Annotated in this window: 52 protein-coding genes (2 of these 52 only partly in view); 23 read left to right on the forward strand and 29 right to left on the reverse strand. The window is 61.2% G+C overall.

From position 1 onward, the window contains the following. On the forward strand, window positions 1-61 hold the final stretch of the coding sequence (locus KUD11_RS12500; RefSeq protein ID WP_109384375.1) for an iron-sulfur cluster assembly scaffold protein. It extends 386 nt beyond the left edge of the window; only the last 61 of its 447 coding nucleotides appear in the window; the start codon falls outside the window, past its left edge; it ends in the stop codon at window positions 59-61. A 216-nt stretch (window positions 62-277) separates the two neighbouring features. Here KUD11_RS12500 and KUD11_RS15225 read toward each other — a convergent pair whose 3' ends face one another. From KUD11_RS15225 to sciP, 5 genes are all read right to left on the reverse strand, one after another. After that, window positions 278-400 carry a hypothetical protein gene (locus KUD11_RS15225; protein WP_258305364.1) on the reverse strand — a complete coding sequence of 41 codons (123 nt, stop codon included), beginning with the start codon at window positions 398-400 and terminating at the stop codon, window positions 278-280. Window positions 401-530: 130 nt separating this feature from the next. Continuing rightward, window positions 531-2621, reverse strand: coding sequence for an ATP-dependent DNA helicase RecG (recG, locus tag KUD11_RS12505; protein WP_109384374.1), 2091 nt, complete (start codon window positions 2619-2621; stop codon window positions 531-533). Then, window positions 2618-4732: an NAD-dependent DNA ligase LigA gene (gene ligA / locus KUD11_RS12510; protein WP_109387839.1), complete on the reverse strand. Its 2115-nt coding sequence runs from the start codon at window positions 4730-4732 to the stop codon at window positions 2618-2620. The genes recG and ligA overlap by 4 nt, the downstream gene beginning before the upstream one ends. A gap of 161 nt (window positions 4733-4893) precedes the next feature. Beyond that, a complete protein-coding gene (ctrA, locus tag KUD11_RS12515; RefSeq protein WP_109384373.1) occupies window positions 4894-5610 on the reverse strand; it encodes a response regulator transcription factor CtrA in 717 nt (238 codons plus the stop codon). A gap of 95 nt (window positions 5611-5705) precedes the next feature. Beyond that, on the reverse strand, window positions 5706-5984 hold the full coding sequence (gene sciP / locus KUD11_RS12520; protein ID WP_109384372.1) for a CtrA inhibitor SciP: 279 nt from the start codon (window positions 5982-5984) through the stop codon (window positions 5706-5708). Window positions 5985-6141: 157 nt separating this feature from the next. Here sciP and mnmA point away from each other — a divergent pair, with 157 nt between their 5' ends. After that, window positions 6142-7278, forward strand: coding sequence for a tRNA 2-thiouridine(34) synthase MnmA (gene mnmA, locus KUD11_RS12525; RefSeq protein WP_109384371.1), 1137 nt, complete (start codon window positions 6142-6144; stop codon window positions 7276-7278). Here mnmA and lpxB read toward each other — a convergent pair. From lpxB to pyrH, 13 genes are all read right to left on the reverse strand, one after another. Further along, window positions 7275-8423, reverse strand: a complete 1149-nt coding sequence (gene lpxB, locus KUD11_RS12530; protein WP_109384370.1) for a lipid-A-disaccharide synthase — start codon at window positions 8421-8423, stop codon at window positions 7275-7277. The genes mnmA and lpxB overlap by 4 nt on opposite strands. Further along, window positions 8420-9226 (reverse strand): LpxI family protein, encoded by an 807-nt coding sequence (locus KUD11_RS12535; protein ID WP_109384369.1) that lies wholly within the window; start codon window positions 9224-9226, stop codon window positions 8420-8422. Before KUD11_RS12535 ends, lpxB begins: the two co-directional genes overlap by 4 nt. Then, the gene (gene lpxA, locus KUD11_RS12540; protein ID WP_109384368.1) at window positions 9226-10017 is read right to left on the reverse strand and encodes an acyl-ACP--UDP-N-acetylglucosamine O-acyltransferase; all 792 of its coding nucleotides are present in this window, start codon (window positions 10015-10017) and stop codon (window positions 9226-9228) included. Before lpxA ends, KUD11_RS12535 begins: the two co-directional genes overlap by 1 nt. Next, entirely contained in the window at window positions 10014-10484 is a 471-nt protein-coding gene (fabZ, locus tag KUD11_RS12545) for a 3-hydroxyacyl-ACP dehydratase FabZ (RefSeq protein WP_109384367.1), read from the reverse strand. The genes lpxA and fabZ overlap by 4 nt, the downstream gene beginning before the upstream one ends. 92 nt (window positions 10485-10576) lie before the next feature. Further along, on the reverse strand, window positions 10577-11167 hold the full coding sequence (locus KUD11_RS12550) for an OmpH family outer membrane protein (protein WP_181375246.1): 591 nt from the start codon (window positions 11165-11167) through the stop codon (window positions 10577-10579). A gap of 49 nt (window positions 11168-11216) precedes the next feature. Continuing rightward, the gene (bamA, locus tag KUD11_RS12555; protein ID WP_224380230.1) at window positions 11217-13463 is read right to left on the reverse strand and encodes an outer membrane protein assembly factor BamA; all 2247 of its coding nucleotides are present in this window, start codon (window positions 13461-13463) and stop codon (window positions 11217-11219) included. Window positions 13464-13672: 209 nt separating this feature from the next. Next, window positions 13673-13798: a hypothetical protein gene (locus KUD11_RS15230; protein WP_258305363.1), complete on the reverse strand. Its 126-nt coding sequence runs from the start codon at window positions 13796-13798 to the stop codon at window positions 13673-13675. Window positions 13799-13929: 131 nt separating this feature from the next. After that, complete coding sequence (gene rseP / locus KUD11_RS12560) at window positions 13930-15276, reverse strand: RIP metalloprotease RseP (protein ID WP_109384364.1); 1347 nt, start codon at window positions 15274-15276, stop codon at window positions 13930-13932. Between the two features lie 33 nt (window positions 15277-15309). Next, entirely contained in the window at window positions 15310-16476 is a 1167-nt protein-coding gene (gene dxr, locus KUD11_RS12565) for a 1-deoxy-D-xylulose-5-phosphate reductoisomerase (RefSeq protein WP_109384363.1), read from the reverse strand. Then, a complete protein-coding gene (locus KUD11_RS12570) occupies window positions 16473-17261 on the reverse strand; it encodes a phosphatidate cytidylyltransferase (RefSeq protein WP_109384362.1) in 789 nt (262 codons plus the stop codon). Before KUD11_RS12570 ends, dxr begins: the two co-directional genes overlap by 4 nt. Next, window positions 17258-17986, reverse strand: coding sequence for a polyprenyl diphosphate synthase (uppS, locus tag KUD11_RS12575; RefSeq protein WP_109384361.1), 729 nt, complete (start codon window positions 17984-17986; stop codon window positions 17258-17260). The genes KUD11_RS12570 and uppS overlap by 4 nt, the downstream gene beginning before the upstream one ends. After that, window positions 17986-18549, reverse strand: a complete 564-nt coding sequence (gene frr, locus KUD11_RS12580) for a ribosome recycling factor (RefSeq protein ID WP_109384360.1) — start codon at window positions 18547-18549, stop codon at window positions 17986-17988. The genes uppS and frr overlap by 1 nt, the downstream gene beginning before the upstream one ends. Window positions 18550-18630: 81 nt before the next feature. Continuing rightward, window positions 18631-19356: a UMP kinase gene (gene pyrH, locus KUD11_RS12585; RefSeq protein ID WP_109384359.1), complete on the reverse strand. Its 726-nt coding sequence runs from the start codon at window positions 19354-19356 to the stop codon at window positions 18631-18633. Window positions 19357-19455: 99 nt separating this feature from the next. On the opposite strand from pyrH, the gene miaA reads away from it, so the two are divergent. Next, complete coding sequence (gene miaA, locus KUD11_RS12590) at window positions 19456-20352, forward strand: tRNA (adenosine(37)-N6)-dimethylallyltransferase MiaA (RefSeq protein WP_224380231.1); 897 nt, start codon at window positions 19456-19458, stop codon at window positions 20350-20352. A 79-nt stretch (window positions 20353-20431) separates the two neighbouring features. Next, window positions 20432-21238, forward strand: coding sequence for a helix-turn-helix domain-containing protein (locus tag KUD11_RS12595; protein WP_224380232.1), 807 nt, complete (start codon window positions 20432-20434; stop codon window positions 21236-21238). 70 nt (window positions 21239-21308) lie between these two features. On the opposite strand, the gene KUD11_RS12600 is transcribed toward KUD11_RS12595, so the two are convergent. Further along, window positions 21309-21905 (reverse strand): lytic transglycosylase domain-containing protein, encoded by a 597-nt coding sequence (locus tag KUD11_RS12600; protein ID WP_397545212.1) that lies wholly within the window; start codon window positions 21903-21905, stop codon window positions 21309-21311. Between the two features lie 204 nt (window positions 21906-22109). On the opposite strand from KUD11_RS12600, the gene KUD11_RS12605 reads away from it, so the two are divergent. The 3 genes from KUD11_RS12605 (at window position 22110) to typA (ending at window position 25444) form a co-directional block, all read left to right on the forward strand. After that, window positions 22110-22628: a single-stranded DNA-binding protein gene (locus KUD11_RS12605; protein WP_109384358.1), complete on the forward strand. Its 519-nt coding sequence runs from the start codon at window positions 22110-22112 to the stop codon at window positions 22626-22628. Window positions 22629-22670: 42 nt separating this feature from the next. Then, window positions 22671-23531: a GNAT family N-acetyltransferase gene (locus KUD11_RS12610; RefSeq protein ID WP_109384357.1), complete on the forward strand. Its 861-nt coding sequence runs from the start codon at window positions 22671-22673 to the stop codon at window positions 23529-23531. Between the two features lie 92 nt (window positions 23532-23623). Further along, window positions 23624-25444 (forward strand): translational GTPase TypA, encoded by a 1821-nt coding sequence (gene typA / locus KUD11_RS12615; RefSeq protein ID WP_109384356.1) that lies wholly within the window; start codon window positions 23624-23626, stop codon window positions 25442-25444. Window positions 25445-25854: 410 nt separating this feature from the next. Here the strand turns inward: typA and KUD11_RS12620 are convergent, their stop codons facing one another. The 3 genes from KUD11_RS12620 to recA form a co-directional block, all read right to left on the reverse strand. Beyond that, entirely contained in the window at window positions 25855-26142 is a 288-nt protein-coding gene (locus KUD11_RS12620) for a DUF1330 domain-containing protein (RefSeq protein WP_109384355.1), read from the reverse strand. Window positions 26143-26145: 3 nt separating this feature from the next. Then, on the reverse strand, window positions 26146-28806 hold the full coding sequence (alaS, locus tag KUD11_RS12625; RefSeq protein ID WP_109384354.1) for an alanine--tRNA ligase: 2661 nt from the start codon (window positions 28804-28806) through the stop codon (window positions 26146-26148). Between the two features lie 121 nt (window positions 28807-28927). Next, window positions 28928-30031 (reverse strand): recombinase RecA, encoded by a 1104-nt coding sequence (gene recA / locus KUD11_RS12630; protein ID WP_109387831.1) that lies wholly within the window; start codon window positions 30029-30031, stop codon window positions 28928-28930. Between the two features lie 192 nt (window positions 30032-30223). Here recA and KUD11_RS12635 point away from each other — a divergent pair, with 192 nt between their 5' ends. Next, window positions 30224-30862 carry a gamma-glutamyl kinase gene (locus KUD11_RS12635; protein WP_109384353.1) on the forward strand — a complete coding sequence of 213 codons (639 nt, stop codon included), beginning with the start codon at window positions 30224-30226 and terminating at the stop codon, window positions 30860-30862. A gap of 3 nt (window positions 30863-30865) precedes the next feature. On the opposite strand, the gene KUD11_RS12640 is transcribed toward KUD11_RS12635, so the two are convergent. From KUD11_RS12640 to guaB, 3 genes are all read right to left on the reverse strand, one after another. Further along, window positions 30866-33112, reverse strand: coding sequence for an ATP-binding protein (locus KUD11_RS12640; protein ID WP_224380234.1), 2247 nt, complete (start codon window positions 33110-33112; stop codon window positions 30866-30868). A 159-nt stretch (window positions 33113-33271) separates the two neighbouring features. Next, complete coding sequence (locus tag KUD11_RS12645) at window positions 33272-34426, reverse strand: RsmB/NOP family class I SAM-dependent RNA methyltransferase (protein WP_109384352.1); 1155 nt, start codon at window positions 34424-34426, stop codon at window positions 33272-33274. A gap of 49 nt (window positions 34427-34475) precedes the next feature. Beyond that, the gene (guaB, locus tag KUD11_RS12650) at window positions 34476-35924 is read right to left on the reverse strand and encodes an IMP dehydrogenase (RefSeq protein ID WP_109384351.1); all 1449 of its coding nucleotides are present in this window, start codon (window positions 35922-35924) and stop codon (window positions 34476-34478) included. Window positions 35925-36063: 139 nt separating this feature from the next. On the opposite strand from guaB, the gene speB reads away from it, so the two are divergent. Together speB and KUD11_RS12660 are read left to right on the forward strand one after the other, a co-directional pair. Continuing rightward, window positions 36064-37020, forward strand: a complete 957-nt coding sequence (gene speB / locus KUD11_RS12655) for an agmatinase (RefSeq protein ID WP_109384350.1) — start codon at window positions 36064-36066, stop codon at window positions 37018-37020. A gap of 224 nt (window positions 37021-37244) precedes the next feature. Next, on the forward strand, window positions 37245-39287 hold the full coding sequence (locus KUD11_RS12660) for an ASKHA domain-containing protein (protein WP_109387827.1): 2043 nt from the start codon (window positions 37245-37247) through the stop codon (window positions 39285-39287). A 54-nt stretch (window positions 39288-39341) separates the two neighbouring features. Here the strand turns inward: KUD11_RS12660 and KUD11_RS12665 are convergent, their stop codons facing one another. Beyond that, window positions 39342-39968: a response regulator transcription factor gene (locus KUD11_RS12665; RefSeq protein ID WP_109384349.1), complete on the reverse strand. Its 627-nt coding sequence runs from the start codon at window positions 39966-39968 to the stop codon at window positions 39342-39344. A gap of 242 nt (window positions 39969-40210) precedes the next feature. On the opposite strand from KUD11_RS12665, the gene KUD11_RS12670 reads away from it, so the two are divergent. From KUD11_RS12670 to KUD11_RS15235, 6 genes are all read left to right on the forward strand, one after another. Continuing rightward, a complete protein-coding gene (locus KUD11_RS12670; protein ID WP_109384348.1) occupies window positions 40211-41389 on the forward strand; it encodes a pyridoxal-phosphate-dependent aminotransferase family protein in 1179 nt (392 codons plus the stop codon). A gap of 11 nt (window positions 41390-41400) precedes the next feature. Next, window positions 41401-42375: a 2-hydroxyacid dehydrogenase gene (locus KUD11_RS12675; RefSeq protein ID WP_109384347.1), complete on the forward strand. Its 975-nt coding sequence runs from the start codon at window positions 41401-41403 to the stop codon at window positions 42373-42375. A 349-nt stretch (window positions 42376-42724) separates the two neighbouring features. Then, window positions 42725-43672 (forward strand): HpcH/HpaI aldolase/citrate lyase family protein, encoded by a 948-nt coding sequence (locus KUD11_RS12680; protein ID WP_109384346.1) that lies wholly within the window; start codon window positions 42725-42727, stop codon window positions 43670-43672. A 4-nt stretch (window positions 43673-43676) separates the two neighbouring features. Then, on the forward strand, window positions 43677-44867 hold the full coding sequence (locus KUD11_RS12685) for a malate--CoA ligase subunit beta (protein WP_109384345.1): 1191 nt from the start codon (window positions 43677-43679) through the stop codon (window positions 44865-44867). Next, window positions 44867-45748, forward strand: coding sequence for a succinate--CoA ligase subunit alpha (gene sucD, locus KUD11_RS12690; RefSeq protein WP_109384344.1), 882 nt, complete (start codon window positions 44867-44869; stop codon window positions 45746-45748). The genes KUD11_RS12685 and sucD overlap by 1 nt, the downstream gene beginning before the upstream one ends. A 240-nt stretch (window positions 45749-45988) precedes the next feature. Beyond that, the gene (locus tag KUD11_RS15235; protein ID WP_258305361.1) at window positions 45989-46114 is read left to right on the forward strand and encodes a hypothetical protein; all 126 of its coding nucleotides are present in this window, start codon (window positions 45989-45991) and stop codon (window positions 46112-46114) included. Between the two features lie 100 nt (window positions 46115-46214). Here KUD11_RS15235 and ndk read toward each other — a convergent pair whose 3' ends face one another. Then, the gene (gene ndk / locus KUD11_RS12695) at window positions 46215-46637 is read right to left on the reverse strand and encodes a nucleoside-diphosphate kinase (RefSeq protein WP_109384343.1); all 423 of its coding nucleotides are present in this window, start codon (window positions 46635-46637) and stop codon (window positions 46215-46217) included. A 135-nt stretch (window positions 46638-46772) separates the two neighbouring features. Here ndk and KUD11_RS12700 point away from each other — a divergent pair, with 135 nt between their 5' ends. From KUD11_RS12700 to KUD11_RS12710, 3 genes are read left to right on the forward strand one after another with little or no spacing between them, the layout of a single operon-like run. Beyond that, entirely contained in the window at window positions 46773-48617 is a 1845-nt protein-coding gene (locus KUD11_RS12700) for an ABC-F family ATP-binding cassette domain-containing protein (protein WP_109384342.1), read from the forward strand. Window positions 48618-48657: 40 nt separating this feature from the next. Next, window positions 48658-49275, forward strand: coding sequence for a MarC family protein (locus tag KUD11_RS12705; RefSeq protein ID WP_181375245.1), 618 nt, complete (start codon window positions 48658-48660; stop codon window positions 49273-49275). A 51-nt stretch (window positions 49276-49326) separates the two neighbouring features. Then, complete coding sequence (locus KUD11_RS12710) at window positions 49327-49908, forward strand: retropepsin-like aspartic protease family protein (RefSeq protein WP_109384340.1); 582 nt, start codon at window positions 49327-49329, stop codon at window positions 49906-49908. A gap of 10 nt (window positions 49909-49918) precedes the next feature. On the opposite strand, the gene KUD11_RS12715 is transcribed toward KUD11_RS12710, so the two are convergent. Next, on the reverse strand, window positions 49919-50386 hold the full coding sequence (locus KUD11_RS12715) for a DNA polymerase III subunit chi (protein WP_109384339.1): 468 nt from the start codon (window positions 50384-50386) through the stop codon (window positions 49919-49921). Beyond that, the gene (locus KUD11_RS12720; RefSeq protein WP_109384338.1) at window positions 50386-51858 is read right to left on the reverse strand and encodes a leucyl aminopeptidase; all 1473 of its coding nucleotides are present in this window, start codon (window positions 51856-51858) and stop codon (window positions 50386-50388) included. The genes KUD11_RS12715 and KUD11_RS12720 overlap by 1 nt, the downstream gene beginning before the upstream one ends. A gap of 238 nt (window positions 51859-52096) precedes the next feature. Between KUD11_RS12720 and lptF the strand changes: the two genes are divergently transcribed. The 4 genes in view from lptF to KUD11_RS12740 are tightly spaced (at most 5 nt apart) and all read left to right on the forward strand, a layout consistent with a single transcriptional unit that may run on beyond the window. Further along, window positions 52097-53212 (forward strand): LPS export ABC transporter permease LptF, encoded by a 1116-nt coding sequence (lptF, locus tag KUD11_RS12725; RefSeq protein ID WP_109384337.1) that lies wholly within the window; start codon window positions 52097-52099, stop codon window positions 53210-53212. Then, window positions 53209-54300: an LPS export ABC transporter permease LptG gene (gene lptG, locus KUD11_RS12730; RefSeq protein ID WP_109384336.1), complete on the forward strand. Its 1092-nt coding sequence runs from the start codon at window positions 53209-53211 to the stop codon at window positions 54298-54300. Before lptF ends, lptG begins: the two co-directional genes overlap by 4 nt. Beyond that, window positions 54297-56507 (forward strand): LPS-assembly protein LptD, encoded by a 2211-nt coding sequence (locus KUD11_RS12735; protein ID WP_318010154.1) that lies wholly within the window; start codon window positions 54297-54299, stop codon window positions 56505-56507. The genes lptG and KUD11_RS12735 overlap by 4 nt, the downstream gene beginning before the upstream one ends. Window positions 56508-56512: 5 nt before the next feature. After that, a protein-coding gene (locus KUD11_RS12740) for a SurA N-terminal domain-containing protein (protein WP_109387823.1) crosses the window boundary here: on the forward strand, window positions 56513-57671 show its 5' portion. 152 nt of this gene lie beyond the right edge of the window; only the first 1159 of its 1311 coding nucleotides appear in the window; the start codon lies at window positions 56513-56515; its stop codon lies beyond the right edge, outside the window.

Here is a 57671-nt window from a genome sequence, read left to right on the forward strand (position 1 = left end):
GATCATGCTGACGCTGGATGCCACTGTTGAAGCGCTGGAAAGCGCCCGCAGCACGGCCTGATTTTCCCCATAATCCCCGCATAAAAAAACCGCCACACATCCAAAAGGATGGCGGCGGTGAGGTAAGCAATATCCCATGTCAGTCCGTCAGAGCACGATATGTCTGGGGGATGAGGCAACCCAGAGGGACGTAGGACAGGCAGTGTCTGGTCCAGCATCATAATTGGGGACAGGAGATGCTCGGCTCTTCAGGCACGGAATTTCGCAGGCAGAAACCTTAACTCAGACCGGGAAGGTAAAGCCCCACGATCAGCATCACCATAAGCGCGGCGGCCCCAATCGCATCCCCAAGGAGTGTGTCGGAGGAGCGGGCGGCGGTGGTCTTGATCTGGCGGAGCATGTTGTCTTCCTTTCCAATCTTCTGTTGCTTCTTTGTTCTCACTTCAGAAACACTTTGTAAAGAACTTTATGAGAACATTCGTGAACAAATTGGAACAAATGCGCTAAGGCATTGATTTTATTACTGGGAATTATCCCACCCCAATGAGCCGAATCGCCTGATCCTGCTCCATCAGCCACAAAAGCCCGCGCGCCGCCTGCCCTCGCGCGCTCTCCAGCAGCGGATCATCAGCCAAAAGTTTGCGCGCATCGCTTTGCGCCACGGCCATCAACCCCGCCTGCCCCTCCAGATCCGCCACGCGAAACCGCGGCAGACCCGATTGCGCCGTGCCGATCAGATCACCCGCGCCGCGCATTTCCAGATCAACCTCCGCAATGCGAAACCCATCCTCGGTGTCGCGCATCGTCATCAATCGCCGTTCGCCGCTCTCGCTCAGGGGGCTTTGATACATCAGCAAACAGGTCGACGCAGCCTCCCCGCGCCCCACACGCCCGCGCAACTGATGAAGCTGCGCCAAACCAAAGCTCTCCGCGCGCTCGATCACCATGATCGACGCATTTGGCACATCGACACCCACCTCGATCACCGTGGTGGACACAAGCACAGCCGTCTCGCCACGTTGAAACGCGGCCATCGCTGCGTCCTTTTGCTCGGGCGGCATCTGCCCATGTACAAGGCCGACATTCCCTTCACCAAGTGCCGTGCGCAGCCGGGTAAACCGCTCCTCCGCGCTGGACAGATCAACGACCTCGCTCTCCTCCACAAGCGGGCAAACCCAGTAGGCCTGCCGCCCGTCATCAATGGCGCGGCGCAGCCGCTCAACGACCTCGCCCACCCGGTCCATCGCGATCAGCGCGGTCTTGATCGGCTTGCGACCGGGCGGTTTTTCGTCGAGTACGCTGATATCCATATCGCCATATTGCGCGAGGCTAAGGCTGCGGGGGATGGGCGTCGCGGTCATCACCAAAACATCCGCCGCAGCACCTTTACGGCCCAGCTCCAGCCTCTGGCGCACGCCGAAACGGTGCTGCTCATCTATGATAGCGAGGCGCAGATCGGCGAATTCCACGTCCTTCTGAAACACCGCATGGGTGCCCACGAGAATACCGATGTCTCCCGCCAGAAGCGCTGCAAGCTTCTCGCGCCGCGCAGCCCCCTTATCGCGGCCCGTGAGCAATTCGAGCCGCACGCCCGCCGCCGCCGCCAAGGGCCTGAGCCCCTCAAGGTGTTGGCGCGCCAAAATCTCGGTCGGGGCCATCATCACCCCCTGCCCGCCCGCCTCCACCGCGATCAGCAGCGCCATGAGCGCGACGAGCGTCTTGCCCGCCCCCACATCCCCCTGAAGCAGGCGGTTCATCTTCGCGTCCCGCGCCATATCTGCGGAAATCTCGGCCACGGCGCGGATCTGCGCGCCCGTTGGGGCATAGGGCAAGGCCGCCAGAACCTTTGATTGCAAGGCTCCGGTACCCTTACTCACCCGTCCCTTGGCGCGCTTATACTGCGACCGGGCGAGCGCGAGGGTCAGTTGATGCGCCATCAACTCGTCATAGGCAAGACGCGCACGCGCAGGCCCGGTTGGGCTCAGATCCGCCATGCTCTGCGGCCCATGCGCCATACGGAGCGCCTCTGCCCAATCGGGCCAGCCTTCGCGCTTTTTCTGCGCGGGATCGATCCATTCCGTCATCTCGGGCAGCCGCGCAAGCGTGCCCTGTGCCGCCTTGCGCATCATGGATTGTGTCACGCCTGCGGTCAGCGGGTAGACGGGTTCGAAATCCGGGATATCGCCCGCCTCCTCAGGGGGGAGGATGTGATCCGGGTGGACCATCTGCGGCATACCGTCGAAAACCTCTACCTTGCCCGACACGATGCGGCGCTCCCCCGGCGGGAGCAGGTTTTGCAGATACCGATCGCGCGCATGAAAGAACACCAGCTGAAACGCGGTCTGCACGTCCGTGACTGTCACACGGTAAGCGCCGCCGCGGGTCGAGGGCGCGCGGTGATCGCCCACCGTCACCTCCACCGTGGCAACTTTCCCCGGTTCTGCGCCGTCCACACTCTCGCGTTTGCGCCGGTCGATGCCCGATCCGGGCAGGGTGAACAGCAGATCGCGTGGGCGTGCAATCCGTAACCCGTCCAGCGCCTTGGCCGATTTTGGCCCCACCCCTGGCAGCGTTTCCAGCTCCGCAAAAAGCGGGAAAAGCGCCTCAGGCCGCCCGCTCATGCGCCCTCGATCAGCGCGAGCCAGCCGTCCTCATCCAGCACCGTGATCTCCAACTCGGCGGCCTTTTTCGCCTTGGACCCGGCCCCCGGCCCCGCGACGAGGATATCGGTGCGCGCCGACACGCTGCCCGACACTTTGGCGCCAAGGGATTCGGCACGCGCCTTCGCCTCGGCCCGCGTCATCTTTTCCAGCGTGCCGGTAAAGACCACAGTTTTACCCGCCACGGGGCTGGAGGCACTGGGCCGCTCGGCATCGATAATCTCCAGATGCGCGGTGAGGCGGTCAATGCTAGCGCGCTCGGCCTCTTGCGCGAAGGCGGTGGTCAGCGCGCGGGCCATGACCGCGCCGACACCGTCGATCCCCAGAAGGGTCTCCCACGCCTCACTGCCCTCCTCGGCGGCGTCCATCGCCGCACTAAAGCTCGCCCAATCGCCATAGCTGCGCGCGAGCAGGTTGCTGGCCGCCTCGCCCACATGGCGGATACCCAAGGAAAACAGCACGCGGGCAAAGCCAATGCGGCGCTTTTCCTCAATCGCATCAAAGAGGTTCTCGGCGCTCTTCTCGCCCCAGCCCTCGCGGTTTTTGAGCTGCTGAAGGCCGCGGCCATAGCGCGCCTTGAGGGTAAAGATATCGCCAGGCTCCGCGATCCAGCCATCGCGGTAGAATTGCTCCACCTGCTTGGCGCCCAGCCCTTCGATATCGAACGCACCGCGCGCCACGAAATGCTTGAGCTTTTCCACCGCCTGCGCCGGGCAGATCAAACCACCTGTGCAGCGGCGCACGGCATCCCCCTCCTCGCGGATCGCAGCGGAGCCGCATTCAGGGCAGGTCTGCGGGAAAGCAAACCGCTCGGTGCTTTCGGGGCGCTTGGAAAGGTCCAGATCGGCGATCTTTGGAATCACATCTCCTGCGCGGTAAACCTGCACCCAATCGCCGACACGGATATCCTTGCCTCCGCGAATTTCGCCGCCTTTGGCATCGCGCCCGGCGATGTAATCCTCGTTATGCAGCGTCGCGTTGCTGACCACGACGCCGCCCACCGTGACGGGATGGAGACGCGCCACAGGGCTGAGCGCGCCGGTGCGGCCCACCTGAATGTCGATCCCTTCAAGCCGCGTCCAGGCCAGCTCGGCCGGGAATTTATGCGCGACGGCCCAACGGGGCGTGGTGCTGCGAAACCCCAGCCGGGCTTGCAAAGCCAGATTGTCAACCTTGTAGACCACGCCGTCGATATCGTAGCCAAGGCTCGCGCGCTGTTGCTCAATCTCGGCGTAATGGGCGAGCATGTCTTCGGGCGTCTGGCAGAGCTTGGTCAAAGGGTTGGTGGAAAAGCCAAACCCCGCCAGCCGCTCCAGCGCCGCCATCTGCCCCTCAGCCAGCGGTTTGCTCAGCACGCCCCACGCATAGGCGAAGAATTTGAGCGGGCGGGCGCGTGTGATGCTCGCGTCAAGCTGGCGCAAAGATCCTGCGGCGGCATTGCGCGGGTTTGCGAAAGCTTTCGCGCCTGCCTCTGCCTGCCGCAGGTTGAGCGCGTCGAAATCAGCGTGGCTCATATAGACCTCGCCGCGCACTTCCAGAAGGTCTGGCGCGCCATCAATATTTTGCGGGATATCCGTGATGGTGCGGGCATTCGCCGTGACGTTTTCGCCCACCTGCCCGTCACCACGCGTCGCGGCCTGAACCAGAACGCCGTCTTCATAGCGCAGGCTGAGGCTAAGCCCGTCGATCTTGGGCTCGGCGGTGTAGGCAAGGGGCGTATCGGCTGTGAGGCCCAGATATTTGCGAATCCGGTCGTCGAAATCCTGCACATCCTCGGGGCTAAACGCATTCCCAAGCGACAGCATCCGCTGTGCGTGGGCGACCTTGGTAAAGCCATCAGCAGGCGCGGCCCCCACCTGATCGCTTGGGCTGTCGGCGCGTTTGAGATGTGGGAACGCCGCCTCAAGGGCTGCGTTGCGCATTTTGAGCGCGTCATACTCCGCGTCGCTCAGGTCAGGCGCGTCTTTTTGGTGATAAGCGCTATTAGCGGCAGTAAGGCGCGCGGCCAGATCGGCCAGCTCTGCGCGGGCCTCTGCTTCGCTCAGTGTATCTACCTGCGGGCGGTCTTGCATTGCCCTATCTCCCTGCGCTGCCACTGTGCGGTTTATCATGGCCCAGTGATAGGACGCGGGCTTTGCGCCGTCCAGCACTGCCGCGTCATGAAAAAGGCCGCCCCCTTGCGCGGTGCGGCCTTTTCTAAGGGTCATGCTGGGGAGCCTGCCGCTCTGCGCGCTCAAGCAGAGGCAGCGACGCGTTCGTCGTCAATCTCATTCGGCTCCGGGTCGCGCAGCACATAGCCACGACCCCAAACCGTCTCGATATAGTTCGAGCCACCCGTGGCCTCACCCAGCTTTTTACGCAACTTGCAGATGAAAACGTCGATGATTTTCAGCTCCGGCTCATCCATACCACCATAGAGATGGTTAAGAAACATTTCCTTGGTGAGGGTGGTCCCCTTGCGCAGGCTCAGAAGCTCCAGCATCTGGTATTCCTTGCCAGTCAAATGCACGGTCTTGCCCGCCACATCCACCGTCTTCGCGTCCAGATTGACGTTGATCATGCCTGTCTTGATGACGGATTGCGAATGACCCTTGGAGCGGCGGATGATCGCATGGATGCGTGCGACAAGCTCTTCGCGGTGGAAGGGTTTGGTCAGGTAATCATCCGCACCAAAGCCGAAGCCCTTGATTTTGCTTTCAGTATCGTCAGCGCCCGATAGTATGAGGATGGGCGTTTCAACCCGCGCCAGCCGCAATTGCCGCAACACATCATGCCCCGTCATGTCGGGCAGACCCAGATCGAGAAGGATCAGGTCGTAATCATAAAGCTTGGCCAGATCGATCCCCTCCTCCCCAAGCTCAGTCGTGTAGACGTTGAGATTGGCATGGGTCAGCATCAATTCGATGCTTTTGGACGTTGTAGGATCATCTTCGACAAGCAGGACGCGCATTCCGGTTTCTCCGCATTTGTGACACTCGTTGACCCAACTTTGACGGGAATTGGTTAACTACAAGTTACTATAAGCGAACATTACGTGAATACAACTCAAGGTTGTCTGTATTGTTTGAGCGCTGTGGCCTTCAGAGCCTCCTCGCCATGCAGGCTGACGGCGCGCACCCATTCGCGAAATTCATCCTCGCTCAGCGCATAGCGCTTTTGCGCCTCATCCTCGGAAATAAGGCCGTAGAGAACACCGCGCACCACGGCCAGCTTGCGCGACGCAACCCACCGACGCGTGCTGGGCGGGGGCAAATCCGCATGGCTCATCACCGTGCCATCGGGCAGCGTGACGGCGCGCGGGCCGTCGACTTTTTTCAGATACATCACTTTTCACCTCGGAACAAAACCAAGATCAAATTGCCTGTGCAGCGCTTAACAGCCGCTGAAACACGCCGAAGAGAATAGCTAGGATTTGCCTAAAGCGTTTTGCGTTTACCGCCCCGCGCCCCTATATCCCACTCAACCGTCACAGGAGACCGCAATGTCGCTTGATCAACCGCTCAATTCGCTTGGATTTGCCAAGCCCCCCGCCGAGACCCGTGTGGTCGTGGCCATGTCGGGCGGCGTGGACAGCTCGGTTGTGGCAGCGCAATTGGCGCGCGAAGGCTATGACGTGGTGGGCGTGACCTTGCAGCTCTACGATCACGGTGCGGCGCTGGCCAAAAAGGGCGCGTGCTGTGCGGGGCTCGATATCCATGACGCGCGGCGCGTGGCCGAGGAAATGGGCTTTCCGCATTACGTGCTGGATTATGAGAACGTTTTTAAGGATGCGGTGATTGATGAGTTCGCCGACAGCTACCTTGCAGGGGCGACCCCTGTGCCCTGCATCCGCTGTAATGAGCGGGTGAAATTCAAGGATCTGCTGGAGACAGCACGCGATCTGGAGGCCGATTGTATGGCCACGGGCCACTACATTCAGCGCAAAATGGGGGTGCAGGGGGCAGAGCTTCATGCCGCCGCCGATGCGAACCGCGATCAGAGCTATTTTCTCTTCTCCACCACGCCGGAGCAGTTGGATTATCTGCGCTTTCCTTTGGGGCACCTGCCCACAAAGGACGCGACCCGCGCGCTGGCTGGCGAGTTTGGGCTGAGCGTGGCCGACAAGCCCGACAGTCAGGATATCTGCTTTGTGCCCAACGGCAATTACGCCGCCGTGATCGAGAAACTGCGCCCCGGTGCCGCTGAGCCGGGCGAGATCGTGCATGTGGATGGCCGTATTATGGGGCAACACGAGGGTGTGCTGCACTACACAATCGGGCAGCGGCGTGGGCTGGGCATCGGGGGGCTGGACGAGCCGCTTTACGTGGTGAAGCTCGACGTCGACCAGCGGCGCGTCATTGTGGGACCCAAAGAAATGCTGGCCACGCGGATGATCCCTGTGCGCGAGATCAACTGGCTTGGGGATGCGCCATTCGAGAGCCGCGCTGAGTGGAACCTGACCGTGCGAGTGCGCTCCACCCGCCCCCCGCGCGAGGCGGTGATTCGCCCCCTGTCGGCCACCACGGCGGAGGTGGAGCTTTTGACGCCGGAAGACGGTGTGTCCCCCGGTCAGGCCTGCGTGTTTTATGCGTCTGAGGGCAGCCGCATCTTCGGCGGTGGCTGGATCTGGCGGGGCTAAATCCGCGCGAGGACCGCTTTCGCCGCCCTCAGGCCCGGTGCCTCACCGCCCTTGCCCAAACGCTCCATCGTGAGGCGCATCGCGGCCAGTTGCTTGTCCGGTGCGGCCATCATCGACAAGAGCGCCGCGCCGATTTCAGCCGGGTTGCAATGCTTGCCGTTACATTCGGGGATATCGCGCGTCTCGGAGATGAGATTGACCAGCGTCAGCGTGTCGATGCGGAGCATATAGGCAATGATCTGGCGGCTGATCCAGTTCACATCATAGGCGATGACCATCGGCGTCTCGGCGGCGGCCAGTTCAAGCGACACGGTGCCTGACGCCGCCAATGCGCCATCTGAGGCACGAAAAGCCGCTGCCTTTTCTGTCTTATACGCGCCGATCTTCATCTCGCTTGGGTCAAGGATGATTGGCTTCACAGGCCAGTTGTCCGTGACCTCGCGCAGCAAAGGGGCCACATGGGCAGTCGTCGGCACCACGCAGAGCAGGTTCGGATGTGCGGTCAGCAACGGGGTCAAAGCGCGGCCAAAGATCGGGCCCAATCGCCCCACCTCACCGCGCCGCGATCCCGGCAGCACAAGCAACAAAGGCGCATCCCCGATGTCGTGGCGCGCGCGGAAGTCAGCGACCTCTGTGTCGCTCGCTTGAGGTTCGGCCACGACCGGGTGCCCCACAAAATCGCACTCCATCCCCTCGGCCTGCATATAGGGCGGCTCAAACGGGAAAAGCGCCAGAACGTGGTCTATAACCTTGGCCATCTTGGCCGCCCGGCCCGCACGCCACGCCCAGACCGTCGGGGCCACGTAATGGACTGTGCGAATGTTGCTGCGCGCCTTCACGATCTTGGCCACGCGGAGCGAAAAATCGGGGCTGTCGATGGTGATCATCACATCGGGCTGCATCGCGATCACGGCCTCGGCGGTCTCGGCGATGCGGCGCTTGAGGTGGCGGTATTTGGGTAGCACCTCGACAATGCCCATCACGCTCAGCTCATCCATCGGGAAAAGGCTGCTCAGCCCCTCGCCTTGCATCAGCGGCCCACCAACGCCTTGAAACTCTACAGATGTCTCGGATTTCAGCCCCACCATCAGAGCCGCCCCAAGCCTGTCGCCCGAGGCCTCACCGGCAAGGATGAAGATCCTCATCCGAGCGCCCCGGCCCTTATGAAGATGCCATGCGCCTCTGCTGCCAACACGACGCCCGCATGGTCCAGAACCAAAACTCCGCCCGCCTGCACCATGATCCCGGCAAGGCCTGCGCGCGCCGCAAGCTCGACAGTGGCCGGGCCAATCGCAGGCATATCAATGCGCAGGTCCTGCCCCGCCTTGGGCGCTTTGACGTAAACGCCCTTGTGCCCCCGGCGCAGCTTATCCGGCGTGCCAGCCACGAAACCCAAAAGCGCATCCGTGCCCTGAACCGTCTCAATCCCGAGGCATTGCCCCCCGGCCACAACGCAGCCCTGCCCGATATCCACCGGCGACAGCGCCATCATGATCTCCGCCGCACGCGCGATATCAGCCTGCTCTGCCGTACTGGGCTCCGGGCCAGCCTGAAGCGCCATATCCGCCACCAGATCCGGCAAAAGTGCATGCGCGCCTTTGACGGTGAAGCCTTCATCCTCGAATATGCCAATTACTGTGCGCAAAAGCGCGTCATCGCCTTGCGGAATGGCCTGCATCAAACGTGGCGCGATACGCATCATGGCCGCATCAAACCGCGTGGGATCAAGCGCAGGACGGGTGAGCGTTCCGGCAAAGACCATGTCCGTGACGTCTGCGGCCTTCATCGCGGAAAAGAGCGATCCGATCTCCTCCAGCGCAAAGTCCTGTGCGGTGTCGGCAAGCGCGCTCGGCACGCCAGTGAGTGTGAAATGCAGCGCATCCGGGTGCGCCTTGGCCAGCATCACAGGCAAAGCGCCCCCACATGCGAGGATCGCCAGTCGCCCCATCAGCCCTGACCCGGCGTAAGGAACGAACGGTCGCTTGCACCTGTCACGAAGGTCACGATGGTGCGGACATAGTCGCTATCGGTTTCCTCGCCCAAGCGGCGCGCGCGGTCCTGAAACGTGCCATCGCCTTGGGCCAGCATTTGAAACGCAGCGCGCAAGGCGGTGATATCAGCGCGTGCCACGCCCCGGCGTTTTAGGCCCACAAGATTGAGCCCATCCAGATCGCCGCGCGGGGCCTGTACGAGGCCAAAGGGAATCACATCATTCGTCACCATCGTGACCGCGCCGATAATGGCACCCTGCCCGATCCGCACGAATTGGTGCACGCCAGACAGGCCCCCGATCAGCACGTCATCCTCGATGATGCAATGGCCTGCGATGGCAGCGTTGTTCACGATGATCACATTGTTGCCGATGATCGCATCATGCGCCACGTGGCAGCCCGCCATAAGCAGGCAATCTTCGCCCACACGGGTAAGACCCCCACCGCCCTCGGTGCCGGTGTTGATCGTCACATGCTCGCGGATGCGGGTGCGAGCGCCAATCTCCAAACGGGTCTTTTCGCCCGTATATTTCAGGTCTTGCGGGATTTCACCAACCACAGCAAAGGAAAAGATCGTGACGCCTGCGCCAATGGTCGTATCGCCCTTGATCACGACATGGCTGTGAATGGTGCACCCTTCACCAAGCCGGACCTCGGGGCCGATATGGCAAAACGGGCCGATGGTGCAGCCCGCACCGATATGCGCCCCGTGCTCGATGACAGCACTTGGGTGAATGGCCGCGCTCATCCGGCTTTGGTCCCGCTCAGATCCATCATCGCGGTGAACTCAGCCTCACAGGCCAACTCGTCGCCAACCATGGCCACGCCTGCAAATTTCCAAACCTTGCCACCGGGCTTTCCGCGCAATGTCTTGAGGTTCATTTCCAAAACGTCTCCGGGCACAACCATCCGGCGGAATTTGCACTTCTCGATCGACATGAAATAGACCAGCATATTGCGATCCGCCATGCCGAGTGCCGTGCCGACCATAACGGCGGCGGTCTGCGCCATCGCCTCGACGATGGTGACGCCGGGCATGATGGGATTGCCGGGGAAGTGGCCCTGAAAATGCGGCTCATTCATGGTGACGTTCTTGATGCCGACGGCGGTTTCATAGCCGTCGATATCGCGCACCTTGTCGACCAGAAGGAAAGGATAGCGATGCGGGATCAGGCGCTGGATCAGGTGGATGTCGGCGCTCATAAGCTCGGTCATATCGGTCCCTTCCAGGTGTCGTGATCCGCGTTTTGAAATGTCCTACCAACTCGGCCCGGGCGCTGCAAGCGCAGGGCCGGATCAACCATGCCTCAGTCCTGCGCGGGCTCTGTAACAGCCTCAGGCACCGCGTCCTGTGCAGGCGCGCGGTCTTCGGCAGATGCGCCACCCTCAAGTCCAGGCACTTGGCCCGACCCATCCCCGATGGCCGCATCCACGCGCGAAATCGCCAGATCGGTGATATCAATTACATTGGCCCGCAAAAGCACCTGCCTGCTATCAAGGATGATCGTGCCGCCCGCATCGCGCATCAGCTCAATGAGGATAGGCTCGGACATGCGCATCAGGCTAAGAGGGGCTATCTCGCGCCCGCGCTCCAGATCAATCGCGCGGCGCTCGTTATCGGCGCGCAGATCACGCACCTTGGCGTCGAACGCATCAGCGGCATTGCGGAAATCCTCGGGGGACATATTGGGGCGGCTGTCGGTCAGGGATTGCTCCTCAGCGCGCAGCTCGGCCTCAATCGTGCGATTGGACGCAATAAGTTTCTCTCGCTCGGCTTGATATTGCTGAATCAAACGCTGACCAACGCGCGTTTCGTTGAAAAGCCGCTCCGGATCCAGCACAAGGATTTCGCTCTGCACCGTACCCACATCTTGGGCCATAACGGGAAGCGGTGCCATGATGCACAAGGCAGCCGCAAACCACGGGCCGAACAGGCGGCCCATGGCTCTAGAATTCCGTGGCGATGGTCAGGTCGAAGTTCTGCGAACGGTCGCCTGTCTCGCGGCTGATAGGTTGCGAGAAGTTGAACCGCAACGGACCAAAGGGCGATGTCCAGATCAGCGAGACGCCCATCGCGCTGCGCGCTTTGAAGCTCTCAGATTGCACATTCGCATTGGTCACGTCCAACCCCCAGATGGAGCCAACATCAAGGAACGCACCGGCCGACAGGCCGTATTCCTCAGGCAGGCCTAGCGGGAATTCCGCGTCCAGTTTCAGTGCGGCGTAGAAGTTACCACCCAACTGGTCGCGGCCTTCACGCGGGCCGATGCCGTTTGGCTCAAATCCGCGGATCACCTGACCCGAGAACCGATCAACCGCGCGGCTATTGTCGCTGCCTTGAAAGTTGAGCGCGCCACCTTCGAGTGTGGCGCGAAGTGTCACTTCCTCGTTCAGAACACGGGTCTGTGCGATGGCACGGATCGTGGACTTGATATAGGTCAGATCACCACCCAAACCGTAGAAATCCTGCCCTGCCGAGATCAGTACACCGGCATTCGGATTAAGCCCCGAGACACGCGTGTCGAATGTGTAGACATATCCCAAGCCGCTTGCAAACTGCTCACCTTGAGCGGTTTCGCGTGCAAGGATGGAATTCGGACCCTGAAGACCGGAATAGTTCCGCATCTCGTCATAGCGCGCACTATAAAGAAGCGTCAGGCGGCCATTTTCGCTCACGGGGAAGGTCAAGCTGGGCCGGAACGTGCCGATGGTAGTGTCATAGGTTGCAAAATCATCCTCTGTCTCCACCAGACCAAAGTTGAGCCCGAAGGCAACATCGCGGCCCAGGAAAGCAGGTTCTGTGAAGTTGATGTTGTATTGCGCATTATCAGCGCTCACCCCAACGGACGCCGCCAAAGTCTGACCACGGCCAAGGAAGTTGCGCTCCGCGAGGCCAACAGACACCCCGAGGCCGGAGGTTGTCGAGAAGGACGCACCAAAGCTCAGCGAGCCCGTGCTTTGCTCTTCGACATCGACATCCACAACCACCGTATCGGGGCGCGAGCCTTCGCGGGCATCTACAGAAGCATCGGCGAAATACCCAAGCGCCCGGATACGCGAGGCAGCTTCGCGAATTTCGCGCGGGTTGAAGGGGTCGCCTTCAACAGTATCGAACTGACGGCGGATCACACGGTCAAGCGTGGTCGTGTTGCCCTCAATATCAATGCGCTCAACAAACACGCGTGGGCCGCGCACGATCACAAATTCCACGTCGAGTGTGAGATCGCGGTCATTTCGTGTGATGCGCGGCTCGACCCGCAGGAAATCAACTCCCTGACGCAGGCCCAGGCGCTCCATCCGCGAAATTGAATTTTCCACCAGCGTTGGAGAGTAGATCACACCCGGACGTATTTTCAGCGCCTCTTGATACTCATCCGCATCCACCTCGGGGATTTCGCTCACGGTCGTGATTTCGCCGAATTTGAACTGCTGACCTTCCTGGATGTTGAAGGTGATGAAATAGGTGTCACGCTCGCGGGCAAGCTCGGCGTTGGCGCCGGTCACGCGGAAATCAACATAGCCGCGTGAGGAATAGAAATCAGCCAGAAGCTGTTTGTCGAACTCGATCCGGTCCTCCACGAACGTATCGCGATTGATAAGCGCGCGGAAAACACCCGCTTGCTTGGAGCCGACAACACGGCGCAGACGGCGGTCTGAGTAAGCACGGTTGCCAACAAAGCTAAGGCGCTGCACCTCAATTTTGCTGCCCTCAAAGATTTCAAACACCAGATCAACACGGTTGTCGCTGCGCCGGATCACGCGCGGCGTCACGCGGGCGGCTGCGCGACCGCTTTCGGAATAGGCATCCACGATAATAGCTGCGTCACGTTCGGCCTTGGCGGGGCTGAATACCTGGCGCGAGGCGCTCTCGATAAAGCCTGCCAGATCGTCGTCTTTAAGCTTGGTGTTTCCTTCAAAGGCGATGCGCGAGATCGTTGGAAATTCACGCACTGTGATTTCCAGCGTGTTGCCACGTGGATTAAGCGAAACTTCCTCAAAAAGGCCGCTGGCGAGGATTCGCTGATAGGCGTCATTCAGTTCCCCGGCGGTCACCGTCTCTCCCCGAGCGATTCCCGCGAAGCTCTGAATCGTGCTTGTTTCAATCCGCTGGTTGCCCTCGACCACCACCGAATTGAAGCGGAAAGACTGCGCAGAGGCGGGTACGGCACTTGCCAGATAGGTGAAGGATATCATCGTGATAACGAGGCATACTCGAGCGACTTTCGTGCCCAAAGCCAAACCCGAGATCCGTCCATTCATTCGATCGAAGAAATTCATTATCCAAACCCAGTCAGCCATCCCACTCGCCCAAGTGACTAACCCGTCTGCCCCCCCTTGTCAAAACGCCAATAGCCCCCTGAGGGGCTAAGATCACAAGATGTTGCGGTGACGCCTATGCGCGCTTAAAGCGATACGATGTAGGCTGCGGCGAAAAGCGAGCCTGCGATGGCCACTGGAAAGATCAGCCGATCCAGATTGAGCGCCCAAAGAAGGCCAAAACCCTGCGGTGATCCTGTAATATTCTGCATGTCAGCACCTTTTGCTGCGACTATCATTCGCGTGCAAAGAGTATCGCCGGGCAATGTGGCACAGAGCGGGGCGCAAATGTGGCAAGATTGTGGCAAAGCGGGTGGGACCCTACTTTTAGATCACGCAAGGCTCAGGGACAAAAGAGATCGTTGAACACCGCAAAGCCCATGAGCCCGAGGATCAGCGTGAGCCCCGCGCTCATCAATACGCGCAGCGCCATATCGCTGGGCGGGCGGCCTGTGACCGCCTCATAGGCGTAAAACACAAGGTGCCCGCCATCGAGCACCGGGATCGGAAAGAGGTTCAACAGCCCCACAGCCGTCGACAGGACCGCGATAAACCAGATGAAGCTCGACATGCCCTGACTGGCCATGGCGCCCGAGACCTGCGCGATGCCGATGGGGCCGGACATGTTGCAGGTGCTGATCGCGCCTGAGATCATGTGGTAGAGTCCTGAAATCGAATTCTCGACCACCGAATATGTCTGCCCAACGCCGCCCTGAAGAGCCGCGATGGGGCCAAGACGCTCGGTCCCCGGCTCAAACGCCAGACCGCCCGCAATACCGATGCGCCACTGGGTCTTGAAGCCGCCCTCGGGCTGCGGCTCGTCCACGCGCTTGGGCGCGAGGGTGAAGGGCAGCACCTCCCCTTCCCGCCACACCGTGAGCGCGAGGCTGCGCCCGTTGGAGCCTTCAACGATATCGACCAATTCAGAGAACGCGGTGATTGGATTGTCGTCCACGGCGATGATCACATCCCCCACACTGAGCCGCGCCTCAAACGCCGCGGATTGCGGGGCGAGCTGCGTGATAATGGGCGGCAGGGGGTGTGGGCCCGGAACGGTGATCTGCGAGCCCGCGCGCAGAACGGTATAGTCCAGCACCGCCGCCGGGCGCAGCCCTTCGGTGAATGCGTTAAACGCCTCGCCATCATCAAACGCGGGCACGGCCTCCCCATCAATCGCCAGAAGCGTATCACCGGGCTCCAGCATCACACCTTGTGCAGGCAGCGGGCGCAACTCGCCAATGCTGAGCGGTTCGGCCACGCGGCCTTGGGTCATCATAATGGCCCCGAAGACCAGAATGGACATCACGAAGTTGAAGATCGGCCCTGCCGCCACCGTGGCCGTGCGCGCCCAGAGCGGTGCACCGTGCATCGTCTGGCGCAGGCGCACCGGATCAGCCTCAGCCTTGGCCATGGCGCCCGCATCCTTGGAGCTTGCCGCCGACGCATCGCCCAGAAATTTCACGTATCCACCAAAGGGCAGCGCCGCGATCTGCCACACGGTGCCGTGCTTGTCGGTGCGCGCAAAGAGCACCGGGCCAAAGCCGATTGAGAAAACCTCCGCCTTGATGCCAGACCAGCGACCCACGATGTAATGGCCATATTCATGCACAGCCACGATCACAGAAAGGGCTGCCACAAAGGCCAGAAGCGTCATGAAGAGGCCGCCAAACTGCGGAATAAAAGCGGTCATCACTGGGAAATAGTCCTATTTTCTGGCGTTTTGCTATGCTCGGCTGCGGATCTGTGCGTCCATCTGCTTGCGTGTAAGGTGGTCCACCTCTGCGACGGTTTCAAGCGTGATATCGCCCATCGCTTCCGCATGGGGGGCCATCGCCTGCATCGCCTCAGTGACATGGGCGGTCATTTCGGTAAAGCCTGTGCGCCCTGCGATGAAGTGATCAAGCGCGCGTTCCTTGGCCGCGTTGAACACCGCCCCCGCATGACCGCCCGCCTGCATCACCTCCTGCGCAAGCCCTAGGGCGGGGTAGCGGCGCAGGTCCGGCGCGCGAAATTCCAACGAGCCGATGGCGGCAAGGTCGAGCCGCTCCACCGGCAGATCGCGCCGCGTGGGCCAATGGAGCGCATAGCCGATGGCGTGGCGCATATCCGGCGGCCCGATATGGGCCATCAGCGCGCCGTCGCGAAACCCCACAAGGGCGTGGACAAGGCTCTGGGGATGGATCAGCACCTCAATCTGGCGCGGAGTAAACCCGAAGAACTCTTTGGTTTCAATAAGCTCAAGGGCTTTGTTAAACATAGACGCACTGTCGATGGTGATCCGCTGGCCCATGTCCCAATTGGGATGGGATGAGGCCTGAGATACGGTGGCACCGGGCAAATCCTCCAGCGGCCAGTCGCGGAACGCGCCGCCTGAGGCGGTGATGATGACCCGTTCGGCCTCTGCGATATCTTCGCCTACAAGTGCCTGAAACACCGCCGAATGTTCGCTATCCACGGGCAAGATACGCGCGCCGCGCGCCTTTGCGGTAGCCAGCAGAAGCGGCCCGGCAGTCACCAGCGATTCCTTGTTGGCCAGCGCCAATGTGGCCCCCTCGCGCAGCGCCGCCATACCGGGGGCGAGGCCCGCATGGCCCACGATGGCCGACATGGTCCAATCGGCAGGGCGCGAAGCGGCCTCGATCAGCGCGGCGGCCCCGGCGGCGGCTTCAACCCCGGTGCCGTCCAACGCAGCGCGCAGATCGGGCAGCGCGTCTTCATGCGCGGTCACGGCCACCTCCACGCCAAACTCGCGCGCATCTGCCGCGAGTTGCGCGATGTTGCGCCCCCCGGTCAGCGCCACGACGTCGTAATCGCCACGCGCGCGGCGGATCAAATCGAGCGTATTTTGCCCAATAGAGCCTGTGGCCCCCAGAATACTGATCCGTCTCATGCAAGCCCCGGTAAAAGGCCAAATGCCCAAAGAAGCCCCGCCAGAAGCGCGCCGCCCAGCATTGCGTCAAAGCGGTCCAGAACGCCGCCATGTCCGGGGATGAGGTTGGAGCTGTCCTTCACCCCCAAGCGGCGCTTGATCCAGCTTTCCCAGATATCGCCCATCTGCCCGGCCAACGCGACGAGGACCGACACCACCGCCAGCCATGCCCCCGCACCAAGCACGCCCGCAAAGGCAAACCCGACCCCTGCCGCCGCCACCCAGCCTGCAATCGTGCCGGACCATGTTTTCTTGGGGCTGATGGCGGGCCAGAACTTTGGGCCCCCAAAGCTGCGCCCCGCGAAATATCCCGCCACATCCGTGGCCACGACGACCGCAATCACCCACAAGACCCACAAAAGCCCTGCCCCATCCCGCAGGCTGACCATCGCATAACACGCCAGCAGCGTGGCCGCGGCGAAGAGCCCGAATGTGACCTGTCGGCCGGGCATCCGCCCTGCGCCCGCCACCGCGGCGGCCAGAAGCAGGGGCAGCACCATAAGGCCCGGCATGACCCATGTCGCAGCCAGCGCCGCAAAGCTCAGCACGCCAAGGGCCAGCGCGGTTCCACGCGCCTCGGGCGCGATCATGCGCGACAGCTCCCACACCATCGCGCCGCCCAAAAGCCAGACGCCCACGGCAAAGAATATCCCGCCCAGCCAAAGCTCAATCACCCCAATCACGATCATCACCGCCGCCGAGATCAGCCGGGGGGCTAGATCGCCCCAGCGCGCGGCCCCGCTCATGCGGGCACAGCGCCGAAACGACGCTCGCGTTTGCCGTAGCTCCCCACGAGGTTTGCAAAAATCTCGGAGGAGAAATCGGGCCAGAGCGTGTCGATGAACTCATATTCCGCATAGGCCGATTGCCAGAGCAGGAAGTTAGAAATGCGCGCCTCGCCGCTGGTGCGGATCACCAGATCGGGATCTGGCAGAACGCGCGTGTCGAGAAATTTGGTCAGCGTCTCTTCGGTCACATCTGCCGGATCAAGATTGCCCGAAGCGACCTCCTCGGCCAGCCGCTTGGTCGCACGGCTTACCTCATCGCGGCTGCCGTAATTGAGCGCGATGGTCAGATGCACCCGGTCATTATGGGCGGTCATGCCCTCAAGCTCGTCCATGAGCGACACAAGCTTGCGATCCAGCTGCACCCGGTCGCCAATAAAGCGGACCCGCACGCCCTCATCACAAAGCGCGCGGGCCTCTTTGGTGATGTAGCGGCGGAACAGGCTCATGAGGCCTGCAACCTCGACCTGCGTGCGCTTCCAATTCTCGGTAGAAAAGGCAAATATTGTCAGATACTTGACGCCCAGATTAGGACAAGACTCAACAATCTCACGGACCCGTTTGGCGCCTGCGTGGTGGCCGAAAAGACGTGGACGCCCGCGCGCTTGCGCCCAGCGTCCATTGCCATCCATGATAACGGCCACATGCTTGGGCCCGCCGTCTGCAATGTCCGACGTGCCGGACATCAGACCTGCATGATCTCCGCCTGCTTATGCTCCAACGCTTCATCCACCTTGGTGATAAACTGGTCGGTCATTTCCTGAACTGCCCCTTCCCAGAACTTCTGATCATCCTCGGACATGCCATCGGCCTTGGCCTTCTTGATCTGGTCCATCCCATCGCGGCGGATGTTGCGGATCGCCACGCGCGCATGTTCGGCATATTGCCCCGCCACTTTGGTAAGCTCGCGGCGGCGCTCTTCGTTCAGCTCAGGGATGGGCAGCATGATGATGGTGCCGTTGAGCTGCGGATTGATACCAAGACCACTTTCACGCAGGGCCTTTTCAACCTTGTTCACAAGGCCCTTGTCCCAGACATTGATCGTGACCATCCGAGGCTCGGGCACATTGACTGTGCCCACCTGGTTGATCGGGGTCTGCTGGCCATAAGCATCAACCATCACAGGCTCCAGCATGGAGGCCGAGGCGCGGCCCGTGCGCAGCGAGGCGAACTCGGTCTTGAGGCTGCCCATGGCGCCATTCATGCGCCGCTCAAGATCATCGGTATCAAGGAGAAATTCGTCGGACACAGGGACAGGCCTCATATTCTTGGATGCGGATTTTGAAACGGTTTAGAGCATGGCCGAAAGGATGTATAGAAAAACGCGCGCCTACTCATGCACGCGCGTATACGTCCCTTCACCCGCGAGGATGCCTTTGAAGCCCCCCGGCGTGTCGAGAGAAAACACAATAATCGGCAGGTTGTTGTCGCGCGCAAGGGCTATGGCGCTGGCATCCATGACCTTTAGGTGCTTGGCCAGCACCTCATCATAAGTGACGGCGTCATAGCGCACGGCATCGGCGTGTTTGACGGGGTCCTTATCATAAACACCGTCCACCTTAGTGCCTTTGAAGATCGCTTCGCAGGCCATTTCATTGGCGCGCAGAGTCGCCGCGGTGTCGGTTGTGAAATAGGGATTGCCGGTGCCCGCAGCAAAGATGCAGACACGCTTTTTCTCCAGATGGCGCACGGCGCGGCGGCGAATATAAGGCTCAGCCACCTCGTCCATGCGAATGGCGCTGATCACCCGGCAGTAGACGCCCAGCTTTTCAAGCGCGCTCTGCATTGCCAGCGCGTTCATCACAGTGGCGAGCATCCCCATGTAATCCGCTGTGGTCCGCTCCATCCCTTGTGCACTGCCTTGAAGCCCGCGAAAAATGTTACCGCCGCCGATCACCATGCAAATTTCCACCCCCAGATCGTGGACGATCTTCACTTCGCGCGCGATCCGCTCAACCGTGGGAGGGTGCAGGCCAAAGGCGCTGTCGCCCATCAACGCTTCCCCCGAAATCTTCAGCATGACGCGTTTGAAGGTGGTCTTGGGGGTCTCGCTCATGGCGCGCTCCGATATATGATGGCGGGTTGCCGCGCAAAATGATCCAATCGGGGCCCAAGTTCAATGCCCAAACCCTCGCAAGGGGCGGCCAAATCGCCTATGACGCGACGGATGTTGGATGAGATAGACATAAGTGCGGATCGCCCGGTCCTGATCGCGGGGCCTACGGCCTCGGGCAAATCGGCGCTGGCGCTACGCGTGGCCGAGCGGTTTGGCGGTGCCGTGATCAATGCCGACGCGATTCAGGTCTTTGCCAATTGGCGGATATTATCAGCGCGACCGTCGGCTGAGGATGAGGCGCGCGCGCCGCATCACCTCTATGGGCACGTGGCCGCAGATGGGACATATTCCGTGGGGCATTGGCTGCGTGATGTGGCCCCTTTACTGGGCGGCGCGCGACCGATTGTTGTGGGTGGCACGGGCCTCTACTTCACCGCACTGACCGAGGGCCTGGCCGAAATCCCGGCGATTCCGGCGGATATTCGCGCGCGAGGCGATGCGTTGCGAATCGGCGGTCTGCCCACGATGATCGCTGACCTCGCACCTGAAGATGCGGCCCGCGTCGATCTGCAAAACCCGATGCGGGTGCAACGTGCGTGGGAAGTCCATGCCGCCACGGGCCGCGCTTTGGCCGACTGGCAGGCGGCCACCCCTGCGCCGCTGGTCCCGCTGGCAGGCGCCCATGCGCTCTTGCTTGATGCGCCGAAAGACTGGCTCACCCCCCGGATCAAGGTGCGGTTTGATGCGATGATCACGGCAGGCGCGCTTGATGAGGCGCGCGCTAACCTCGCCATATGGGACCCCGCGCAGCCCTCATCAAAATGCATCGGAGCCGCTGATCTCATCGCCCATCTCAGGGGGGAGATGCCCCTTGAAGCCGCGAGAGAGGCTGCTATCATCGCGACACGGCAATTCGCCAAACGCCAGCGCACCTGGTTTCGCGCGCGCATGAAAAACTGGCAGTGCCTCAGCTTATCGAGTGATTTTTACTTGTAACATCATACGCTTATGTGAATGTACCGCGTAGACAGTTCAGGTGTCAGTTGACCAAACCCGATAAAAGGCGTGATGCGACGTGACAGACGGCGTGCAAATCCTGACACTCGTACAATGGTCGCGCGGCGCGTCGTGGCGGCTGGATCTGCCTCATAGCTGCGGACATCATGCGCTGATCTGGGTTACCAAGGGCCAGGCCCGCGCCACGGTGGATGGGGTGCGGCGCGGCGTGGGCGTGCATAACGCTTTGGCGGTGCCTGCGGGCACACTCTTTTCCATGGACCTCGGCACACAGTGTTTTGGCCTTGTCTGCCTCATCCCGGCGGGCGGCGCATTCCTTATGCCCGACCGCCCACAGCACTTGCGCATCCGCGAGGTGAAAAGCCAATCCGAGCTGACCTCCCTGCTGGAGGCACTGAGCCGGGAGGTCAATCACCCGCGCGATTTCTCCGACGAGGCGCGCAACGCATTGGCGCAACAAATCACCATATGGCTGCGCCGCGCGATGATCGACCACGAGATCCCCGCCGCCCCCACCGCCGCGGAACGGCTGGTCACGGCCTATGCGGCGATGGTGGAGCAAAGCCATGCAACGGGGGTGCCAATGGCTGATTACGCCCGGGATTTAGGGGTGACGCCCACCCATCTCACACGCAGTTGCAAGGCGGTATCCGGTATGACAGCGGCGGATATGTTGACCGGGCGGGTGCTTCATGCCGCGCGCGATATGTTGGAGATAGGGCGCGACCCCATCCGCTTTGTCGCGGCGCAGTTGGGGTTCAGCAGTGCGGCTTATTTCTCACGCTTCATACTGCATCATACGAAAAAAAGTCCCTCGGAGCTGCGCCGCAGCGCCCAATCGCAGAGCCTCGCGCGGGCACACTGATACGGTCGCGGTGATACAGCCACACTGATACCGACGCACTGACTGGGGCGCACCGGCACTGGCGCAGTGATCAGCTGCCCCAGATGACTTTCACATAATTGCGCGTTTCCTTAAAAGGTGGGACGCCGCCATATTTCTTCACCGCCCCCGGCCCCGCATTATAGGCGGCCAGCGCCAGACGCCACGAGCCGAACTCGCGGTATTGCTTGGCCAGATAGCGCGCACCACCTTCAAGGTTTTGCTTGGGATCATGCGGGTCGACCCGCAGATAGGCCGCCGTGCCGGGCATAAGCTGCGCCAGGCCAATCGCCCCCTTATGACTAAGCGCGGTTGGCTTCCAGTTGGATTCTTGCTGTACAAGACGCAAGAAGAGGTCTTCGGGCACGTTGTGCTTGCGCGCAGCCGCCTTGGCCAATGTCAGATATTCACCGCGATAGCGCCCGTCATAGGCCTCGCTCTCATCGCCCCATTTGGTGGGCGTGTTGATCTTCTGGGGCTGTAGACGAACGGAGGCTTTGTATTGCGACGAGGCGCGCGTATCGAGCACTTTGAGCTGGCTTTTGAAGCTCTTGGCGTTTTGGGAAAAAAGGTCAGCCTGCGCCACATCCCCCGCAGCTATAAACAGCGCAGACGCGCAGATCATCTTGGCCAACCCAAAAACTCTCATGTTTAAATCTCATACCCATTACCATCGGAATGGCAATATACTGATTCCGCGTGGCTTTTCTAGCAGCGCGGGCGCTTTCGGCAATATACCGAGTGAAATTGGTTCATTTTACGCAAATTTAAGTCTTTTCATCCCATGCTCACGGTGATGTAACGCGTGGCACTTGCACACGGGCAAGGGTGATAAAACTCGGGAGATTGGCGCATGGCCGGATCGGTGAACAAAGTCATTTTGATTGGCAATCTGGGGCGTGACCCAGAGGTGCGCAGCTTCCAGAACGGCGGCAAAGTGTGCAATCTGCGCATCGCCACGTCGGAGAATTGGAAAGACAAAAACACCGGCGAGCGCAAAGAGCGGACCGAATGGCACACGGTCGCCATTTTCAACGACGGTCTGGTGCGGATCGCCGAACAATATCTGCGCAAAGGCTCCAAAGTGTATATCGAGGGCCAGTTGCAAACCCGCAAATGGCAGGACCAGAGCGGCGCAGACCGATACAGCACCGAGGTTGTGCTGCAAGGTTTTGGCGGTACGCTGACCATGCTTGACGGTCGCAGCGAAGGCGGCGGCGGTGGATATTCCGGCGGTGGTGGCGGTCAAGGCGGCGGTTATGGCGGCGGCGGCGGTGATTACGGCGGCGGTATGGATCAAGGCGGCGGCGCACCTTCTGGCGGCGGCAGCGGCGGTCCCTCGCGCGATTTCGACGACGAAATTCCGTTCTGATTTTAACCAGATTTTAGCGGCTCAGGCGCATGTCTGGCGGGTATGGATATCCGCTGGACCACGCCTGACGTCTCCCCCGCCCTGCCCGGCACGCCGATGCAGCAACACCCGACCTATGCGCGCAGCTTGGCCGCGTTTGGCCGCGAGAGCGTAGTGGCGGAGATCTACGACCGCGGCACACGCATCGCCCGCGCACAGATTGCCCTGCGGGAGTTTGGCCCGATCCGGCTTGCATGGCTCGCGCGCGGGCCAGTTTGGGCAGGCGCTATTCGCGCCAATTGCCTCACGGAGATCAAACGCACTGCCCCGTGGCGGAGGGTCTGGGCCGCCTCCACCGATGATAACAAATCGCGCGGGCTGAGGATCAGCCATCCCGTCCAGATGGCCGAGATCGACCTGCGCCCGGATGCCACCACCCGTCGCGCAGCACTCCACGGCAAATGGCGCAACCGCCTCTGTCACGCCGAAGGTGCCGGGCTCACCCTCATCGCCCGCCCATGTTGCCTGCCTCGTGATGGCCCGCTCCTGATGCGCGAGGTGGCGCAGCGCAAGGCCCGCGGCTACGCAGGCCTGCCGCCTGATTTCACAGCGGCCTGGATCGCCGCCGACCCGTCGGGCACGCTATTGATAGAGGCACGCCAAGGCGGTGAGGTATTGGCCTTCATGCTCTTCTTGCGCCACGCAGATCGCGCCACATATCACGCTGGCTGGACCGGCGCGCTTGGCCGCGCGCTCAGCGCGCATAACCTCACCCTTTGGCACGGTTGCGAGGCGTTGGCCCAATCAGGCGTCACTGGCGTTGATCTGGGCCGCATGGATAGCGCCCCGCCCGGCCTTGCCCGCTTCAAACGCGGCGCAGGGGCCGATATAGTCACCCTAACCGCCACACATCTCAGCGTTTGAGCCGCCCAAACCCGTGCCCCATGCTGCTTTGTCTCTGGCCTTTCACGCGCGCCCCGTATAGGGCGCAAGCAAACGACCTGAGGATACCCTGAATGGACCTGCGAAATATCGCGATTATCGCCCACGTTGACCACGGCAAGACGACGCTTGTGGACGAACTTCTGAAGCAATCCGGCGCCTTCCGCTCGAACCAAGCCGTGGACGAACGCGCCATGGACAGCAATGATCTGGAACGCGAGCGCGGGATCACCATCTTTGCCAAGCCGACCTCGGTGGTCTGGAAAGGCACGCGGATCAATATCGTCGACACCCCCGGCCACGCCGATTTCGGTGGCGAGGTGGAGCGGATCCTGAGCATGGTGGACGGGGTTGTTTTGCTCGTCGATGCGGCCGAAGGGCCGATGCCGCAGACGAAATTCGTGACGTCCAAGGCGCTCGCCCTCGGCCTGCGCCCCATTGTGGTGCTCAACAAGGTCGACAAGACCGATGCAGAGCCTGACCGGGCCCTGGATGAGTGTTTTGATCTCTTCGCCTCGCTGGATGCGGATGACGATCAGCTCGATTTCCCCCATATGTATGCCTCGGGCCGTTCCGGCTGGGCTGATCATGAGTTGACCGGGCCGCGCAAAGACCTGAGCGCGCTCTTTGATCTTGTAGTGAACCACGTCCCCGCACCCCGGCAAATCGCGCAGGCCAATGATGATTTCCGCATGCTGGCCACGACCCTTGGTGCCGATCCGTTCGTGGGTCGTCTGCTGACAGGCCGCGTGGAAAGTGGCCATATCAAAGTGGGTGCCACCGTTCAGGCGCTCAGCCGCATTGGCCAGAAGATTGAGCAATTCCGCGTGACGCGTATTCAGGCCTTCCGCGGCCTTGCGTCTCAGGACATCGAAGAGGCGCAGGCCGGCGATATCGTAAGCCTCGCGGGCATGTCCAAGGCCACAGTGGCCGACACGATCTGCGCGCTCGCCGTGGATACGCCGATTGAGGCGCAACCCATTGACCCGCCCACGATCACGGTCACCTTTGGCATCAATGACAGCCCGCTCGCGGGCCGTGATGGCAAGAAGGTGCAGAGCCGCGTGATCCGCGATCGCCTTCTGAAAGAGGCCGAATCCAACGTGGCCATCAAAGTGACCGACACACCTGGCGGTGAGGCTTTTGAAGTCGCGGGCCGGGGCGAATTGCAGATGGGCGTCTTGATCGAGAACATGCGCCGCGAAGGCTTTGAGTTGTCGATCTCGCGCCCTCAGGTTCTGATGCGTGAAGGCGAGAATGGAGAGCGGCTTGAACCTGTGGAAGAGGTCACCATTGATGTGGATGACGAGTATTCCGGCGCGGTGATCGAGAAAATCACAGGCGCGCGCAAAGGCGAACTGACTGAGATGAAACCGGCAGGCGCTGGCAAGACCCGCATCATTGCGCGGGTGCCCTCACGCGGCCTCATCGGGTATCACGGTGAGTTTCTGACAGACACGCGTGGCACCGGGGTGCTGAACCGCGTGTTCCACGGCTGGGCCGAGCATAAGGGCGCCATCCCGGGACGCCGTGCCGGTGTGCTGATCTCGATGGAAAACGGCGAATCCGTCGCTTATGCGCTTTGGAATCTTGAGGATCGCGGGCGCATGTTCATCGGCGCACAGGCCAAGATTTATACCGGCATGATCATCGGCGAGCATAGTCGCGAAAACGATCTTGAGGTGAACCCTCTAAAGGGCAAAAAGCTAACCAACGTGCGCGCCTCAGGCACGGACGAGGCGGTGCGCCTGACCACACCGATCACAATGACGCTTGAGCAGGCCATCGCCTATATTGACGATGATGAGCTGGTCGAAGTCACGCCCAACGCGATCCGGATGCGCAAACGCTATCTCGACCCGCATGAGCGCAAACGGCACGCCAAGGGCAACTGATCCGCAGGATAAAGGCGCTCTGACATACCTAACCCGGCCCCTTTTCGGGCTGGGTGAAATATGCTGAGTATTGCAATAAAAGGGCAAGGCCGTTGCGGTGCATATATTTGTGCTCCGCCTCTACGATGAGGGCTTTTTTCGCGCCTTACTTGGCCACATATTGACCTTTTCGTAGCAGGCCACCGTAATGACACCCCAATTGGGTAGAGCGTATCGCGCCTCAAAACCGAGAATCCGGTGGCATCTGCATCAATATATGCGACGTCTGCACAGTAAGCGGTTTTTTTCGTATACTTATGATCGGAAGCAATCATGACTGAGAGTGGCCTCCCCGCCTGCAAGACGTGCAACCACGGGTAGGCGGCGCTCTACCAAGCCCACCTTTCTGCCGACAAAAACCAGCGCGCGCGTTATTCCGAGGTCTCGACGATCATCAATTCGCGCTCTGACGCGCCGCGCGCGTAGCTCAGCGCCTCTTGATACTCCGGCGAGTGGTAGCATGCCTCGGCCGCCTCGACGCTCGCGAATTTCGCGACCACATTGCGCGGCCTGTCGCGGCCTTCAAGCTGTACATAGCGGCCTGCCCGCGCGATGAACATTCCGCCATGTTTGGTGACGGCAGGGCCCGCGAGGGCCGCGTACTTCGCATAGGCCTCCTCATCGGTGACAGTCACATGGGCGATCCAAAGCGCTGGCATGGCTTATCCTTTCAAAAGGGTTTTGACGGCATCAATCGCCGCTTCAGCATTCTCGGCGCTGGGTCCGCCGCCTTGGGCCATATCAGCGCGGCCACCGCCACCTTTTCCGCCCAGCTCGGCCACAGCGGCCTTGACCATATCCACCGCCGAGATACGGCCTGTGAGGTCCTCGGTCACACCAGCGGCCACAGCCGCCTTGCCGCCCGCGTCGGCGATCAGCAGGACCGCGCCCGATCCCATGCGGCCCTTATGCTCATCAATCAGCGCCGGAAGGTCCTTGCCAGACACACCGCTCAGAACCTGCGCCATAAGTGCCATGCCGCCCACATCCTCAGGCTCCGCCGCACCCTGCCCTGCACCGCCTGACATGGCCAACTCGCGGCGTAGCTGCGCCACTTCATTGGCCAGCGCTTTGCGTTCATCCATGAGCGCGCGTACCCGCTCAGGCGTATCCTCAGGCCGCGATTTCAGCGCGCCTGCGATATCCGCCACACGGGCCGATTGGGCCGCCAGATGGTCAAACGCCGCCTGCCCGGTCAGCGCCTCGATCCGCCGCACACCCGAGCTGGACGCCGCATCGCCAAGCGTCACGAAAAGCCCGATATCGCCGGTTTGCCCCACATGGGTGCCGCCGCAAAGCTCGATCGAATAAGTGTCGCCAGCAGTGCCGCGCCCTGATCCCGCTGCGCGGCCCATCGACACAACACGCACTTCGTCGCTATATTTCTCGCCAAAAAGCGCCTGCGCCCCAAGCGCGCGGGCGTCGTCAGGCGTCATGATCCGCGTCTCAACGGGCGCGTTTTGACGGATATAGGCGTTCACCTCCCGCTCGACGCGGCTCAACTCATCCGCACTCAGCGCCTTGGTATGGCTGAAATCAAAGCGCAAACGGTCCGCCGCGTTAAGACTGCCGCGCTGCGCCACATGGTCTCCAAGGGCCGCCCGCAGCGCCTCATGCAGAAGGTGCGTCGCGGAGTGATTGGCCCGAATGGCCCCCCGGCGCACCGGATCGACCTCCAGAACAGCCGCCGTCCCCGTGGCCAATGTGCCCTCGGTCACTTCGGCCATATGGATAAACACACCGGCCACTTTGCGCGTATCCGTGATGCGCGCGGCACCGCCCTCACTGCGCAAAACGCCGCTATCGCCAACCTGCCCGCCGGATTCCGCATAAAACGGCGTCTGGTTCAGCACGATTTGCACAGCCTGCCCCTTGGTCGCGCTGCTCACCTTCGCCCCATCCTGCACCAGTGCTGCGATCTGCCCTTCGGCTGTTTCCGTGTCATACCCCAGAAAATCCGTAACCCCGGAAGCCTCGGCAATATCGAACCACACATCCGCATCGACCGCCTCACCCGAGCCGGACCACGCCGCGCGGGCCTTTGCCTTCTGCTCGGCCATGGCTTCATCAAAGCCCGCCACATCCACCTCGCGCCCCTTTTCGCGGAGCGCATCTTGCGTCAGGTCCAGCGGAAATCCGAACGTATCATAGAGCTTGAACGCTGTAGCGCCGGGAAGCGCCGCACCCTCGGGCAGGCCCACCAAAGCGTCGTCCAAAAGGCCCAAGCCCCGGTCAAGCGTCTGCTTGAACCGCGTCTCCTCTTGGCGCAGCGTTTCCTCAATCATGGATTGTGCCCGGCCAAGCTCAGGAAATGCCTGCCCCATCTGCGTCACAAGCGCAGGGACCAGACGGTGCATCACCGGATCTTTTGCACCCAAAAGATGCGCGTGCCGCATGGCGCGCCGCATGATCCGTCGCAGCACATAGCCGCGCCCCTCGTTCGACGGCATGACCCCATCGGCCATCAAAAACGAGGTCGAGCGCAAATGATCCGCAATCACCCGGTGGTGAATATTGCCCGGCCCGTCCGGGTCCTGACTGGTGGCATGGGCGCTCGCCTCGATCAGCGACCGCATGAGGTCCGTGTCGTAATTGTCGTGCTTGCCCTGCAACAGCGCACCAATCCGCTCCAGCCCCATGCCAGTGTCGATGGATTGCATCTCCAGATCGCGCTGCGTGCCATCTTCAAAGCGCTCGTTTTGCATGAACACGAGGTTCCAGATTTCGATAAATCTGTCCCCATCTTCCTCTACACTGCCCGGAGGGCCACCCCAGATTTCCGGGCCATGATCGTAGAACACCTCGGTACAGGGCCCGCACGGCCCCGTTGCGCCCATGGACCAGAAATTATCATCGGTCGCGATCCGGATGATGCGGTCATCGGGCAGGCCTGCGTATTTCTTCCAGATCGACGCCGCTTCCTCATCCGTATGGTAAACGGTAACCAGAAGTTTGGACTTATCCAGGCCGAAATCCTTCGTTAAAAGATCCCATGCGAACTGGATCGCCTCTTCTTTGAAATAATTGCCGAAGCTGAAATTCCCCAGCATTTCAAAGAAGGTGTGGTGCCGCGCAGTGTAGCCTACATTGTCCAGATCATTGTGCTTGCCGCCCGCGCGCACGCATTTCTGGCTCGTGGTGGCCCGGCTATAATCGCGCGTCTCGACCCCGGTGAAGAGGTTCTTGAATTGCACCATCCCCGAGTTGGTAAACATCAGCGTCGGATCATTGCGCGGCACCAGCGGTGAGCTGTCGACAATCCGGTGGTCATTGCGGTCAAAAAAATCGAGAAACGTGGAGCGGATTTCATTCAGCGTGGGCATCAAACTGGGCCTTTTTGAGGGGTGCAAACGCGGTTTATCGCTGCATGCCCGCCAAGTCCACAGGCAACAAAAAAGGCCCGGGCGCAATGCGTCCGGGCCTTGGGCGTTTCAGGGTGCGACCTTACGCTTCGAGCAGGTCGTCGCCTTCATCTTTCGCGGCCTTCTTTTCTGCCAATTTCTCGGCTTCTGGCATTTCAAAATCAAGCCCATGCGCGGCGCGGATCTTATCTTCAATCGCAAGCGCAATCGGGCTGTTTTCCTTTAGGAAGGTCTTGGCGTTCTCGCGCCCCTGTCCGATCCGCTCATCACCATAGCTGAACCAGCTACCGGATTTCTCAACGACGCCGGCTTTCACCCCAAGATCGAGCAATTCACCCATCTTGGAGATGCCTTCGCCATACATGATGTCGAATTCAACCTGCTTGAAGGGCGGGGCCACCTTGTTTTTCACAACCTTGACGCGCGTTGCGTTGCCGACCACCTCATCGCGGTCTTTCAGCGCACCAATACGGCGAATATCGAGCCGAACAGAGCTGTAGAATTTCAACGCATTGCCCCCCGTCGTCGTCTCTGGGCTGCCGAACATCACGCCGATTTTCATCCTGATCTGGTTAATAAAAATCACCGTGCATTTCGTCCGGCTGATAGACCCGGTCAGCTTGCGCATTGCTTGGCTCATCAGGCGGGCATGAACGCCGACGCTGCTGTCGCCCATATCGCCTTCAAGCTCGGATTTCGGCGTGAGCGCCGCGACCGAATCCACCACGATCATGCTGACCGCGCCGGACCGCACCAAAGTGTCAACAATCTCAAGCGCCTGTTCGCCCGTATCGGGCTGCGAGATCAGCAATTCATCAAGATCAACGCCCAATTTGCGCGCATATTGCGGATCAAGCGCATGTTCGGCATCGACAAAGGCGCACACTCCGCCCTTCTTTTGCTCTTCCGCCACGCAATGCAGCGTCAGCGTGGTTTTGCCAGAGCTTTCCGGACCGTAAATTTCCACAACCCGCCCTTTGGGCAGGCCGCCAATTCCCAGCGCGATATCCAGCCCCAGAGAACCGGTCGAGGTCGCCTCAATGTCCTGAACGGCGTTTTCGCCCCCCAGTTTCATGATGGAGCCCTTACCGAACTGCCGTTCGATCTGTGCCAAAGCGCTGTCGAGCGCCTTTTGCTTATCCGAGCTTTTTTTCGTGTCCATTGTCAAAAGATCTGCCGTTGCCATTGCGTTCATGTCCTTATTCCACACCCTGTCCCGGGCGGCAATTACTGTGATTGTTCACGACTTGTTCACGCCGTTATGCGGACAAAATGAGAACATTTCAAGAAAATTGTTCATAGCCTTACTTTTCCTCAGATGTGTTAAGGAGTAGTTTACAAGGATCGAACGGGTGTAATTTGGTATTGGATGAACTCTATGCTTGTGTTCTCAAAGCATAAATTGGTGTTTCTGTCCGTGCCCAAAACCGGCACGACAGCCTATCAGCAGGCACTGGCCCCGTTTGCCTCAATGATAATCAGCGATCCACCCGAGCTGAAACACGCACCAGTGTTTCGCTACAACCGCTTCTTTCGGCCCGCGTTGGAGAAATTCATTGGCGAAGGTTTGGATGTCATCGCGGTGATGCGCGAGCCTGTTGATTGGCTTGGCAGTTGGTACAGGTATCGCAAGCGGCCCTTTATGGATGGCAAACCCAACAGCACAGCGGAGCTTAGTTTTGATGCATTTGTGGAGGCCTATGTCACCGGGAAACAACCCGGATTTGCGAGGGTTGGCAGCCAGTCGAAATTTCTTGAGCCACAGCGCAACGGGACAGCGGCAACCCACGTGTTTCGCTATGAGGATCCGCAAGCTCTGCATGGGTTCCTGGAGGAACGCTTCGGCCATGCCATCGCAACAAACAAGGTGAACAGGTCAGAACCGGAGCCACTAGACCTGAGGCCGCAGACACTCAACGTGCTGCGTCGGAAATATGCTCCCGATTTTGAGCTTTACGAGAGCATTGAGCCAAATGGCAAATACGCCCCCGTGACGGTGCCGTCGCCGGTTAACTAACCCTTAGGCAAGCTGCTTTTGCACGACCTCGGCCAGCTCAGTGAGTGAAAAGGGTTTTGGCAAGAACACCGAGTTTGGAATGCGGGCCTGGGTATCTCCAAAATCCTCCTCAGCGTAGCCTGAAACGAACACCACACGCGCATTGGGCCTTGTTTTGAGCGCTTCTTGCACCCAGCTTGGCCCGTCGAGACCGGGCATGACGACATCCGTCACGAACACATCAATGACGAGGTTTTCATCCTTTAACACTTCCAGAGCATCTTCTGCTGATACGGCCTCCAAAACAGTAAAGCCGCTCATTTGAAGAGCACGGGACGCAAAGGCGCGCACGGGTGCCTCGTCCTCAACCAAAAGCACAACGCCCTCAACCTGCGCGGCAGACACATCAGATGGCACGCGTTGCACAGGGGCACTCACCACCGTGTCATGGGCCGGGAAGAGCAGGAAAAACGTCGTGCCGACCCCCTGCTCACTATCGACGAAGATGAAGCCCCCTGTTTGCTTCACAATGCCATAGGCCGTGGAGAGGCCAAGCCCCGTGCCCTCCCCCGTGCGCTTGGTCGTGAAGAAGGGCTCGAACACTTTTTGCAGTTTGTCTGGCGCAATCCCGACCCCTTCATCGCTCACACTGATCTTGACATAGCGGCCTGGCGCCAGAACTGCGCGGTCCCTGTGCATCGGTTCTGTGAGGGTGATGTTCTCGGTCTTGACCTTGATATCCCCGCCGCTCGGCATCGCATCACGCGCGTTGACGACGAGGTTCATCATCACCTGCTCAAACTGACGCTTGTCTGCGCGAATGGACCAAAGGGTTGGATCATGCGACAGCGACAGCAACACCTTCTCACCTACGAGCCGATTGAGTAGGTGGGTCAGATCCGACATTGCATCACGCAGGTCCATTGCCTCGGGTCGCAGGGTTTGTTTGCGCGAGTAGGCCAGAAGTTGATTAACAAGTGACGCGGCTCGGTTGGCATTCTGGTTGATCTGAAGCAGGTCACTATAATCCGAATCGCCTTGATCATGGCGCAGCAGCAGCAGATCGCAGTGCCCCGAGATTGCGGTGAGCAGGTTATTGAAATCATGCGCAACGCCGCCCGCCAGTTGCCCAATAGCCTGCATTTTCTGGCTTTGGACAAACTGCGCCTCAAGGCTTTTGAGCTCGGTCGCATCTGTAAGAACCGCTATCAGGGCCGTCTCGCCCTCTTCCATTGCCCTGTTCAGAGTGACCTGAACGAAAGTCTCCTCATCTGCCCTCTTCACACGCAAAAACTCGGAATGAACAGTGCCCCGCGCAAGGGCCGCATCCTCAAGCCAATCAGGGATCGAGCGCCCAAGCCCTTCGAGCAAGTCTGTGATCGCGCTGTTTTTGCATGTCTTGCAGGCTAAAAGCTCCCGCGCAGGCCGATTGGACAGCTGAATCGTTCCATCACGCCCCAGCTTCAGGAGTGGCACTGGCAGTTCATCAAAGAATGCCCAACCATCCGGCTGACGCTCGGTTGCCTTGACGCCGGGCAAGATAAACACTTCGCGCCGCCCGGCGATGCCCTCAAGCTCAACGACGAGGCACGATTGCAGACCGGTTTGCGTGCTGATGTCGTTGATCTGCCCGGAGCGCAGCGGCAGTTTGGGGCAAATACGGTCCAGCGTGCGCGCACGCTCGCCAACAAAAGCCCGCGCGGCATCATTCATAAAGAGCACCGCATTATTACGCCCCACCGTCAACATCGGCAGCGGCACAGCATCTGCACGACGCGCGGCAAGATCAGCGGATTTCTCGATCCGCCAGAGGAACCGGTCCTGCCCCGCGCGATGCACGCTGACACGCAGATGGCCTGCGCCCGTCACCACATCTTCATGTGCGGAGCCGGACGTGCCAGCGCGACTTTGCAAGCGAAAGAGCAATGCGCCCGGGTTCGCGATCACCTTATGCAAAGCGCGCGCGAGGGTCTGCGCCTTCGAGGCGTCATACGCCTTGTCCGCAGCCCGGTTCCAATAGGTGATCTCGCCAGTCTCACCCGTCACGATACTAGGGGCCGCATCATGTTCGATCAGCGTGGCGACAGATCCCCCCGCACGGGCATCGACCTTGGCCGCGTACCAGGCGATTACCCAGATCCAGCCTGCACTCCCGCATAGTATGGCAGCGACGGCGAAAAGCACCATACGCTCGGTCCCAGCGGGGATGATGAGCGCCGTCACGAGGAACATGACCGCGGCGCACAGCACGAGGCCTGCATGTGGCCGCATATGGGATGCCGCGCGGCGGGTGGAGCTAAAGGGCGTTGATAAAAAGGTCAAACGAAGCAATCCTGTGGTCGAGACACGGTCCCCCAACGATTGGTTCAAATACCTTAAGGCCTGCTTAATATCAGCAGATTTACACGATCAGGGTTGTGGGGGACCATATCACTCCCGCAATAGATGCGCCACAAAGAAACCATCCCCCCCATCAGAGACGGGCCAGATTTCCTGCGTTTCAAGCTGCCAGCCAGGCGTAGCGCTGATAAACGCCTCAATCCGCTGCATATTTTCACACTCGAACACCGAGCAGGTGGCGTAGACGAGCCGCCCCCCCAGCGCGACCAACGGCGCTGCGTTACGCAGCACCTCATCCTGAAGCGCCATGAGCGTTTCAAGCCGCTCCGGCGTCAGGCGCCACTTCGCCTCGGGGGCGCGCCGCCATGTCCCGCTGCCCGAACAGGGCGCGTCGCACAGGACAATATCATAGGGTGCGCCCTGCTCCGGCACTTCAAGCACCGGTATCTGCACGCCCGCACGGGCCGCGCGCGCAGGCAGGTCGCGCATCCGCTCAGCCGCAATGTCCCACGCAACGACACTCGCGCCCCGCGCTGCCAGCGCCAGCGCCTTGCCACCACCACCCGCGCAATAATCCAGAACCCGCGTACCGGGTGTGAGGGGCACAGTCTCCATCGCAGCTTGGCTTGACCCGTCCTGAAGCTCGACAAGGCCGTTTCCAAAGGCATCGCTCAGGGCAACCTTCCGCGCACCTTCGATCACTTTTAGTGATGATTTCGCAATTGGATGCGGAGCCATGCTAATGGTATCTTTAGCCAGTGCAGCCATAGCCTCCTCAGGGGTGCAGCGCGCAGTATTCACCCGCAACATCACCGGAGCACGCGCGCGAAGCGCCATGGCATAGCTCTCGGCTTCCGCCCCTAGATCCTCTTGGACAAGCTCCCCGATCCAATCGGGCAAATCCCACGCCGCGAACCCTACAGGCGGCTCGCCAGTCGTGCTTTCTTGCAGGCTTAAAGCCTCAGGCGCATGGCCGATCCCCGTGTAAATCTCCGACAGATCGGCCCCTGCTTCCCGCAAAGCGCCAATCATGCGCGCCCGGCCCGTCTCACCGCCGCCAAGCGCCGCATAGGAGCGCCAGCAGCGCAGTACGTCAAACACATGGTCGCGCACTGCCGCGCGGTCCTTGGACCCCGCATAACGCGCGCCACGCGCCCAACCGGTCAGAGCCTTCTCGGCGGGCGTGCCCTCGGTGATCCTATCGAGAATCTCAGCGGCGGCCGCGACGCGCGCGCCGGGGGTCACGCCCCACCTAAAGCGTTAAGATAGACCCCTAATTCATTGTTACTATACACTATCCTACCCGATAATTCGGGCTTTCGCGGGTGATCTGCACATCATGCACATGGCTCTCGGTCAGGCCTGCACCGGTGATCTTCACAAATGTGCAGTTTGAGCGCATCGCCTCAACAGTGCCGTTACCAGTATAGCCCATCGCCGCGCGCAGACCGCCCACAAGCTGATGGATCACCTGCCCCGCGCTGCCCTTGTAAGGCACCTGCCCCTCGACGCCCTCGGGGACCAGCTTGTCGCTCGCCGCATCTTTCTGGAAATACCGATCTGCCGAGCCGCGGGCCATGGCGCCAAGGCTGCCCATTCCCCGGTAGGCCTTGTAGGAGCGGCCCTGATAGAGGATCACCTCACCGGGGCTTTCATCCGTGCCCGCAATCATCGAGCCGACCATCGCGCAGGATGCACCCGCCGCAATCGCCTTGGCAAAATCGCCAGAAAACTTGATGCCGCCATCGGCGATCACAGGCACATCGCCCGCCGCCGCCGCACAATCCATAATCGCGGTCAGCTGCGGCACGCCCACGCCCGCCACCATCCGCGTCGTGCAGATCGAGCCGGGTCCGATCCCCACTTTCACCGCATCCGCCCCCGCGCCAATCAAGGCGCGCACAGCCTCGCCGGTGGCCACGTTGCCTGCAACAACCTGCACGTCATTGCTCAGTGCCTTGGCCCGTTCCACGGCAATCGCCACGCCCTCGGAATGGCCATGGGCCGTGTCGATCACGATCATATCCACGCCCGCGTCAACAAGCGCCTGTGACCGCTCAAACCCTGCATCGCCAACGGTGGACGCCGCAGCGACGCGCAAGCGCCCCAGCGCATCCTTGCACGCGGTCGGATTCAAAACGGCCTGCTCGGTGTCTTTCAGGGTCAAAAGCCCGGTCAGCTTGCCCTGCCCATCGGTCACCAGAAGCTTCTCAATCCGGCGCGCCTTCATCAGGCTCTTGGCCTCTTCTAGCTCGGCTGGCTCGTGCAGAAGGGCCAGATTGTCGGAGGTCATCATCGCATGCACGGGTGTTGCGGCATCCTCGGCAAAGCGCATGTCGCGATTTGTCACGATCCCCACGACCCGGCCCGCGCCATCAACCACCGGGAACCCCGTCACGCGGTAGCGTTCCTGAAGCGCCTTGGCATCGGCCAGCGTCTGATCCGCAGTGAGGGTGATCGGGTTGTAGACGATCCCGCTCTCGAACCGTTTGACACGGCGCACTTCCTGCGCCTGCTCCTCAACGGTCAGGTTGCGGTGGATCACGCCCATGCCGCCTGCTTGGGCCATGCAGATTGCCATGCGCCCCTCGGTCACAGTGTCCATGGCCGAGCTCAAAAGCGGGATGTTGAGCGCGATGGACTGTGTCACCCGCGTGCGTGTATCGGCGGTGCTGGGAAGCACGTTCGAGGCCGCAGGGACAAGCAGAACATCATCGAAGGTAAGGGCCTCACGAATTTCCATTGCACATCTCCTTGGCAAAGCTCGTTTGGCGCGTCCCTATCGCATGGGCGGAGCGGAAAGGAAAGCACGTATCTGTCGTTGCAAGCGGGGCTTCGCCGCCGATAGTCTGCCCGTAGACGCCGCATCAGGAGACAGCGCAATGAGCACCCACGGATATGAAACTGGCCGCCTCAATCTGCCCTTCGTGGGCATCTGCACCTTTGGCAAACGCCCCTATCAGCCCGATTGGGCCGCGTTGAGCGCCGATGCCGCCATCATTGGCGCGCCTTTTGACGGCGGCACGCAGTATCGCCCCGGCGCGCGCTTTGGTCCACGCTCGGTGCGCGAGGCGTCAACCTTGTTCAGCTTCGGTCATGGCGGCGCCTATGACCACGAGGATGACGTGACCTACCTGCCCGGCGATGTGCGCATCGTCGATATGGGCGACGCCGATATCGTCCACACCGATACGGAAAAGAGCCACGCCAATATCGCGTCCGCCGTGCGCGCAGCCCTCGATGCAGGCGCGCTTCCCGTCACCATCGGCGGCGATCATTCGATCAACATCCCTTGCATCGACGCCTTTGAGGGGCGGGGTGATATCCACATCCTTCAGATCGACGCCCATCTTGATTTCGTGGACGTCCGACACGGCGTCCGCAACGGCCATGGCAACCCGATGCGCCGCGCCGCCGAGAAACCCTATGTCACTGGCCTCACACAAGTGGGCATCCGCAATGTCTCCTCCACCGCGCAGGAAGGCTACGACGCCGCCCGCGCCATGGGGTCTGACATCCTGTCGGTCCGTCAAACCCGCGCCCTCGGGGCCGAAGCCACCGCCGCCCGAATCCCCAAAGGCGCGCGCCTCTACATCACGATCGACATCGACGGGTTCTGCCCCTCCATCGCGCCTGGCACAGGCACGCCGAGCCATGGCGGGTTTCTCTATTACGAGGTGCTGGAAATCCTACAGAACGTCGCCCAAGATCATGAGATTGTTGGCATTGATCTGGTCGAGGTCGCCCCGGCCTATGACACCACGGACAGCACCTCAATCCTTGCGGCCCAGCTCTTGCTGAACCTTCTGGGCTTCATCTTCCACGCCCGCAAACCCTAGGCGCAGACCGCGCGGCACAGACCCGCCGCCCGATCTGTCCCGCACGGATTGGCCGGGCTGATCCTGTGCGCGCGACAGCGCGCTCCTTGGGATCAGGCCGCGCGCGTCATATCATGCCGCGCGCGTGCATTATTGTGACGCAATCCACCCGCCTTGCGCGCGGCAAAACTCTATGGTTTGCCCAAACAGATACGCTGGCACGTGCGCACCGCCAAGGAGCCCCCATGAGTACCGATCCCCTCGTCGTCTTCACGCCTTCGGGCAAACGCGGTCATTTCCCTGTCGGCACCCCGGTTCTCACGGCGGCGCGCCAGCTGGGTGTCGATCTCGATTCGGTCTGCGGCGGGCGCGGCATATGCTCCAAATGTCAGATCACGCCGTCCTATGGGGAGTTCTCCAAGCACGGGGTCACGGCGCTTGAGGGGGCTTTGTCCGAGTGGAACGCGGTCGAACAGCGCTATGACGACAAACGCGGGCTGAAAACCGGGCGCAGGCTCGGCTGTCAGGCCACCGTCAAGGGCGATATCGTCATCGACGTGCCACCCGAATCTCAGGTCCACCGTCAGGTCGTGCGCAAGGCCGCCTCCACCCGTGCGATGGTCATGGACCCCGCCACGCGGCTCTATTTCGTCGAGGTGGACGAACCCGACATGCACACCCCCACCGGCGATCTGGAGCGGCTGGAGCGCGCCCTGCGCGAGCAGTGGAAGATCCCTGCGATCTGCGCCGATCTGACGCTCCTGTCCAAGCTGCAACCCGTTTTGCGCAAGGGCAAATGGCAGGTCACGGTCGCGCTGCACAAATCCCACAAAGACACTGTGGCGCGGGTGATCGAGATCTGGCCGGGGCTGCATGAGGGCGGGCTTTACGGGCTGGCCATTGATCTCGGCTCCACCACCATCGCGGCCCACCTGACCGATCTTGATACAGGCGCGGTCACCGCGTCTTCGGGCATCATGAACCCGCAAATCCGCTTTGGCGAAGACCTGATGAGCCGGGTCTCCTATGCGATGATGAACCCCGGCGGCGACAAGGAAATGACCCGCGCCGTGCGCGAGGCGATGGACACGCTTTTTGCCGAGATCGCAGCCGAGGCCGGCATCGACCCCAGCCTGATCGTGGAGACGGTGATCGTGTGCAACCCGGTCATGCACCACCTGCTGCTGGGCATTGACCCTGTTGAGTTGGGACAGGCCCCTTTCGCGCTGACCACCTCCGAAAGCATCTCGATGGATGCGCGTGATCTGGGCCTCACGGCCATCAACGCCCGCGCACGCACCTATATCCTGCCCTGCATCGCGGGCCATGTGGGCGCGGATGCCGCCGCCGTGGCCCTCTCGGAGGAGCCGGGCAAATCCGATGATCTCGTGCTCATCGTCGATGTGGGCACCAACGCCGAAATCCTTCTGGGCGACAAATCCCGCGTTCTTGCCTGCTCCTCGCCCACCGGCCCCGCCTTTGAGGGCGCGCAGATCAGCTCGGGCCAGCGCGCGGCCCCTGGCGCGATTGAGGCGATCCGCATCCACCCCGAGACAAAAGAGCCGCGCTTTCGCGTCATCGGCTGCGAGCTTTGGTCAGATGAGGAAGGCTTTGACGCCGCGACCGCAGTATCCGGCATCACGGGCATTTGCGGCTCTGGCATCATCGAGGCCGTGGCCGAGCTGCGCATGGCCGGATTGATGGACGAGAACGGCTTGATGGGCTCTGCCGAGGCCACGGACACATCCCGCATGGTGGCTGAAGGGCGCACCCATAGCTACCTCGTGCATGATGCAACCGCCGAGGGTGGGCCCCGCATCACCGTCACCCAAGGCGATATCCGCGCCATTCAACTGGCGAAATCCGCGCTTTATGCGGGCGCGCGGCTGTTGATGGATGAGCGTGGCGTGGACAAGGTGGACCGCGTGGTGCTGGCGGGTGCGTTCGGTGCGCATATCTCCAACCTGCACGCAATGGTGCTGGGCATGATCCCGGATGCGCATCTCGACAAGGTCACCTCTGCCGGAAACGCCGCCGGCACGGGCGCGCGTATCGCGCTCTGCTCGGTCGAGGCGCGGCGCGAGATTGAGCGCGTGGTCGGTCAGATCACCAAGGTCGAGACGGCGATTGAGCCCAAGTTTCAGGAGCATTTCGTCGCCGCCAACGCGATCCCGCACAAGACGGATACATTCCCGGAGCTTGCGAAAATCACCGCCCTACCAACTCCGAATTTCAACGCAGGCTCTGGTGCTGGTGCGGCAGGCGGGCGGCGCAGGCGGCGCGGATAGGTTCATGGGTGAGGCTGCGGATCATATCCGGGGCCTCGCGCGCGCCATCAAACCTCAGTAATTGCCCGCCACGTATTTCGCGATGGCCCCGCCGCGTGAATTCACGTCCAGCTTTTGGTAGATCGCCTTGAGGTAATACTTCACCGTATTCTCCGACAGGCCCAACCGGGCCGATATCTGAAAATTCGTCAGACCATCGACCAAAAGCCCAAGGATCTCATGCTCGCGCCGCGACAGGCTATCTGCCTGCTCATTGGTGAGGCGGCGCAGAATATCCGTGGGCACGATCGAGTGCCCCTCCACCAGCTTGCCCAGTATCTTGGGCAGGCTGATTAATATCTGGCTCATCATGCAGACAGAATTGGCCCCAGACTTGATCGCCGCGCGGATAAAGGCAAACTCCGTCTCGTCGGCCACCACGACAACCATCGCCGCCGGGTAATCCCGCCGCAGCATGTCCAGCGCATCCGACAAATCCGCATCCGCAAGCCGCACGCCAAGGATCACGATCACCTGCCCCCGCTCGGCCTCCAGCAGCTTGCGCAGACCGGAAAGCTCGGTCGCGAAGCTGCCCAGCTCCACACCGGGAATCTGTCCCAGAAGCGACCCGATGCCCTGACACACGATCAATTGGCGATCGGCCACAATAACACGAGAGATGGGGAGAGCGATTTCATCCATCCGACATAGCTGCACAACCGCGCGTGGATTGTCACGCGATTCTCGCGCATTGAGGGTATAAGCGGCGCAGAGCCGCGACAGCCCCCCTGCCCAGCAGACCGCCACGCCACCCCAGCGGGTAGCGTCGCCCTACCCGTTCGCGCACTCCTGTCGCCCCCTGCTCGCTCAGGCCATTCCTTCGGGGATATCCGCACGTGGACCCCCATAAGATAGTGCAGCCAAACCTCAGGAGGAGATATATCATGAACGGCAACAAGCACCTATTCATCCCCGGCCCCACCAACGTGCCAGAAGAGGTGCGTCGCGCCATGAACGTGCCGATGGAAGATATGCGCGCGCCGGACTTTGGCCCCTTCGTCACCGACCTGCTGACCGACATGAAAAAGGCCTTCCGCATGGAAAATGGCCGTGTCTTCATTTTCCCCTCCTCCGGGACCGGCGCGTGGGAATCGGCGATCCAGAACACGCTGACGGCGGGAGACAAGGTTTTGATGTCGCGCTTTGGTCAGTTCAGCCTGCTTTGGGTCGATATGGCCGAGCGTCTGGGCCTGACTGTTGAGCTGTGTGATGTGGAATGGGGCAAGGGTGTGCCGCTTGAGGATTACGAGCGTATCCTGAAGGCCGACACCAAGCATGAGATCAAAGCCGTCTTCGCCACCCAGAATGAGACCGCCACAGGCGTGTCCTCGGACGTGGAGGGCGTGCGCCGCGCGTTGGATGCAGCAGGCCACCCTGCGATGCTTTTCGTGGATGGCGTAAGCTCCATCGCATCGATCCCGTTCGAGATGGAGAAATGGGGCGTCGACCTGGCCGTGTCCGGCAGCCAAAAAGGTTTCATGCTGCCCGCCGGCCTCGGCTTTCTCGCGGCAAGCGACAAGGCGCTGGCCGCCAACGCATCGAACGCGCCCAAAATGACCCGCTGCTATTTCAGCTTTGAGGACATGATCAAGCTGAACGATACTGGCTATTTCCCCTACACGCCCGCAACACAGCTTTTGCGCGGTCTGCGCACGGCGCTCGACATGATCCTTGCGGATGGGATGGAAGCCATCTGGGCGCGCCACAAATTCCACGCCGAAGGTGTGCGTAAAGCCGTCGCCGCATGGGACGGGTGCGAATTGGTCGCACGTGGCCCCGAATGGGCGTCCGACACAGTGTCCGCCATCTACACGCCCGAGGGCGTCGATGCGCGCGATGTCATCTCCGGGGCCTACACCAAATACCAGACGTCGCTGGGCACGGGCCTCAACAAGCTGATGGGCAAGGCGTTCCGTATCGGCCACCTTGGCTCGCTCAACCCCGTCATGCTCTGCGGTGCGATTTCCGCCGCCGAAATGGCCCTTCTGGATGCAGGAGCAAAGATCGAGCCCGGCTCCGGCGTTGCCGCCGCGCAAGAGCATTACCGCACCAAAAGCGCGTAAGGAGAGCAGATATGAGCAATACCAAAATCCTCGTCACCCGCCAATGGCCCACCGGCCCGCAAGAGCGGCTGGCGGCCAGCCATGATGTGACCTTCCGCGCGCCCGACACGACGATGAGCCATGACGAGTTCATGGCCGCCGCCAAGGAGTATGACGTGATCATGCCCACCGTGTCCGACAAGATCCCGGCAGAGTTCTACCCGGCGGCCAAAGGCAAGGTAAAGATCCTCGCGAGCTACGGTGTGGGCTACAACCATATCGACGTGGAGGCCGCGCGCGCCAATGGCATCGCGGTGACCAACACGCCCGATGTTTTGACCGATTGCACCGCCGACCTGGCGATGGGGCTGCTTCTGGCCGCCGCGCGCCGGATTGGTGAGGGCGAGCGTGAGACCCGCGCGGGAAAATGGGAAGGCTGGCGGCCCACCCATATGATTGGCAAGAAAGTCACGGGGGCCACCATCGGCATCGTGGGCTTTGGCCGTATTGGTCAGGCAATGGCGCGGCGCGCGCATTTTGGCTTTGGCATGAAGGTCGTGTTTCAAGACGCATGGAACGTGCCCGACGATATCAAGGCCGCGAATGGCAATGCCGAGCAACTTGGCAGCATTGAAGAGGTGGCCGCAGCCTCGGATTTTCTGTCTCTGCACTGCCCCGGTGGGGATGCCACGTTCAAATTGATCAACGCCGATATCTTCAAGGCGATGAAGCCCGGCTGCATCCTCGTGAACTCCGCGCGCGGCGATGTGGTGGATGAGGACGCGCTTTTCGATGCGCTCGATGCAGGCACTCTAACCGCGGCGGGCCTCGATGTGTTCATGGGCGAGCCTGCGCTGGACCCACGGTTTTTGAAATACGAAAACCTCGTTCTCGCGCCGCATCTTGGCAGTGCCACGGACGGCACGCGCGATGCGATGGGCCACCGCGCCATCGACAATATGGAAGCCTTCCTGAAGGGCGACACGCCAGGCGATCTGGTCAGCTAACCTGCGCTGAACAACATCTAGAAAGGCCGCCGCATTCCTCGGCGGCCTTTTGCGTTTGCAGCCATACGGCGGCGTATTTCGCAAAGACCGCCCAAGGCCGCACCTGCATGAAGTTTTGTATCTTAAGCTTATGTTTTTATGAGTAAAACCAAACAGCCATTCAGTGTGCACCAGCACTCCACCTGCCAGAAAACGGGTAGGCCGCCCCTACCCGTTCGGACCACCCGGCAAGGTGGCGGGCCGCCGATCCTACCCAAGGGAAAGTGTCTCGGCCGCACCTTACGGGGCAAGCTTATTACGCAACGCTCTGGCGGGGTCTCCCCGCCGATGATTCCAGGGAGGGACCCCCATGAGCTACACACTTCACCCACTGAAAAAGCAACGTCTTCAACGCTCTGAGCTGGCTGTGCCGGGCTCGAACCCATCGATGATCGACAAAGCTGCTGATTCGAACGTGGACGTCATATTCCTTGATCTCGAAGACGCGGTGGCCCCCCCCGAGAAGGTGCAGGCTCGCAAAAACATCATTCAGGCGCTCAATGACATCGACTGGAAAGCCAAGGGCAAGACGATGTGTATCCGTATCAACGGGCTGGATACGCATTACATGTACCGCGATGTGGTTGATATCGTTGAGCAAGCGGGTCAGCACCTCGATACGATCCTCGTGCCCAAAGTGGGTGTGCCGAGCGACATGTATACCGTCGAGACCATGGTGAGCCAGATCGAAGAGGCGATGGGCTACACCCACCAGATCGGCCTTGAGGCGCTGATTGAAACAGCCCTCGGCATGGCCAATGTCGAGGCGATTGCCGCCGCCCCCGGCCGGATCGAGGCGATGCATTTTGGCGTGGCTGATTACGCCGCCTCCAACCGCGCGCGCACCGTCGTCATCGGCGGCCTGAACCCCGACTACCCCGGTGATCAGTGGCACTTTGCCCTGTCGCGCATGACCGTCGCCTGCCGCGCTTATGGCCTGCGCGCCATTGACGGCCCCTTCGGTGATTTCAACGATCCCGATGGTTATATCCTCGCCGCCAAGCGCGCCGCCGCTTTGGGCATTGAGGGCAAATGGGCCATTCACCCCAGCCAGATCGACATGGCCAATGATGTGTTCTCGCCACCCGAGGCTGAAGTGACCCGTGCGCGCAACATCATCAAAGCCCTGCGTGAGGCCGAGGCCCAAGGCAAAGGGGCTGCCAGCCTTGATGGCAAGATGATCGACGCCGCTTCCGAGCGGATGGCCAACAACGTGCTGACCGTTGCGGATGCAATCGAAGCGAAGAACGGAGGCTAAGCATATGGATATCCACGAGTATCAGGCCAAGGATCTGCTGAAGCGCTTCGGGGTCAATGTCCCCCGTGGTGGCATCGCCTACAGCCCCGAGCAGGCCGTGTACCGCGCCCGCGAGCTTTCTGGTGAGAAATGCGTGGTCAAGGCACAGATCCATTCCGGCGCGCGCGGCAAAGCGGGCGGCGTGCGGATTTGTTCCTCGGATGATGAGATTTCCGAGGCCGCAAGCTGGATGTTGGGCCGCAAGCTTGTCACGCACCAGACCGGCCCGCAGGGCAAGATGGTGGGTCGCCTCTATATCGAGGAAGCCACTGACATTGCGCAGGAAATATACCTCGCCTTCGTGATGGACCGCACCGAGGAGCGTGTGGTTGTCGTGGCCTCTGCTCAGGGCGGCATGGAGATCGAGGAGATTTCCGAGAACGAGCCCGAGAGCATCATCCGCTCCGTGGTTGACCCTGCCGTGGGGATGCAGAACTTCCAAGCGCGCGAGATTGCGTTTCAACTTGGTCTCGATCCCTCCCTGATCAACCAAGCCACCAAAACCATCGTTGGCGCCTACCGCGCCATGGATGAGCTTGACGCGAGCATGGTTGAGATCAACCCGCTCGTGGTAACCGGCGGTGGCGAGATTGTCGCCCTCGACGCAAAGCTCAGCTTCGACAACAACGCCCTTTTCCGCCGCCCGGAAATCTCCGAGCTGCGCGACAAGAGCCAGGAAGACCCGCGCGAAACCTATGCGGAGGATCGTGGGCTGAACTACATTGGTCTTGATGGCGAAATCGGTTGTATCGTGAACGGTGCGGGCCTCGCGATGGCCACGCTCGATATGATCAAGATGGCCGGCGGCGAGCCTGCGAACTTCCTCGATGTGGGTGGCGGCGCAAGCCCTGAGCGTGTTTTGATGTCGTTCAAAGCGGTTCTCAACGATCCAAACGTGGAGGCGATCCTTGTGAACATCTTCGCCGGGATCAACCGCTGTGACTGGATTGCCGAGGGCGTTGTGCGCGCGGTGCAGGAGCTGGAACTGACCATGCCCCTCGTCGTGCGCCTGTCGGGCACAAATGTCGACGAGGGCCGCGCTTTGATTAATGAAAGCGGGCTCAACATCATCACAGCCGACACATTGGCCGAGGCAGCAGACAAAGTGGTCGCCGCGTGGAAAGACGCGCGCAGCAAGAACGGAGGGGCGGTCTGATGGCAATCCTGATCGACAAAAACAGCAAGGTTCTGGTCACCGGTTTGACGGGCCGCATCGGCAGCTTTCACGCCTCCGAGATGGCGGAATATGGCACCAATGTCGTGGGCGGCGTGACCCCCGGCAAGGGCGGCAGCACACATAATGGCCTGCCAGTCTTCAACACTGTCAAAGGCGCTGTGGCCGAAACAGGGGCCGATCTTGTGATCGCCTTCGTGCCGCCGCCCTTCGCCGCCGACAGCATCATGGAAGCCGCGGATGCCGGCATCAAAACCTGCGTCTGTATCGCCGACGGCATCCCCACACAGGACATGATCCGCGTGAAGCGCTACATGCGCCGCTACAAGGCCGAGAGCAAGATGCGCCTCATCGGGCCAAACTGCGCCGGGATCATCACCCCTGGTCAGGCCTTCGCGGGTCTCATGCCCCCCCATATCTACCTGCCGGGCCGTGTCGGCATCGTGGGCCGCTCGGGTACGCTGGGATATGAGGCCGCAAGCCAGATGAAGACCTATGGCATCGGCGTCAGCTCCTCCATCGGTATCGGCGGCGATCCGATCAACGGCTCCAGCTTCCGCGATATTCTTGAGCTTTTCGAGAATGATCCTGATACTGATGCGGTCGTCATGGTGGGCGAAATCGGCGGCCCGCAAGAGGCCGAAGCCGCGGAATACATCCGCGACCACATGACCAAACCTGTTGCCGCCTATATCGCGGGTCTGTCAGCGCCCAAGGGCCGCACGATGGGCCATGCCGGGGCCATCGTGTCTGCCTTCGGCGAAAGCGCGCAGGAAAAGGTCGAAATCCTGGGCCAGGCGGGCGTCACGATCGTGCCCACCCCGTCGGCCTTTGGCGAGACCGTGCAGAAAATGATGGCTTGACCCTGACGGCCTAGGTTTCAAAACGCGCATTGTGTGCCAATGAAGCGCCGGTGGAGATGTCCCTCTCCACCGGCGCTTTTTCGTACGCGCCCTGTGGTGCTCTACTGTGGCACAAAAACCCCGCCTTATTCCTGCCTTTTTTCCATCCCACGACTGCCCCGATACGCGGCAAATTTGGGAAAATAGGCAGAAAGACCCACTCGCCCTTGTCGGCAGGTCGCAAATAAGGAGGCACATAAGATGCCCAATTCGAGCAACACCCCCCGCCCAGCGGCCAAAACCCAAAGCGCAGGCTCCAAGTCGTCGCCCAAACGCGCGCCGCAATCCGCACCGCGCCAGATCATCACGGATTTCGCCAGCATCTGATACTGGTGTGTGCGGCATGCTTTGCTGTGCAACGCAAAAAGGCAGCCCCTCACAGGACTGCCCTTAACAGGCCGTTACCGACCAATCTCCCGCTAGTGGCTTAGCCGACCAGCTCAAGCCCGGAGAAGAAATACGCGATCTCTTCTGCCGCCGTTTCAGGCGCGTCCGAGCCGTGGACCGAATTCTCGCCAACGCTCTCGGCGAAATCCGCACGCACAGTGCCGGGGGCCGCATCGGCAGGGTTGGTCGCGCCCATAACTTCGCGGTTCTTGGCGATTGCGCCGTCCCCTTCCAGAACTTGCACAACCACCGGGCCAGAGGCCATGAAATCGCGCAGCTCGCCGAAGAAAGGCCGCTCGGCGTGGACCTTGTAGAACTCGCCCGCCTGCGCTGGGGTCAGGTGGATGCGCTTTTGGGCCACGATGCGCAGACCGGCCTCTTCGAACTTGGCGTTGATCTTGCCGGTCAGGTTGCGTTTGGTTGCATCGGGTTTGATGATGCTGAGCGTGCGTTCGGTCGCCATGATATGCCTCTTTTGTTGAAAAGGGGGCCGAGCCTACGCCCTGCCCCGTGATGGATTGCGGCCCAGCTATCATGCGCGCCAAGCTATGAAAAGCGTGGATTGACGCCGGGCCCGCCTTGCGGCACTTGGGGCCTTATGCTGCGTATCACAGATATCTCTTATTCCGTCGCGGGCCGCCCGCTGATCGAGAATGCCACCGTCTCCATCCCCGATGGGCACAAGGTGGGCATTGTCGGGCGTAACGGCACGGGCAAAACCACGCTTTTCAAACTGATCCGGGGCGAATTGGTGCTGGATTCGGGCGAGATCACCATGCCCGCCCGCGCCCGCATTGGCGGCGTGGCCCAAGAGGTGCCGGGCAATAAGGTGAGCCTGATCGACACGGTTCTGGCCGCCGACAAGGAACGCGCCAGCCTGATGGAAGAGGCCGAAACGGCCCAGGACGCCGCCCGGATTTCCGAGATTCAGACCCGCCTTGCCGATATCGACGCATGGGGCGCAGAGGCGCGTGCGGCCTCAATCCTCAAGGGACTGGGATTTGGCGACAAAGAACAACGCATGCCTTGCTCCGCCTTCTCGGGCGGGTGGCGGATGCGCGTGGCCTTGGCCGCCGTTTTGTTCTCGCAGCCTGACCTGCTCTTGCTCGATGAGCCGACCAACTATCTCGATCTTGAGGGAGCGTTGTGGTTGGAGACATACCTCGCCAAATATCCCCATACGGTGCTGATCGTCAGCCATGATCGCGGCCTTCTGAACCGCGCCGTGGGCGAGATCCTGCATCTGGAGGATCGCAAACTTACGCTCTATAACGGCGGCTATGACACGTTTGCGCGGACCCGTGCCGCGCGTCTGGCCGCCGCCGAATCCGAGGCGCGCAAGCAAGACGCCCGCCGTGCCCACCTACAAAGCTTCGTGGACCGTTTCCGCGCCAAGGCGTCCAAGGCCGTACAGGCGCAATCACGCCTCAAGATGATCGAGAAGATGACCCCGATCACCACCCCGCAAGAGGCAGCCCTCAAGAAATTCACCTTCCCCTCGCCCGAGGAGCTTTCGCCACCCATCATCTCCATGGAGGGCGCGTCCGTGGGCTATGGCGAGACCACAATCCTGTCACGGCTCAACCTGCGCATAGATCAGGATGACCGGATCGCGCTGCTGGGCACCAATGGTGAGGGCAAATCGACCTTGTCGAAGATGCTCGCAGGCAAGCTGGAGCGGATGACCGGCGCGATGACCACCTCCTCAAAACTCCGCGTGGGCTATTTCGCGCAGCATCAGGTGGAGGAGTTGCATGTCGATGAGACGCCCATCGACCATATCCGCCGCCTGCGCCCCACGGAAACGCCCGCGCGGCTTCGCGCACGGCTGGGTGGCTTTGGCATCGGGGCCGAACAGGCGGAAACGCTTGTTGGCAAGCTTTCGGGCGGGCAAAAAGCGCGTCTGTCGCTTATGCTGGCCACGATTGATGCGCCGCATATGCTAATCCTGGATGAGCCGACCAACCACCTCGATATCGAGAGCCGTGAGGCGCTTGTTGAGGCCTTAACCGCCTATAGCGGTGCGGTGATCCTCGTGAGCCACGATATGCACCTTCTCAGCCTCGTGGCAGACCGGCTCTGGCTGGTTAAGGACGGGCGCGTGGCGCCATATGAGGGCGATCTGGAAAGCTACCGCGCGATGCTTCTGGCCTCTGACACGCCGATGAAAAAGCCCAAAGAGGCCAAGCCCAAACGCCCCTCGCGCGACGCCATTCTGGCCCTGCGGGCGGACGTTAAGAAATGCGAGCAGCGCGTTGAAAAGCTGAATGAAATGGGTGACAAGCTGGCCAAGAAGCTGGCTGATCCGCGCATGTATGATGATGGTAAATCCGACGAGGCGGCCGTGTGGCAACGCAAATATTCAGAAGTGATGGATGCGCAAGAACGCGCCGAGGCGATGTGGGTCAAAGCGCTCGAAAAGCTGGAGAAGGCCGAGGCCTGAGCCTGCTTGACTTCCAAGCCTTCGGGCGCGAGGGAGGGTGATGGACACCGCCTTTCTCATCACCACGTTCGTCACGCTTTTCATCATCGTCGATCCCATTGCGCTGACGCCGATGTTCGTGGCGTTGACCCGAGGGCTGACGCCCGCGCAGCGCCGCACGATTGGCCTACGCGCCTGTCTCGCGGCGGCGGCGATCCTTACGGTCTTTGCGCTGGCGGGCGAAGCTGTGCTGAATTTCATCGGCATTTCCATGCCCGCCTTTCGCATCGCGGGGGGGATTTTGCTCTTTCTCACAGCGCTTGAAATGCTGTTTGAGCGCCGCTCCCAGCGGCGGGAGGATCAGGCGGATCTCGATGATTTCCCTGATCCGTCGATCTTTCCTCTGGCCATCCCCCTTCTGGCCGGGCCGGGCGCGATTGCCTCGGTGATCCTTTTGGTGGGCGAGGCGCCGGGCTATGTCGGCACGATATCGGTGCTGGGCGTGCTCTTTGCGGTGCTGGCCATCGTGTTTGTTTTCTTTCTCAGCGCGGGCCTGCTGGAGCGTGGCTTGGGCAAGACGGGCATCAACATCGTCACCCGCCTTTTCGGGATGCTTTTGGCCGCACTTGCGGTGCAATTCGTCCTCGACGGGTTGCGCGGATTTGGCATTGCAGGCTAGGCGCAGGGGCCGCCCGGACCTATATGGCCCTTAACGCGCAAGGAGAGGCCCATGGACAGTATCGACACGGCACAGCTCATTTACCTCTCGCTTTTGGGCGGGGCGATTGTCTTTTGGTTTTTGGTGGCCAATCGCGGGCAGATGGGCAAAGTGCTGCAAGGTGCGGTGATGTGGGGGCTGCTTTTCATCGCCGTGATCGCGGCCTACGGGCTCTGGGGCGATATCCAGACCACGGTGCAACCGCGCCAGACCGTCTCGGCTGATGCGGGACAGATCATCCTGCCGCGCGGCGCGGGGGGGCATTATTTCCTTGAGGCCGAGGTAAACGGCGTAGCCATGCGCTTTGTCGTGGATACCGGTGCGACCCATGTGGTGCTGAGCCAAGAGGACGCGGCGCGCATTGGGTTTGACCCGGACGCGCTGACATATTTCGGCACAGCGCAAACCGCCAATGGGATCGTGCGCACGGCACCTGTGGAGATCGACACGATCACCATCGGAGATCTGACCGATCGCGGTGTGCGCGCTGTGGTGAATGAAGGAGACCTCTTTGAGTCGCTGCTCGGCATGAGCTATCTTGAGCGTTTCTCAAACATTCAGATCGCGAATGATCGGCTAATCCTGACAAGGTAAAGGTCGACTCTCAAGCCCCAGCTTTCTCGGCCTTTTTCTCCCAGCGCCCACTTTCCTCGGACCAGTATTGCGCGGCGCATCCGGCATCGGTCAGCGCCTTCCATTGTCCGCGCGCATGATCAAGCGCCGCAGGATCATTGCCATCAAAGAGCACGCAAACCCGCTCCATCCGGCCCACCTCATCCGCCGTCACATCCGCCCCATCGACCGCCATCAGACAGACCGCGCCGTTGGCCGCCTCGGGTCCGGTGGTCAGCAACACGGGCTGATCGGCGGCATGGGGCGATGTGGCCAGCCCATGCGGCAAGAACCCCTCCTCCGGGCCGCGCCAAAGCTGCGCATCAAGCCACTCCATCCGCGCCGTATCGCACCCCCGGACCGCCACACGCCAGCCCGCGCCGCGCGCCTTATCCAGAAGCATCGGCAAGGTCGCCTCCAGCGGTCGCCGCGTCAGGTGATAGAAATACGCAGCCCCCATCAGCCCTCCAGCATATCCGCCACCAGCCGGTTAAGCGCCATCACACCCCAGCCGCTCGCCCCTTTGGGCGCATAGGCCGTATCGGCCTTGACCGAGGCCACCCCCGCGATGTCCAGGTGCATCCACGGCACACCATCTTGCACGAAGCGCAACAGGAATTGCGCCGCTGTGATGGAGCCTGCATCGCGCCCGCCCACGTTTTTCATGTCCGCGATATTGCTCTTGATCATATCATCATAGGCCTGCCCCATCGGCATCCGCCACGCGCCCTCGCCCTCGGCCTCAGACGCCTTCAAGAACGCCCGGCTCAGATCATCATCATTGGAGAAAACACCCGCGTTTTCATGGCCAAGCCCTACGATGATCGCGCCCGTCAGGGTGGCCAGATCAATCATAGCGCGCGGTTTGTAGGTCTCTTGCGCATACCACATCACATCCGCCAAAACGAGACGACCTTCGGCGTCGGTGTTGATCACCTCAACCGTGTCGCCCTTCATGGAGGTCACGACATCGCCGGGCCGCGTCGCACGGTCCGAGGGCATGTTCTCAACGAGGCCCACAAGGCCCACGACATTGGCCTTGGCCTTGCGCAGCGCCAGCGTGCGCAACGCGCCCGCCACAACGCCCGCGCCACCCATATCCATGGTCATGTCTTCCATGCCGCCTGCGGGTTTGAGGCTGATCCCGCCCGTATCAAAGACCACGCCCTTACCGACCAGAGCCAGCGGTGCCTCGCCTTTGGCACCCCCCATCCATTCCATCACCGCGACCTTGGAGGGGCTGATCGAGCCGTGGCCCACACTCAGCAAACATCCCATGCCGAGCTTTTCCAGCTCTGCCTCCTCCATGATCTTCACCTTGAGGCCAAGCGCCTCCATATCCTTGATCCGCTTGGCAAATTCCGTGGTGGTGAGGTGGTTGGCAGGCTCGCTCACCAGATCGCGGGTGAAAAACACACCCTCGGCCACGGCGCTCACGCTGGCGGCGCTGACCTCCTCGGGCTTGGCCACCTGCACGGTGATCCCTTGCATCTCGTCGACCTCAGCGGTCTTGCGCGCCGAGAACGTATAGGCGCGCAGCACAGCACCCAGCGCCAGATCCTCGGCCCGGCGCACCGCACCCGCAAGGATCAACATCGGCCCCATGCCCTTCACCTTGCCCAGCGCCGCGCCCGCCTTGCGCGCCTCCACAGGTTTCGCGCCGCGCTCAACGCAGAGCACATCCACCGCTTCGGCCTTCATGCCCGCCGGCCAAGCCAGCGTTTTTACATCGCCTGATTTGGCCTTCTCCAGCGCCCCGCTCTCTATCATCCGCGCCAGCGCGCCCTTCGTGAGCCGGTTCACCCGGCGCGCAGCAGGGTCAAGCTTGCCATCCTTGCCCACGCACACGGCCACACGGCCCTCCGCCTCGGCAATGGCGTCGAGATCGGCGGCGGTCACGGTGAGGGCGGCGATAGGGGTTTGGGGGCTCATGAAGCGTCTCCTTGCTGGATGTCCGACCTGTGTCAGGCCTGTATCGAACCCTCCAGATAGCGCGGGGTCCGGGCGCGCCCAATAGGGATCATTTCGCGACGATGTGCAATCCCGGGCGCAGCACCCCGCGCACCCAAGCGCTTCGCGCGATATTGGTGTTTTCCAATGCCGCCGATTACGATAAGTTCCCACTAGATATGGGGGATAGGAGACAGGTGTGACCAGATTCGACCGCTACATGCTGTCGCAATTCATGGTGCTCTTCGGATTCTTCGCACTGGTTCTGGTATCCATCTTCTGGATCAACAAAGCGGTGCGCATGTTCGACCGGTTGATCAGCGATGGTCAGTCTACTTGGGTATTCTTGGAATTCACGGCGCTGACGCTTCCGGGCGTGATCGGTGTTGTGCTGCCCATCGCGGCCTTTGCCGGTGCGGTCTATGTCACCAACCGTCTCAGCACCGAATCCGAGCTTACGGTGATGCAGGCCACCGGCTATTCTCCGTGGCGCATGGCGCGGCCCGTGGTGTTTTACGGGCTGATCATTGCGGTGATGATGTCGGCTCTGGCCCATTACCTTATCCCCACAAGCCTCGCCCAGCTCGAAGAGCGGCGCATTGAGGTCTCGCGCAACGTCACGGCCAAGCTCTTGACCGAAGGGGAGTTTTTGCACCCCGCCAATGGCGTGACCTTCTATATCCGCGAAATCAGCCCTGAGGGGGAACTGCGCGATGTGTTCCTGTCGGACCGCCGCAACCCCGACACGGCGGTGACCTACACCTCCGCTCAGGCCTATCTTGTGCAGGAAGGCGGCGGGACCAAGCTGGTGATGATCAACGGGCTGGCCCAGAGCCTTGCGCGCGAGGGTCAGCGGCTCTTTACCACCACGTTTGAGGATTTCTCCTACGATATCTCGGCGCTGGTCTCTAACAGTGCGGCCAATCTCGACAGGATCGCCTTTGCCAGCACATGGGACCTGATCACAAACCCGCGCGCCGTGGCCGAGCGCACCAATGTGAGCCACGCGCAAGCGCTGAGTGTGCTGCACACCCGCTTTACCAGCGCGCTGATGTGCGTGATCGCGGCCCTTGTGGGATTCGCCACGCTTCTCTTGGGCAGCTACAGCCGCTTCGGCGTCTGGCGCCAAATCCTGACAGCGTTTATCCTTCTGGTCGGGCTGAAGCTGGTTGAGGGGGCTGTTGCGGGCCCCGTGCTTGGGGCCGCAGCGCTCTGGCCGCTTCTCTACCTGCCTGTTATGGGTGGGATCGGTCTGAGTGTGGCCCTTCTTTATCTCGCGGCCCATCCTGGCATGTTGCGCCGTCTGCTACCGCACCGCAGGGAGAGTGTCGCATGACCCTGCATTACTATTTCGCGCGCAAGTTTCTGTGGACCTTCTTCGGGATCACCATGATCTTCGTCGTGCTTTTGGCGCTCATTGATCTGGTGGACGAACTTCAGGACTTTCCCGACCTGCCGTTTCTCGATGTGCTTGAGGTCGTGCTGCTGAACTTGCCTCATGCCAATTACGAGATCCTGCCGCTGGTGCTGATCCTCGCCTCGGTCGCCCTGTTCGTGCGCCTCGCGCGCAGTTCGGAGCTTGTGGTGCTGCGCGCCTCCGGGCGCTCGGGGCTGGTGGGGCTGATGGCACCGGTGATCATGGCCGGGATGATCGGCGTGGTGGGGGTGACGGTCTTCAACCCGATCGTGGCCGCATCGTCCAAACGCTATAATGATCTGGTCAACGGGCATCTGAACATGGGCCAAAGCATTCTGGCCATCGCCTCCGAGGGGCTGTGGCTGCGGCAGGGCAACGCGTTTGGCCAAACAGTGATCCATGCCGCGCGGGCAAGCTCGGATGTGACCGTGCTTTATGACACCACGTTCATCTCCTTCTCTCCCGAGGGCGAGCCATTGCGCCGCATCACCGCAAAGAGCGCACGTCTGGGCGATGGGGAATGGGTGCTGAGCAGTGCCAAGCTCTGGGATCTGGGGGCCTTGCGCAACCCCGAGGCCGAAGCGCGCCGGATGGAGCAGCTTAGCATGCCGTCGCCATTGACGCGCGACCGGATCATCGACAGTTTCGGCAAGCCGGAATACATCTCGCTCTGGGATCTGCCGAAGTTCATAACGCAGCTTGAAGAGGCCGGGTTCTCCGCGCGCCGCTATGCGGTCTGGTTCCAGATGGAGCTGGCACGCCCCCTGTTTCTCATGGCCCTTGTTCTAGTGGCTTCGGCCTTCACCATGCGCCACGGGCGCACCACGAATACCGGGGTTTCGGTGCTCACCGCGATCATGCTGGGGTTTACGCTGCATTACGTGCGCAACTTCGCGCAAGTGCTGGGCGAAAACGGTCAGATCCCCGTGATCCTTGCGGCCTGGGCGCCGCCGATTGCGTCCTTCCTGCTGGCGATGGGCCTGTTGCTCCATACGGAGGAGGGATGATGCGCATGATGGCCCGCCTGCTGCCACTTCTGACGTTCTTGATGGCGCTTGTCCTGCCCGGCGTGGCCTTGGCTCAGGACACGGCGGGAAACACGCAACACAATACTGCCCCCGCAGTCCTCATTGCCGATGACGTCTACATCACCGGGGATAATACGCTGGTGGCCGAAGGCAATGTCGAAGCGCTTTATCAAGGGCAGCGGATCACAGCGCGCTCTATCACCTATGATCAAACACGCGATATTCTGGTGCTGGATGGACCGATAACCCTTGATGACGGGGCCTACACGGTCGTTCTGGCCGATAGTGGTCAGCTGGACGCCGAAATGCGCAACGGCATCCTGCGCGGCGCGCGGATCGTGATGGATGACCAATTGCAGATGGCCGCCCAGCAGATGAACCGCGTCGAGGGGCGCTATAACCAGCTTTATAAAACTGCCGTCACCTCGTGTCAGGTCTGCACAGATGGTCGCCCGCCGCTTTGGCAAATCCGCGCCCGGCGCGTGGTGCATGATCAGGAAACACGCCAGCTCTATCTCGATGATGCGCAGTTTCGTATCCTCGACATGCCAGTCTTCTATGTGCCGCGCCTGCGCCTGCCCGACCCCACGCTGGAACGGGCCACGGGGTTTCTCATCCCCTCGCTCTACAACTCAACCCTGCTCGGCGTGGGGTTCAAAGCCCCGTATTTCATCCGCATCGGCGACGACAAGGACCTCACGGTCACGCCCTATCTATCCACCGAGACGCGCACGCTTGAGCTGCGCTACAGACAGGCTTTCGCGAATGGCGGAATCGAGTTCAACGGCGCCATTTCCAATGATGATCTGGGACGCGGGCGCAGCGACACGCGCGGCTATATCTTTGGGCGCGGCCTGTTCGAGCTGCGCAACGACTTCATCCTGCGCTTTGATATCGAGGCGGTGAATGATGACGCCTATCTCGTTGATTACGACTATTCCACCAAGGACAGGCTCGACAGCGAGATTTCGGTCTCGCGGGTGGACCGCGACGAATCGATGCGCGCGGCCCTCACCTATTATGAAAACCTGCTCTTGAACCAAAGCAACTCCACCCTGCCCACTGTCACCGCCGATGCGACCTATGAGCGGCGTTTTTTCCCGGCAGCAACGGGCGGCGAACTGCGATTTTCCGCCGAGGTCGCGAGCGGTTACCGCACGTCCGGTTTGACCACGGACGGGCCGGATGTGGATCTCTTTGCCGATGGGCGCGATGTCATGCGACTCACGACCGAAGGGGCGTGGCTGCGCAACTGGACCTTGATGGGCGGCCTGCGCGCTGGCGTGCAGGCGGGGCTTGCCGTGGATCATTTCGAGGTCGAGGGTGCGGGCGGCACCTCACTCAGCTCAAAGACCGACATAACCCCGGCCGCCGCGATCACCTTCCGCTACCCGCTGGCCAAGACCACTGCGCGCGGCGTGAGCCATGTGATTGAGCCTGCGCTGCAACTGGCCTGGGCTGGCGGCGACACACCAAACGTCCCCAATGAACGGGCCACCCGCACCGAATTCGACGAGGGCAATCTTTTATCGCTGTCGCGCTTTGCCGCTGATGACCGCCGCGAGCGGGGAATAAGTGCGGCCTACGGGCTTACATGGTCCCGGTTTGATCCAGATGGGCTGTCGAGCACTCTCAGCTTCGGGCAGATAGTGCGTGACCGCACGCAACGCGAGGCCACCGGCGGGATGACCTTCTCCAGCACCTCAGGCCTGCGTGGGGAATTCTCCGATATCCTTGTGGCCGGGCAAATATCCGCCCAGAACGGGGTCGCTTTTGCCGCGCGCGGCCTTTTTGACAATGAGCTGTCCACCACCAAAGCCGAAGCACGGGCCAGTTGGCAAAACGACCTGACCAATCTGGGGGCAAGCTATATCTGGCTCCGCGAGGATCTGATGGAAGAACGCCCCAGCAACGTCTCCGAATGGGCGTTTGACGGCTCCTACCGTCTGGCACGCCATTGGACCGGAAATGCGCAATGGCGCTATGACGTGGTGAATGATGAAAGCGTGACAGCCGGGATCGGCCTCACATATACGAACGAATGCGTGGATATCGCGCTTTCGGCCTCGCGCAGGTTCGCCTCTTCCACTATCCTCACACCATCGACCGATATCAGCCTCACGGTGGGGCTGCGCGGGTTTTCCACCCGGACCGAAGATAAAAGCTACGTGCGAGATTGCAAATGACATTGATGCGCCCCCTTCGCCAACTGACAGCAGCCCTCATTACGGGCACATGCCTGAGCGTGGCAGCCATTGCCCCGCCTGCCCTCGCACAGGGTCTGTTTGAGCCTTTAATCAAGGTAAACGGGCAAGCGATCACGCGGTACGAGTTGGAGCAGCGCGCCCGCCTTCTGGGCCTGTTGCGCGCCCCTGCCGAGCCCAACAGGTTGGCCCGTGAACAACTGATCGAGGACCGCTTGAAGCTGGAAGCGGCAAACCTTCAAGGCATCGTGCTGAGCGAAGAGGAACTCGCGGACGGGATGGAGCAATTCGCGGCGCGCGGAAACCTTACCGGCGAGCAGATGATCCAGCTTCTTGAGCGTGGCGGCGTCGACGAGGAAACCTTCCGCGAATTCGTGCGCGCGGGCCTGACATGGCGCGAAGTCACGCGGGTGCGGTTTGGCGCGCGTATCTCGGTGAGCGAGGAAGATCTGGAGCGTGCACGCAACGCAATCGGCTCGGAGACCGGTGTGCGCGTGCTCTTGTCCGAAATCATCATACCCGTCACACCCGAAACTCAGGAAGAGGTGATGGCCACCGCCACTCGCATTTCTGAATTGGACAGCGTGTCTGCCTTTGCAGCTGAGGCGCGACGCTTCTCCGCGACTGCGACACGCGACCAAGGCGGACAAATGCCCTGGACGCCGATCACACGCTTGCCTGCGGGCCTGCGCCCGCTCCTTCTTGGCCTGGCGCCGGGCGAGGTGACCGATCCGCTGCCGCTGGACGGGGCCGTGGCCCTTTTTCAGTTGCGCGATATCGAAGAGATCGACGTGGTACAGCCCGAGTATTCCGCAATTGAATACGCCGCCTATTACATTGATGGCGGGCGCAGCGAGGCTGCATTGGCGCGCGCGGCTCAGATCGACGCGGACACCGACACATGCGATGACCTCTACGGGATTGCCCAAGGTCAGCCCGCAGCCGTGCTGGAACGCGGCACCAAAGCGCCTTCGGAAATTCCACAAGATATAGCAATTGTCCTCTCGCGGCTCGACCCCGGCGAGGTGGATTACACCATGACGCGCGCAAACGGGCAAACGCTGGTCCTGTTGATGATGTGTGGACGCGCCGAGGTGATTGCCGAAGATCCCGGCACGCCTGCTGCCGCACCCCAAGCTGCCGAGA

Source organism: Roseovarius carneus (genome assembly GCF_020141465.1).
In the GTDB taxonomy this organism is placed as follows: domain Bacteria; phylum Pseudomonadota; class Alphaproteobacteria; order Rhodobacterales; family Rhodobacteraceae; genus Roseovarius; species Roseovarius carneus.

Excerpts from the sequence above, each read along its gene's own strand:
- KUD11_RS15225 (WP_258305364.1), bottom strand. The coding sequence starts at position 400 with ATGCTCCGCCAGATCAAGACCACCGCCGCCCGCTCCTCCGACACACTC.
- recG (WP_109384374.1), bottom strand. The coding sequence starts at position 2,621 with ATGAGCGGGCGGCCTGAGGCGCTTTTCCCGCTTTTTGCGGAGCTGGAA.
- ligA (WP_109387839.1), bottom strand. The coding sequence starts at position 4,732 with ATGCAAGACCGCCCGCAGGTAGATACACTGAGCGAAGCAGAGGCCCGC.
- ctrA (WP_109384373.1), bottom strand. The coding sequence starts at position 5,610 with ATGCGCGTCCTGCTTGTCGAAGATGATCCTACAACGTCCAAAAGCATC.
- sciP (WP_109384372.1), bottom strand. The coding sequence starts at position 5,984 with ATGTATCTGAAAAAAGTCGACGGCCCGCGCGCCGTCACGCTGCCCGAT.
- mnmA (WP_109384371.1), top strand. The coding sequence starts at position 6,142 with ATGTCGCTTGATCAACCGCTCAATTCGCTTGGATTTGCCAAGCCCCCC.
- lpxB (WP_109384370.1), bottom strand. The coding sequence starts at position 8,423 with ATGAGGATCTTCATCCTTGCCGGTGAGGCCTCGGGCGACAGGCTTGGG.
- KUD11_RS12535 (WP_109384369.1), bottom strand. The coding sequence starts at position 9,226 with ATGGGGCGACTGGCGATCCTCGCATGTGGGGGCGCTTTGCCTGTGATG.
- lpxA (WP_109384368.1), bottom strand. The coding sequence starts at position 10,017 with ATGAGCGCGGCCATTCACCCAAGTGCTGTCATCGAGCACGGGGCGCAT.
- fabZ (WP_109384367.1), bottom strand. The coding sequence starts at position 10,484 with ATGACCGAGCTTATGAGCGCCGACATCCACCTGATCCAGCGCCTGATC.
- KUD11_RS12550 (WP_181375246.1), bottom strand. The coding sequence starts at position 11,167 with ATGGCACCGCTTCCCGTTATGGCCCAAGATGTGGGTACGGTGCAGAGC.
- bamA (WP_224380230.1), bottom strand. The coding sequence starts at position 13,463 with ATGATATCCTTCACCTATCTGGCAAGTGCCGTACCCGCCTCTGCGCAG.
- KUD11_RS15230 (WP_258305363.1), bottom strand. The coding sequence starts at position 13,798 with ATGCAGAATATTACAGGATCACCGCAGGGTTTTGGCCTTCTTTGGGCG.
- rseP (WP_109384364.1), bottom strand. The coding sequence starts at position 15,276 with ATGACCGCTTTTATTCCGCAGTTTGGCGGCCTCTTCATGACGCTTCTG.
- dxr (WP_109384363.1), bottom strand. The coding sequence starts at position 16,476 with ATGAGACGGATCAGTATTCTGGGGGCCACAGGCTCTATTGGGCAAAAT.
- KUD11_RS12570 (WP_109384362.1), bottom strand. The coding sequence starts at position 17,261 with ATGAGCGGGGCCGCGCGCTGGGGCGATCTAGCCCCCCGGCTGATCTCG.
- uppS (WP_109384361.1), bottom strand. The coding sequence starts at position 17,986 with ATGTCCGGCACGTCGGACATTGCAGACGGCGGGCCCAAGCATGTGGCC.
- pyrH (WP_109384359.1), bottom strand. The coding sequence starts at position 19,356 with ATGAGCGAGACCCCCAAGACCACCTTCAAACGCGTCATGCTGAAGATT.
- miaA (WP_224380231.1), top strand. The coding sequence starts at position 19,456 with ATGACGCGACGGATGTTGGATGAGATAGACATAAGTGCGGATCGCCCG.
- KUD11_RS12600 (WP_397545212.1), bottom strand. The coding sequence starts at position 21,905 with ATGAGAGTTTTTGGGTTGGCCAAGATGATCTGCGCGTCTGCGCTGTTT.
- KUD11_RS12605 (WP_109384358.1), top strand. The coding sequence starts at position 22,110 with ATGGCCGGATCGGTGAACAAAGTCATTTTGATTGGCAATCTGGGGCGT.
- KUD11_RS12610 (WP_109384357.1), top strand. The coding sequence starts at position 22,671 with ATGGATATCCGCTGGACCACGCCTGACGTCTCCCCCGCCCTGCCCGGC.
- typA (WP_109384356.1), top strand. The coding sequence starts at position 23,624 with ATGGACCTGCGAAATATCGCGATTATCGCCCACGTTGACCACGGCAAG.
- KUD11_RS12620 (WP_109384355.1), bottom strand. The coding sequence starts at position 26,142 with ATGCCAGCGCTTTGGATCGCCCATGTGACTGTCACCGATGAGGAGGCC.
- alaS (WP_109384354.1), bottom strand. The coding sequence starts at position 28,806 with ATGCCCACGCTGAATGAAATCCGCTCCACGTTTCTCGATTTTTTTGAC.
- recA (WP_109387831.1), bottom strand. The coding sequence starts at position 30,031 with ATGGCAACGGCAGATCTTTTGACAATGGACACGAAAAAAAGCTCGGAT.
- KUD11_RS12635 (WP_109384353.1), top strand. The coding sequence starts at position 30,224 with ATGCTTGTGTTCTCAAAGCATAAATTGGTGTTTCTGTCCGTGCCCAAA.
- KUD11_RS12640 (WP_224380234.1), bottom strand. The coding sequence starts at position 33,112 with ATGCGGCCACATGCAGGCCTCGTGCTGTGCGCCGCGGTCATGTTCCTC.
- guaB (WP_109384351.1), bottom strand. The coding sequence starts at position 35,924 with ATGGAAATTCGTGAGGCCCTTACCTTCGATGATGTTCTGCTTGTCCCT.
- speB (WP_109384350.1), top strand. The coding sequence starts at position 36,064 with ATGAGCACCCACGGATATGAAACTGGCCGCCTCAATCTGCCCTTCGTG.
- KUD11_RS12660 (WP_109387827.1), top strand. The coding sequence starts at position 37,245 with ATGAGTACCGATCCCCTCGTCGTCTTCACGCCTTCGGGCAAACGCGGT.
- KUD11_RS12665 (WP_109384349.1), bottom strand. The coding sequence starts at position 39,968 with ATGGATGAAATCGCTCTCCCCATCTCTCGTGTTATTGTGGCCGATCGC.
- KUD11_RS12670 (WP_109384348.1), top strand. The coding sequence starts at position 40,211 with ATGAACGGCAACAAGCACCTATTCATCCCCGGCCCCACCAACGTGCCA.
- KUD11_RS12675 (WP_109384347.1), top strand. The coding sequence starts at position 41,401 with ATGAGCAATACCAAAATCCTCGTCACCCGCCAATGGCCCACCGGCCCG.
- KUD11_RS12680 (WP_109384346.1), top strand. The coding sequence starts at position 42,725 with ATGAGCTACACACTTCACCCACTGAAAAAGCAACGTCTTCAACGCTCT.
- KUD11_RS12685 (WP_109384345.1), top strand. The coding sequence starts at position 43,677 with ATGGATATCCACGAGTATCAGGCCAAGGATCTGCTGAAGCGCTTCGGG.
- sucD (WP_109384344.1), top strand. The coding sequence starts at position 44,867 with ATGGCAATCCTGATCGACAAAAACAGCAAGGTTCTGGTCACCGGTTTG.
- KUD11_RS15235 (WP_258305361.1), top strand. The coding sequence starts at position 45,989 with ATGCCCAATTCGAGCAACACCCCCCGCCCAGCGGCCAAAACCCAAAGC.
- ndk (WP_109384343.1), bottom strand. The coding sequence starts at position 46,637 with ATGGCGACCGAACGCACGCTCAGCATCATCAAACCCGATGCAACCAAA.
- KUD11_RS12700 (WP_109384342.1), top strand. The coding sequence starts at position 46,773 with ATGCTGCGTATCACAGATATCTCTTATTCCGTCGCGGGCCGCCCGCTG.
- KUD11_RS12705 (WP_181375245.1), top strand. The coding sequence starts at position 48,658 with ATGGACACCGCCTTTCTCATCACCACGTTCGTCACGCTTTTCATCATC.
- KUD11_RS12710 (WP_109384340.1), top strand. The coding sequence starts at position 49,327 with ATGGACAGTATCGACACGGCACAGCTCATTTACCTCTCGCTTTTGGGC.
- KUD11_RS12715 (WP_109384339.1), bottom strand. The coding sequence starts at position 50,386 with ATGGGGGCTGCGTATTTCTATCACCTGACGCGGCGACCGCTGGAGGCG.
- KUD11_RS12720 (WP_109384338.1), bottom strand. The coding sequence starts at position 51,858 with ATGAGCCCCCAAACCCCTATCGCCGCCCTCACCGTGACCGCCGCCGAT.
- lptF (WP_109384337.1), top strand. The coding sequence starts at position 52,097 with ATGCTGTCGCAATTCATGGTGCTCTTCGGATTCTTCGCACTGGTTCTG.
- lptG (WP_109384336.1), top strand. The coding sequence starts at position 53,209 with ATGACCCTGCATTACTATTTCGCGCGCAAGTTTCTGTGGACCTTCTTC.
- KUD11_RS12735 (WP_318010154.1), top strand. The coding sequence starts at position 54,297 with ATGATGCGCATGATGGCCCGCCTGCTGCCACTTCTGACGTTCTTGATG.